The 56,829-nt window shown below is 63.8% G+C and carries 54 protein-coding genes, 1 tRNA gene and 1 riboswitch; of the genes, 43 read left to right on the forward strand and 12 right to left on the reverse strand.

The genetic code is table 11. The annotated features are described in order from the left end of the window. Positions 1-50 precede the first annotated feature (50 nt). The 5 genes from K3555_RS14280 to K3555_RS14300 all read left to right on the forward strand — a co-directional run bounded on the left by K3555_RS14280 (position 51) and on the right by K3555_RS14300 (position 4,303). Positions 51-452, forward strand: coding sequence for a rhodanese-like domain-containing protein (locus tag K3555_RS14280; RefSeq protein ID WP_129371620.1), 402 nt, complete (start codon positions 51-53; stop codon positions 450-452). A gap of 21 nt (positions 453-473) precedes the next feature. Continuing rightward, positions 474-1,265 (forward strand): alpha/beta fold hydrolase, encoded by a 792-nt coding sequence (locus K3555_RS14285; protein ID WP_260005834.1) that lies wholly within the window; start codon positions 474-476, stop codon positions 1,263-1,265. Positions 1,266-1,358: 93 nt separating this feature from the next. Next, positions 1,359-2,153, forward strand: a complete 795-nt coding sequence (locus tag K3555_RS14290) for a hypothetical protein (RefSeq protein ID WP_311199984.1) — start codon at positions 1,359-1,361, stop codon at positions 2,151-2,153. Between the two features lie 211 nt (positions 2,154-2,364). Then, positions 2,365-2,970, forward strand: coding sequence for a YceI family protein (locus K3555_RS14295; protein ID WP_260005839.1), 606 nt, complete (start codon positions 2,365-2,367; stop codon positions 2,968-2,970). 109 nt (positions 2,971-3,079) lie between these two features. After that, on the forward strand, positions 3,080-4,303 hold the full coding sequence (locus K3555_RS14300; RefSeq protein ID WP_259986313.1) for an MFS transporter: 1,224 nt from the start codon (positions 3,080-3,082) through the stop codon (positions 4,301-4,303). A gap of 140 nt (positions 4,304-4,443) precedes the next feature. On the opposite strand, the gene K3555_RS14305 is transcribed toward K3555_RS14300, so the two are convergent. Continuing rightward, a complete protein-coding gene (locus K3555_RS14305) occupies positions 4,444-6,156 on the reverse strand; it encodes a flotillin family protein (protein WP_259994284.1) in 1,713 nt (570 codons plus the stop codon). A gap of 59 nt (positions 6,157-6,215) precedes the next feature. Beyond that, the gene (locus K3555_RS14310; RefSeq protein ID WP_260005841.1) at positions 6,216-6,950 is read right to left on the reverse strand and encodes a YqiJ family protein; all 735 of its coding nucleotides are present in this window, start codon (positions 6,948-6,950) and stop codon (positions 6,216-6,218) included. 233 nt (positions 6,951-7,183) lie between these two features. On the opposite strand from K3555_RS14310, the gene metG reads away from it, so the two are divergent. The 12 genes from metG to glpD all read left to right on the forward strand — a co-directional run bounded on the left by metG (position 7,184) and on the right by glpD (position 19,383). Beyond that, positions 7,184-8,902 (forward strand): methionine--tRNA ligase, encoded by a 1,719-nt coding sequence (gene metG / locus K3555_RS14315; protein WP_260005848.1) that lies wholly within the window; start codon positions 7,184-7,186, stop codon positions 8,900-8,902. A gap of 367 nt (positions 8,903-9,269) precedes the next feature. Further along, positions 9,270-9,449 (forward strand): hemin uptake protein HemP, encoded by a 180-nt coding sequence (hemP, locus tag K3555_RS14320; RefSeq protein ID WP_259986339.1) that lies wholly within the window; start codon positions 9,270-9,272, stop codon positions 9,447-9,449. Between the two features lie 10 nt (positions 9,450-9,459). Further along, complete coding sequence (locus K3555_RS14325) at positions 9,460-9,939, forward strand: hypothetical protein (RefSeq protein WP_260005849.1); 480 nt, start codon at positions 9,460-9,462, stop codon at positions 9,937-9,939. Positions 9,940-9,967: 28 nt separating this feature from the next. Then, complete coding sequence (locus K3555_RS14330; protein WP_260005851.1) at positions 9,968-11,236, forward strand: imelysin family protein; 1,269 nt, start codon at positions 9,968-9,970, stop codon at positions 11,234-11,236. A gap of 90 nt (positions 11,237-11,326) precedes the next feature. Further along, the gene (locus tag K3555_RS14335) at positions 11,327-12,340 is read left to right on the forward strand and encodes a porin (RefSeq protein ID WP_260005853.1); all 1,014 of its coding nucleotides are present in this window, start codon (positions 11,327-11,329) and stop codon (positions 12,338-12,340) included. 211 nt (positions 12,341-12,551) lie between these two features. Next, positions 12,552-12,845, forward strand: a complete 294-nt coding sequence (locus tag K3555_RS14340; RefSeq protein ID WP_260005856.1) for a bacterioferritin-associated ferredoxin — start codon at positions 12,552-12,554, stop codon at positions 12,843-12,845. Beyond that, entirely contained in the window at positions 12,793-13,281 is a 489-nt protein-coding gene (gene bfr, locus K3555_RS14345; RefSeq protein WP_027259753.1) for a bacterioferritin, read from the forward strand. Before K3555_RS14340 ends, bfr begins: the two co-directional genes overlap by 53 nt. Beyond that, complete coding sequence (locus tag K3555_RS14350) at positions 13,238-14,800, forward strand: di-heme oxidoredictase family protein (RefSeq protein WP_260005857.1); 1,563 nt, start codon at positions 13,238-13,240, stop codon at positions 14,798-14,800. Before bfr ends, K3555_RS14350 begins: the two co-directional genes overlap by 44 nt. Beyond that, positions 14,800-15,807: an imelysin family protein gene (locus tag K3555_RS14355; RefSeq protein ID WP_260005858.1), complete on the forward strand. Its 1,008-nt coding sequence runs from the start codon at positions 14,800-14,802 to the stop codon at positions 15,805-15,807. The genes K3555_RS14350 and K3555_RS14355 overlap by 1 nt, the downstream gene beginning before the upstream one ends. Before the next feature lies 1 nt (position 15,808). Next, a complete protein-coding gene (locus K3555_RS14360; RefSeq protein ID WP_260005860.1) occupies positions 15,809-16,888 on the forward strand; it encodes a DUF1513 domain-containing protein in 1,080 nt (359 codons plus the stop codon). 139 nt (positions 16,889-17,027) lie between these two features. Continuing rightward, positions 17,028-17,813, forward strand: coding sequence for a DeoR/GlpR family DNA-binding transcription regulator (locus tag K3555_RS14365; protein ID WP_259986359.1), 786 nt, complete (start codon positions 17,028-17,030; stop codon positions 17,811-17,813). Further along, the gene (gene glpD / locus K3555_RS14370; protein ID WP_260005862.1) at positions 17,806-19,383 is read left to right on the forward strand and encodes a glycerol-3-phosphate dehydrogenase; all 1,578 of its coding nucleotides are present in this window, start codon (positions 17,806-17,808) and stop codon (positions 19,381-19,383) included. Before K3555_RS14365 ends, glpD begins: the two co-directional genes overlap by 8 nt. Before the next feature lie 191 nt (positions 19,384-19,574). Here glpD and cobO read toward each other — a convergent pair whose 3' ends face one another. Beyond that, a complete protein-coding gene (gene cobO, locus K3555_RS14375; RefSeq protein ID WP_259986376.1) occupies positions 19,575-20,210 on the reverse strand; it encodes a cob(I)yrinic acid a,c-diamide adenosyltransferase in 636 nt (211 codons plus the stop codon). A gap of 51 nt (positions 20,211-20,261) precedes the next feature. Then, positions 20,262-20,466: riboswitch (cobalamin riboswitch) on the forward strand. A gap of 95 nt (positions 20,467-20,561) precedes the next feature. On the opposite strand from cobO, the gene K3555_RS14380 reads away from it, so the two are divergent. The 7 genes from K3555_RS14380 (at position 20,562) to cobJ (ending at position 28,645) form a co-directional block, all read left to right on the forward strand. After that, a complete protein-coding gene (locus K3555_RS14380) occupies positions 20,562-20,972 on the forward strand; it encodes a DUF1636 domain-containing protein (protein ID WP_129371636.1) in 411 nt (136 codons plus the stop codon). 2 nt (positions 20,973-20,974) lie between these two features. After that, the gene (cobW, locus tag K3555_RS14385; protein WP_259994305.1) at positions 20,975-22,009 is read left to right on the forward strand and encodes a cobalamin biosynthesis protein CobW; all 1,035 of its coding nucleotides are present in this window, start codon (positions 20,975-20,977) and stop codon (positions 22,007-22,009) included. Positions 22,010-22,115: 106 nt separating this feature from the next. Beyond that, complete coding sequence (gene cobN, locus K3555_RS14390; protein ID WP_260005865.1) at positions 22,116-25,361, forward strand: cobaltochelatase subunit CobN; 3,246 nt, start codon at positions 22,116-22,118, stop codon at positions 25,359-25,361. After that, positions 25,358-26,521: a precorrin-3B synthase gene (gene cobG, locus K3555_RS14395; RefSeq protein ID WP_260005867.1), complete on the forward strand. Its 1,164-nt coding sequence runs from the start codon at positions 25,358-25,360 to the stop codon at positions 26,519-26,521. Before cobN ends, cobG begins: the two co-directional genes overlap by 4 nt. Before the next feature lies 1 nt (position 26,522). Beyond that, a complete protein-coding gene (locus K3555_RS14400) occupies positions 26,523-27,152 on the forward strand; it encodes a precorrin-8X methylmutase (RefSeq protein ID WP_260005869.1) in 630 nt (209 codons plus the stop codon). Positions 27,153-27,155: 3 nt separating this feature from the next. Further along, entirely contained in the window at positions 27,156-27,884 is a 729-nt protein-coding gene (locus K3555_RS14405; protein WP_260005871.1) for a precorrin-2 C(20)-methyltransferase, read from the forward strand. Further along, positions 27,881-28,645 (forward strand): precorrin-3B C(17)-methyltransferase, encoded by a 765-nt coding sequence (gene cobJ / locus K3555_RS14410; protein WP_260005873.1) that lies wholly within the window; start codon positions 27,881-27,883, stop codon positions 28,643-28,645. Before K3555_RS14405 ends, cobJ begins: the two co-directional genes overlap by 4 nt. Here cobJ and K3555_RS14415 read toward each other — a convergent pair. Then, positions 28,642-29,382 (reverse strand): cobalt-precorrin-6A reductase, encoded by a 741-nt coding sequence (locus K3555_RS14415; protein ID WP_260005875.1) that lies wholly within the window; start codon positions 29,380-29,382, stop codon positions 28,642-28,644. The genes cobJ and K3555_RS14415 overlap by 4 nt on opposite strands. On the opposite strand from K3555_RS14415, the gene cbiE reads away from it, so the two are divergent. The 6 genes from cbiE to cobF are packed head-to-tail and all read left to right on the forward strand — an operon-like array spanning position 29,381 to position 34,564. Beyond that, the gene (gene cbiE / locus K3555_RS14420) at positions 29,381-30,565 is read left to right on the forward strand and encodes a precorrin-6y C5,15-methyltransferase (decarboxylating) subunit CbiE (protein ID WP_260005877.1); all 1,185 of its coding nucleotides are present in this window, start codon (positions 29,381-29,383) and stop codon (positions 30,563-30,565) included. The two genes, K3555_RS14415 and cbiE, sit on opposite strands and share 2 nt — an antisense overlap. Further along, positions 30,562-30,939: a cobalamin biosynthesis protein gene (locus K3555_RS14425; protein ID WP_259994319.1), complete on the forward strand. Its 378-nt coding sequence runs from the start codon at positions 30,562-30,564 to the stop codon at positions 30,937-30,939. The genes cbiE and K3555_RS14425 overlap by 4 nt, the downstream gene beginning before the upstream one ends. Beyond that, entirely contained in the window at positions 30,936-31,730 is a 795-nt protein-coding gene (cobM, locus tag K3555_RS14430; protein ID WP_260005879.1) for a precorrin-4 C(11)-methyltransferase, read from the forward strand. The genes K3555_RS14425 and cobM overlap by 4 nt, the downstream gene beginning before the upstream one ends. Before the next feature lie 16 nt (positions 31,731-31,746). After that, on the forward strand, positions 31,747-33,066 hold the full coding sequence (locus K3555_RS14435) for a cobyrinate a,c-diamide synthase (protein WP_260008543.1): 1,320 nt from the start codon (positions 31,747-31,749) through the stop codon (positions 33,064-33,066). Then, entirely contained in the window at positions 33,063-33,785 is a 723-nt protein-coding gene (gene cobA, locus K3555_RS14440) for a uroporphyrinogen-III C-methyltransferase (RefSeq protein WP_260005884.1), read from the forward strand. Before K3555_RS14435 ends, cobA begins: the two co-directional genes overlap by 4 nt. A 26-nt stretch (positions 33,786-33,811) precedes the next feature. Further along, on the forward strand, positions 33,812-34,564 hold the full coding sequence (gene cobF / locus K3555_RS14445) for a precorrin-6A synthase (deacetylating) (RefSeq protein WP_260008544.1): 753 nt from the start codon (positions 33,812-33,814) through the stop codon (positions 34,562-34,564). A 45-nt stretch (positions 34,565-34,609) separates the two neighbouring features. Here the strand turns inward: cobF and K3555_RS14450 are convergent. Next, positions 34,610-34,699: transfer RNA gene (locus K3555_RS14450), tRNA-Ser, on the reverse strand. 240 nt (positions 34,700-34,939) lie between these two features. On the opposite strand from K3555_RS14450, the gene K3555_RS14455 reads away from it, so the two are divergent. From K3555_RS14455 to K3555_RS14485, 7 genes are all read left to right on the forward strand, one after another. Beyond that, positions 34,940-35,851, forward strand: coding sequence for an SPOR domain-containing protein (locus K3555_RS14455; protein WP_260005885.1), 912 nt, complete (start codon positions 34,940-34,942; stop codon positions 35,849-35,851). Then, complete coding sequence (locus K3555_RS14460) at positions 35,835-37,049, forward strand: D-alanyl-D-alanine carboxypeptidase family protein (RefSeq protein ID WP_259986413.1); 1,215 nt, start codon at positions 35,835-35,837, stop codon at positions 37,047-37,049. Before K3555_RS14455 ends, K3555_RS14460 begins: the two co-directional genes overlap by 17 nt. Then, on the forward strand, positions 37,046-37,693 hold the full coding sequence (gene tmk / locus K3555_RS14465) for a dTMP kinase (RefSeq protein ID WP_260005886.1): 648 nt from the start codon (positions 37,046-37,048) through the stop codon (positions 37,691-37,693). The genes K3555_RS14460 and tmk overlap by 4 nt, the downstream gene beginning before the upstream one ends. Continuing rightward, the gene (locus K3555_RS14470; protein ID WP_260005887.1) at positions 37,690-38,808 is read left to right on the forward strand and encodes a DNA polymerase III subunit delta'; all 1,119 of its coding nucleotides are present in this window, start codon (positions 37,690-37,692) and stop codon (positions 38,806-38,808) included. Before tmk ends, K3555_RS14470 begins: the two co-directional genes overlap by 4 nt. A gap of 41 nt (positions 38,809-38,849) precedes the next feature. Continuing rightward, positions 38,850-39,659 carry a TatD family hydrolase gene (locus K3555_RS14475; RefSeq protein ID WP_260005888.1) on the forward strand — a complete coding sequence of 270 codons (810 nt, stop codon included), beginning with the start codon at positions 38,850-38,852 and terminating at the stop codon, positions 39,657-39,659. Continuing rightward, complete coding sequence (locus K3555_RS14480; protein WP_260005890.1) at positions 39,659-40,456, forward strand: MBL fold metallo-hydrolase; 798 nt, start codon at positions 39,659-39,661, stop codon at positions 40,454-40,456. Before K3555_RS14475 ends, K3555_RS14480 begins: the two co-directional genes overlap by 1 nt. A 153-nt stretch (positions 40,457-40,609) precedes the next feature. After that, on the forward strand, positions 40,610-41,542 hold the full coding sequence (locus tag K3555_RS14485; RefSeq protein ID WP_260005892.1) for an AEC family transporter: 933 nt from the start codon (positions 40,610-40,612) through the stop codon (positions 41,540-41,542). An 87-nt stretch (positions 41,543-41,629) separates the two neighbouring features. Here K3555_RS14485 and K3555_RS14490 read toward each other — a convergent pair whose 3' ends face one another. The 3 genes from K3555_RS14490 to K3555_RS14500 all read right to left on the reverse strand — a co-directional run bounded on the left by K3555_RS14490 (position 41,630) and on the right by K3555_RS14500 (position 44,064). Further along, positions 41,630-42,364, reverse strand: a complete 735-nt coding sequence (locus K3555_RS14490) for an aspartate/glutamate racemase family protein (protein WP_260005894.1) — start codon at positions 42,362-42,364, stop codon at positions 41,630-41,632. Between the two features lie 9 nt (positions 42,365-42,373). After that, complete coding sequence (locus K3555_RS14495) at positions 42,374-43,066, reverse strand: GntR family transcriptional regulator (protein ID WP_260005896.1); 693 nt, start codon at positions 43,064-43,066, stop codon at positions 42,374-42,376. 95 nt (positions 43,067-43,161) lie between these two features. Further along, positions 43,162-44,064: a LysR family transcriptional regulator gene (locus K3555_RS14500; protein ID WP_260005897.1), complete on the reverse strand. Its 903-nt coding sequence runs from the start codon at positions 44,062-44,064 to the stop codon at positions 43,162-43,164. Positions 44,065-44,166: 102 nt separating this feature from the next. On the opposite strand from K3555_RS14500, the gene K3555_RS14505 reads away from it, so the two are divergent. From K3555_RS14505 to K3555_RS14530, 6 genes are all read left to right on the forward strand, one after another. Continuing rightward, entirely contained in the window at positions 44,167-45,294 is a 1,128-nt protein-coding gene (locus K3555_RS14505; protein ID WP_260005899.1) for an enolase C-terminal domain-like protein, read from the forward strand. Then, positions 45,291-46,544, forward strand: coding sequence for an FAD-binding oxidoreductase (locus tag K3555_RS14510; RefSeq protein ID WP_260005900.1), 1,254 nt, complete (start codon positions 45,291-45,293; stop codon positions 46,542-46,544). Before K3555_RS14505 ends, K3555_RS14510 begins: the two co-directional genes overlap by 4 nt. Positions 46,545-46,593: 49 nt before the next feature. Next, positions 46,594-47,568: a TRAP transporter substrate-binding protein gene (locus tag K3555_RS14515; RefSeq protein ID WP_260005902.1), complete on the forward strand. Its 975-nt coding sequence runs from the start codon at positions 46,594-46,596 to the stop codon at positions 47,566-47,568. A gap of 72 nt (positions 47,569-47,640) precedes the next feature. Further along, positions 47,641-48,174, forward strand: coding sequence for a TRAP transporter small permease (locus K3555_RS14520; protein ID WP_260005904.1), 534 nt, complete (start codon positions 47,641-47,643; stop codon positions 48,172-48,174). Positions 48,175-48,179: 5 nt separating this feature from the next. After that, positions 48,180-49,490 carry a TRAP transporter large permease gene (locus tag K3555_RS14525; protein ID WP_260005905.1) on the forward strand — a complete coding sequence of 437 codons (1,311 nt, stop codon included), beginning with the start codon at positions 48,180-48,182 and terminating at the stop codon, positions 49,488-49,490. 4 nt (positions 49,491-49,494) lie between these two features. After that, a complete protein-coding gene (locus K3555_RS14530) occupies positions 49,495-50,433 on the forward strand; it encodes a hypothetical protein (protein ID WP_260005907.1) in 939 nt (312 codons plus the stop codon). Here K3555_RS14530 and K3555_RS14535 read toward each other — a convergent pair. The 4 genes from K3555_RS14535 to K3555_RS14550 form a co-directional block, all read right to left on the reverse strand. Beyond that, on the reverse strand, positions 50,417-51,298 hold the full coding sequence (locus tag K3555_RS14535) for a hypothetical protein (RefSeq protein WP_259986450.1): 882 nt from the start codon (positions 51,296-51,298) through the stop codon (positions 50,417-50,419). The genes K3555_RS14530 and K3555_RS14535 overlap by 17 nt on opposite strands. 93 nt (positions 51,299-51,391) lie before the next feature. Continuing rightward, entirely contained in the window at positions 51,392-52,762 is a 1,371-nt protein-coding gene (locus K3555_RS14540; RefSeq protein ID WP_260005909.1) for a hypothetical protein, read from the reverse strand. Between the two features lie 143 nt (positions 52,763-52,905). Continuing rightward, on the reverse strand, positions 52,906-54,474 hold the full coding sequence (locus tag K3555_RS14545) for a cyclopropane-fatty-acyl-phospholipid synthase family protein (RefSeq protein ID WP_260005911.1): 1,569 nt from the start codon (positions 54,472-54,474) through the stop codon (positions 52,906-52,908). Positions 54,475-54,582: 108 nt separating this feature from the next. Then, entirely contained in the window at positions 54,583-56,826 is a 2,244-nt protein-coding gene (locus tag K3555_RS14550; protein ID WP_260005913.1) for a glycosyltransferase family 2 protein, read from the reverse strand. Between the last annotated feature and the right edge of the window lie 3 nt (positions 56,827-56,829).

Below are 56,829 nucleotides of genomic sequence, written 5' to 3' on the forward strand. Positions count from 1 at the left end.
ATAGGCGGCAAACCGGCCAGCCTCTGTGCAACTTAAGGAAAGGATACCCGATGCCACAGACCATAACCAAGGGCGTCAAGGCGCTGCTGGCCGAGGCAAACAGCCTGGTGGAAACCATGGCTGTCGAGGAGGCCAAGCAGAAGGTTCTGGACGAGGATTACGTCTTCATCGACCTGCGCGACATCCGCGAGCTGCAGCGCAGCGGCATGATCCCCGGCGCGTTTTCCTGCCCGCGCGGCATGCTGGAATTCTGGATCGACCCGGACAGCCCTTATCACAAACCGGTGTTCAACCAGGACAAAACCTATGTGTTCTACTGCGCCAGCGCCTGGCGCTCAGCCCTCAGCGCCAAAGCCGCGATTGAGATGGGTCTGAAACCGGTGGTGCATCTGGAGGGCGGCTTTACCGAATGGGCCAAACAGGGCGGCCCGGTTGTCCCCCGCGAGGGTTAAGACCTGCCGGGGCCGTATGCAGTGAAGCCTGCCATCGAGACCATCCGGCGGCATGGCCGCCCGCCTTTTCCGGTTGCCGTGCTGCATGGCGGCCCCGGCGCGGCCGGAGAAATGGCGCCGGTTGCCCAAGAGCTGGCAACCCGCGGCTATGGCGTGCTGGAACTGTTGCAAACGGAAGCATCCATTGCCGGACAGATTTCCGAATTGCGGCAGCAGCTGGAGACCGCCTGTGGCGGCCCGGCGGTTCTGATCGGATTTTCCTGGGGCGCCTGGCTGGCCTGCCTGCTGGCAGCCCGGCATCCGGCGCGGGTCTCGAAACTGGTGCTGATTGGCAGCGGGCCGTTTTCGGATGAATTTTCCGCAGGCATACAAGCAGCCCGGCAGTCCCGGCTGCCGCCAGCGGAATGGCAGGAGCTGAGCGCATTGTTCCGCGGATCCGGTCTCGATACCCCCGAGGGCCTGGAGCGCGCGCTGGAGCTGCTTGAAAAAGCCGAGGCCTATGCGCCTGCCGGGCTTCGCCCTGCACCCATCGCCTTTGACCGCAGCATTTTCGAAGGCGTCTGGCCGGAAGCGGCCCGGATGCGGCGCTCTGGCGGACTCCTGCGCGCGGTTGCAAAAATCCGCTGCCCGGTCGCAGCCCTTCACGGTGATCATGACCCCCACCCGGCAACAGGCGTGGAACTGCCGCTGCGGGGCCTCCTCCCGGATTTCACCTTTCGCCTGCTACAGCGCTGCGGCCACAAACCATGGATCGAGAAACATGCCAGAGCCGGCTTCTTCCAAGCGCTGGAGGACACGCTTGCCCTGGCCTGACGGCATGTACCGGCCCGCCATAAGCCCGGCCTGCCATAAGCCCAGCCTGGTTCAGCACTTGAGAACAAAGCGGGAACATGTCATGTTGTTCTCATGCCGACTCACCTGCTCACCCGCCGCCGCCACAGATCCCGCCCGGCCCTGTCCGTGATGGAGGAGGTTGCGCTGGAGCATGGCCGCGTGCACGAGGCCTGCGGCCCTGCCCGCGGCAGTTTTGCGCTGTGGCTGGCCGCCGCCGCGCAGGACATCGCGCCGGGGCCGGTCCTGTGGCTGCCGCCGCCGCAGGGCGGCAAGCAGCTGAACCCGGACGGGATAGCGGAATTTGCCAGCCCCGCCCGCTTCCTGTTCGTACAGGCCGCCCGGGCCGAGGATCAGCTTTGGGCCATGGAGGAAGCCTTGCGCAGCGGTGCTGCGGCGCTGGTGGTGGCAGAACTGGCTGAGCCGCCCGCCATCACCCCGGTGCGGCGGCTGCATCTGGCGGCAGAGGCAGGCGGGCGCTTCGGCCCGGCGCCGTTGGGCCTGCTGCTGACCCCCGGCACAGGCGGCGCCCAGGGCATCGAAAGCCGCTGGCACCTGGCGCCTGCCCATCCCCCTTTGCCCCATGATCTCTTGCCCCCTGACGTGCCTGCACACAGCCCCCCGCCCGGCCCGGCCGGGGATGGCGCAGCAAAGACCCGGAAGTGCTGGACCTTGCAGCGCCTGCGCGCCCGCACCCTGCCGCCCCGCGGCTGGCAGATCACCCAGGCCGCTGGCAGCTGCCTGCTCCGCTCTGCTTCGTGCCGCCCTGCCACCCGCACCGCAGCCCCGTACGCCCAAGACGAGCCCCAGTGCCTTGACGATGCCCTCCCGCGCCCGCAGGCGGGCCTGGCTGCGCCAGTACCGCCTTAGCGGCCTTGGGCCCGGCACCGGGCTATGCCCGGTGCCGGGCCCAACAGGCAGAGGCTTTTGCCAAAAAGCTGATGCCTGGCGGGAGCCCGCCGCCGCGTCACAGGCTCCCCCCGCGAAAGTGAGCAGCCTGCGGCGGAAAATCCGGATAAGCTCAAGGTGCGGCATCGGAAACGCCATGTAAAAGCGCTATGCAACCGGAGAAGAAGCCCCCATGAGCAATCACAGGATGCACCGGCGGAGCCTGATCGCCTGCCTTGCGGCCAGCCTGCTAGCCCCGCAAAGGCTGCCCGCAGCGATCCTGCCTTACCGCCTCATTCCCGATGCCACCGACGTGCGCTTTACCTTCCGGCTCAGCGGCCAGCCGCAGCAGGGGCGGATCCCGGTCCGCGCCGCCCGCATCCGGATCGATCCGCAGAACCTGGCCCGCAGCCAGGCCGATATCACGCTTGACGCCAGCCGCGCCCGGACCGGGCTGATCTTTGCCACCGAGGCGCTGAAAAGCCCCGGCGTGCTCAACACCGCGCGCTTTCCGGAAATCCGTTTCCGCTCCACCGGCGTCCGCCTCGGGCCTGACGGACGGCTTTCAGGCGGCGCGCAGATCGGCGGCGAACTGACCCTGCGCGGAACCACCCGGCCGCTGACCTTGCAGGCGGCGCTCTACCGCCGGCCCGGCACCGCCGCCAGCGATCTGCGCGAACTCGACGTGCATCTCAGCGGCAGTCTCAGCCGCGCGGCCTTTGGCGCCACCGGTTATCCGGATCTGGTCGCCGACCGGGTCACCCTCGCCATCAAGGCCCGGATCCGCCAGGCGGGCTGACCCCCGGGGCCGCGCCCGGTGCCGAAAAACACCGCCGCGCAAGAATACGACACCGCAATGACGGAAACCGGCTGGCAATGCCGCCGCAGCCTGTCATGGTCGGGCCGTTATGCGCCTGATCATCTCCTTTGCCGCCCTGTTTCTTTCTGTCATCCTGCTGCAGCTGTCGACCGGAGGCGTCGGCCCGCTCGATGCTATCTCGGGCCTGACGCTGAATTTCACCAAGGAGCAGATCGGCCTGCTCGGCTCGGCCCATTTCTTTGGCTTCTTCATCGGCTGCTGGTGGGCGCCGCGGCTGATGGGCAATGTCGGCCATTCCCGCGCCTTTGCGGTCTGCACAGCACTGGGGGCGATGGGGCTCTTGGGTCATACGCTGACGGAAAATCCCTATGCCTGGGCAGCGATGCGGATTGCCTCCGGCCTTTGCGTGGCCGGCGCCTATACGGTGATCGAGGCCTGGCTCAACGCCAAGGTCACCAACGAGAACCGCGGCCGCGCCATGGGCACCTACCGGATTGCCGATATGAGCGCCTCGCTGGCGGCGCAGCTGATCATCGCGGTGCTGCCGCCAGCGGTCTATATCTCCTACAACCTGCTGGCCGTGATTTGCTGTGCGGCGCTGCTGCCCCTGACCCTGACCAAGGCCAGCCAGCCGGAAACCCCCGATGCGCCGCGGCTGCGCCCCAAGCTGGCCTGGCGCTGTTCGCCGCTGGCGGTGGCGGGGGTGATCGTGGCGGCACTCAGCTCGGCTTCGTTCCGGATGGTCGGCCCGGTCTATGGCCAGGAGGTCGGCCTGGAAATCGGCCAGATCGCCTTTTTCCTCGCCGCCTTTGTGCTGGGCGGCGCGCTGGCGCAATACCCGATGGGCTGGCTGGCCGACAAATACGACCGCCGCTGGGTGCTGATCTGGCTTTCCGTGGCTGCCATCGTCAGCTGCGCTGTCACCATGGCTGCCAGCGGCACCGGCACCCTGGGGGTGATGCTGGCGGCGGGGTTCTTCGGCTTCACCACCTTCCCGATCTTTTCGGTTTCCGCCGCGCACGCCAACGACTTTGCAACATCGGAAGAGCGGGTGGAACTGGCAGCAGCGCTGATGTTCTTCTTTGCCCTGGGCGCCATTGCCAGCCCCTATGTCTCCTCAACGCTGATCAGCTTTTACGGGCCGCCTGCCCTGTTTGCCTATGTGGCCTGCGGCCATGTGCTGCTGATCGCCTTTGGCCTTAGCCGGATGAAAGTGCGCCCGACCCCCGAAGAACGCACCAATTATGTCTATGCGCCGCGTACGTCCTTTACTATCGGCCGCCTGCTGAAACGCTCGCGCGGGAGGCAGTGAAACAGGTCAGCATCTCTGCCTGATTGTTTCGCGCGCGAAACATTCCGGCAGCAGCATTGACCCTTTAAGGATCTGTTTACGCTTAAGAAAAAGGGGCCGGAAAACTCCGGCCCCTTTTGATGTTCCAGGAAGCTGAATAATCAGCTCTCAGCCGCGGCGTCATTTGGCGCCGGACCTGCCGCAGCGCCATTCAGCCGCGGCACATCAGAACCTTCAACCGCCTCCGGCTCAACACCCAGCGCCTGGCTGGCCACACCGCTGACACCGTTTTCCATCGACAGGCCCAGCTCCTCGCCCAGCTTCTTCAGCGCGGGCATCTGCACCGCCATGCCCATGATCGAGTCGAGCGCCTGATTGACCACCGGTTTCTCGGCGCCGGTGCCGGCCCCAGCCGCCGCATAAGGCGCACTGCCGCCGATACCGCTGACCTGGTGGATCTTGATCGAGTCGATCTTCTCGGCCGGCTTCACCATCTCGGAGATTATCGCAGGCATCGCCTCGATCCGCGCCATGTCGATCTTCATCCGGATCAGCTCAGCCGACAGCGCGTTCTCGGATTCAACAATTGCGCGTTTGCCTTCTGCCTCGGCCAGCATGTCGTTCTTCTTGGCCTCGGCCCGGATGTTGAGCGCATCAGCCTCGGCCTGGGCTTCTTCACGGCGCGCTTCGGCACGGTCCGCAGCCGCGTCTTTTTCGGCTTGGGCCGCCAGACGGATACCAGTTGCCTGACGCTCGGCTTCGCGGGTGGCTTCGATCAGCGTGATCTGCTTCTGGCGCTCGGCCTCGGCCACTTCACGGGCGGTTGCCACCGCCTCGGTTGCCTTGGTGGCCTCGGCCCGCGCCAGATCCGCCGACGCACGGGCGCGGCTCTCTTCCTCGGATTTCTGCTGAATGATGATCTGGCGTTCCTGTTCTGCAACCTCCAGCTCGCGCTCCTTGGTGATTTCGGCGTCGCGGATCTTGCGCTCCCGTTCGATCTCGGCAGAGCGGATGGCCTCTTCACGTGCGATCCGCGCACGCTCGCTCTCGCGCATCGAATCCTCGCGCCGCTGCGCCACTTCGGACTCCTGCGCGGCCTTCATGGTTTCGATCTGCTGCAGCTGCGAGATCTTGGCCTGCTCTTCATCCTGTTCAATGGTCAGACGCTGACGCTCGGCCTCCATCGCGGCGCGGCGCACCGAGACCTGGGTATCCGCGTCGATTTGCGCACGCTCCTTTTTGGACTGGGCGATCACCTCGGCCAGTTTGCGCATGCCAACGGCGTTAAAGGCGTTGTTTTCGTCCAGCGCCTCAAACGGGGTCTGGTCCAATGCGGTAAGCGACACGGATTCCAGCGACAAACCGTTTTTCAACAGGTCCTCAGAGACTGCATTCTGCACCTCCTGCACAAAATCGGCGCGTTTTTCATGCAGCCCGTCCATGGTCATCTGCGCAGCCACAGCACGCAGGCCGTCGATCAGCTTGCCCTCGATCATCTCGCGCAGCTGTTCGACGTCAAAGGTGCGGTCGCCCAGGGTTTGCGCGGCGCGGGCAATGCCCTCAGCCGTTGCCATCACCGAGACGTAGAATTCCACCCCCACATCCACCCGCATCCGGTCCTGGGTGATCAGCGCGGCGTCACCGTCCCGCTTCACTTCCAGGCGCAGGGTTTTCATGTTGACGGGGCTGACCTCATGCAGCAGCGGCACAACAATGGTGCCCCCGTCCATGATGACCTTTTTGCCGCCAGCACCGGTTTTCACCAGGCTGATTTCACGGGTGGCCCGGCGGTAGAGACGGCCCAGAACCAGGCCGAAGATGAGAAGAAAGATAAGAATGCTCGCCACGACGATGAGCAGGAATTGAAATTCCATGCGGAATACTCCCTTGGATAATTGGATTTGTGAGTTTTGGTTTCGGTTGTTCGGACAAGTCAGTCCGAGAGAGGGATCAGCACAAACCGGTCCTTGCGGCGGTCGCGCATCACCAGCACTTCGGTGCCCTGGTACAGCTCCTCGCCCGCAGCAAAAGGTTCGGCGCGCAGGTAATGGGCATTGCCATAGCCATCAGTGACCCGCACCTCGGCAGGGCGGCCCTGCGCGGCGGTGCCTTGGGTGATCACCCCGCGGCGGCGGCCCAGGCTGCGCACCGACAAGGCCTCGGTCTCGGTCTGCGGCAGCAGCCGGGCAAACATCCCGCCAAAGCCGCGTGCGAACCACAGGCCAAAGGCGCCGGCAGGCAGCCCCGCCATCCAGGCCGGTGCGGCAAAGCCCAGATAAGACGTCAGCACCATCTGCAGGCCAATACCGCTGAGGCCAAAGCCCATCAGCAAGGCCGCGAGCCAGATCAGCGCCGGCATCCGCCCCAGACCCAGCCAGGACGCCAGACCGCCCGAGGCATCAGCTGCACCGGCGCTGTCCGGCGCGTCCACACCGTCCAGATCCGCAAGGTCAACGCCTCCCAGATCTCCAAGATCACCCAGGTCGCCGGCATCCGGAAACGCCCCGATTTCCGCGCCATCCGCCGCGTCCAGCCCTGCGTCGCCATCGCTGCCGATCAGACTGCCGCCCAGCAAAAGCGCCAGCAGCTCCAGAACTGCCAGTCCGCCCAACAGGGCCAGGGCAAGGGTGAACGGCGCAAATGCGCCATCGAGAAGAAAGTCAAACACCTATGGGCGGCTCCTAATTGTATGCATTGGTATACAATGCAGATGGTAACGCCCTCGTGAACTTTCAAGGGTTTGAAACAGATTTTCGCAACCAATGAGTGCGCCAGCCCCCTGTTCAGTTCAAGCGGGAACTGCCGCTGGTTCTCCAATTTTCAGGGAAAACCGCAGCCGGGGTTTCCGCCGCCTGCGCCATGCGGTAGACGGGCGTTTGACGCATTACCTGGATGGATAGCATGGCACGCATTCTGATCACCTCCGCGATCCCTTACATCAACGGGATCAAGCATCTGGGCAACCTGGTGGGCTCGCAGCTGCCGGCCGACCTTTATGCCCGGTTCCAGCGCGGACGCGGCAATGAGGTGATGTTCCTCTGCGCCACCGACGAGCACGGCACCCCGGCTGAGCTGGCCGCCGCCAAGGCGGACAAGCCGGTCGCGGAATTCTGCGCCGAAATGCACGCCGTCCAGTCGGAGATCGCCAAGGGCTTTGCGCTGTCGTTCGACCACTTCGGCCGCTCCTCCAGCCCGCAGAACCACGCGCTGACCCAGCATTTTGCCGGCAAGCTGGCCGAGGCCGGGCTGATCCGCGAAGTGACCGAAAAACAGGTCTATTCCAATGCTGACGGCCGCTTCCTGCCCGACCGCTATATCGAGGGCACCTGCCCCAACTGCGGCTATGAGCGCGCCCGCGGCGACCAGTGCGAGGAATGCACCAAGCAGCTGGACCCCACCGACCTGATCAACCCGCGTTCCGCCGTGTCCGGCTCCACCGATCTGGAAGTGCGCGAGACCAAACACCTGTATCTGTGCCAGTCGCAGCTGAAGGACCAGCTGGACGCCTGGATCGACAGCAAACACGACTGGCCGGTGCTGACCACCTCGATCGCTAAGAAGTGGCTGCATGACGGCGACGGATTGCAGGACCGCGGCATCACCCGCGATCTGGACTGGGGCGTGCCGGTCAAAAAGGGCGGCGCGGACTGGCCCGGCATGGAAGGCAAGGTCTTCTATGTCTGGTTTGATGCGCCGATCGAATATATCGCCGCTGCTGGCGAATGGGCCGAGGCCAATGGCAAGACCGACGCCGACTGGCAGCGCTGGTGGCGCACCGACAAGGGCGCCGAGGACGTCAAATACGTCCAGTTCATGGGCAAGGACAACGTCCCCTTCCACACCCTGTCGTTCCCGGCCACCATTCTGGGATCCGGCGAGCCGTGGAAGATGGTCGACCACCTGAAGTCCTTCAACTACCTGAATTACGATGGCGGCCAGTTCTCGACCAGCCAGGGCCGCGGCGTGTTCATGGATCAGGCGCTGGAGATCCTGCCCGCAGACTACTGGCGCTGGTGGCTGCTGTCCCACGCGCCGGAAAGCAGCGATTCCGAGTTCACCTGGGAGAACTTCCAGCAGTCGGTGAACAAGGACCTCGCGGACGTGTTGGGCAATTTCGTCAGCCGCATCACCAAGTTCTGCCGTTCCAAGTTCGGCGAGGAAGTTCCCGCAGCCGGCGAATACGGCGAACAGGAGCAGGCGCTGATTGCTGAACTCACCACCCGCATCCGCGCCTATGAAGGCCACATGGAAGCAATGGAGGTCCGCAAATCGGCGCAGGAGCTGCGGGCGATCTGGGTTGCCGGCAACGAATACCTGCAATCCGCAGCACCCTGGTCGGTGTTCAAAACCGACCCCGACCGCGCCGCCGCACAGGTGCGTCTGGGCCTGAACCTGATCCGGCTTTACGCGGTGTTGTCGGCCCCCTTCATCCCCCAGGCCTCAGACACGCTGATGGCAGCAATGAACTCGGACGACCGCAACTGGCCCGAAGATGCGGCGGCTGCCCTGTCCGCCCTGCCCGCAGGCCACAGCTTCACCGTGCCAGAGGTGCTGTTTGCCAAGATCACCGACGAGCAGCGCGAAGACTGGCAGGCGCGTTTTTCCGGCACCCGCGCCTAATCCGTTGCACATAGAATTCTGAAAGGCCGCCCATTGGGCGGCCTTTTCTGTTCCTCTATCTTCTTCTGTCATCGCAAAAATTATTCCCTACTAAAAAACTCGGATTGACATAGCTGAGTAAATAAATCAGGTATACGGCATTCCAGCCAGCCTGACTCGGTTCAGGCGAGCCCGAGTGACATTTAATCAACCGAGATCGCCCCATGCCGACCAGAGACAACCGCCACCGCGGCCCGCAGACCCAAGAGCTGGAGCCCGAGGACATGCGCCAATTGTGGCCGCAGGTTTTTGCGCCCTCCGGCGCTCTGTCCGGTTTTTGTCTGGAATGGCTTCTGGACAGGGCGGAATTCAGCAATGGGCGGAAGATATGAACCAGATTGCCTCCAAGCCGGTGCCGGCCAACGCCACCACCGCAACCACCGAAGTGTTCCCCACCTACCACGCCGAGGACCTGACCCGCGGCGGCGTGCAGGCCCGTATTCTGCTGAACGGGCAGATCTATTCGCTGCGCATCACCCGCGCAGGCAAGCTGATCCTGACCAAGTGAGCGGACGGCCATGAGCACTGCGCCCCCTTCCCCCCGCGGCGGCGTGACCGTCGGCACCCTGTCCGAGCTGCCGCCGCTGGAGGCCGGCGCGGTGATCTATCTGCGCCACTGGTTTTCCGGCGCCGAGACCCGCGACCAGATGCGCCGGGACTTCGAGGTGAACTTCGGCCCCGAAATGGCCGAAGCCGCGTTTGAGGCTTTTGGCTATCTCTGCAACTTCTGCGCCACCCATGGCCGCCGCCCGCTGGTGCGCCACGGCATGACCTGCAAATGCCTGGGCGCGGATGAAAACTGCTTTGCCAATCTTCTGGCCTGTGCTGCCGAAGGCCAGCAGGACGATGCGCAAATTCTTGCCTCGCTGATCGTCACCCCGCGCAAGGCGTCCGAGCTGACCCGGCTGGCATCTGACTGCGGCTTGCTGCTGCAACAGATCATGACGCCGCGCCCGCCGCTGCAACCGGCCCGGCCCGCAACCGCCACCCTTCACTGAATTCACTATAGAACTAAGGACTTAGCTGATGAAATCCCTGTTTCTCACGGGCACTGCCCTTGCCGGTCTCGCCTTTGGCGCCACCACAGCCTTTGCCGCCGACAAGGCCGCAGTGCTGACCAACTATGCCAATATCGCCGAGGCCAAATACCAGGACAGCCTGGCCACTGCGCAGGTGCTGAAAGCCGCCGTCGACGCGCTGGTCGCACATCCGTCGGCTGAGAACCTGGAAGCTGCCCGCGCCGCCTGGATCGCCGCCCGCGTGCCCTATCAGCAGTCCGAAGTCTTCCGGTTCGGCAACGCCATTGTCGATGACTGGGAAGGCAAGGTGAACGCCTGGCCGCTGGACGAAGGCCTGATCGACTATGTGGACGCCTCTTATGGCGGGCCGACCGACGAGAACACCCTGGCATCGCTGAACATCATCGCCAATCCCAGCTTCGAGCTGTCCGGCAAAGCCATCGACGCCGCCAAGATCACACCTGAGCTGCTGGAAGGCGCCCTGCATGAGGCCGACGGGGTCGAAGCCAATGTGGCCACCGGCTATCACGCCATTGAATTCCTGCTGTGGGGCCAGGACCTGAAGGGCACCGAACACGGCGCCGGCGACCGCCCCTGGACCGACTACGCTGCGGGCGATGCCTGCACCGGCGGCAATTGCGACCGCCGCGGTGAATACCTGCAGGCAGCAACCGAGCTGCTGATCAATGACCTGGAATGGATCGCCGCACAGTGGGGCGCCGAAGGCGAAGCCCGCACCACGCTGCTGGGCGATGAAAACGCCGGCATCACCGCGATGCTGACCGGCATGGGCTCGCTGTCTTATGGCGAACAGGCCGGTGAGCGAATGCGCCTGGGCCTGATGCTGAACGACCCGGAGGAAGAACATGACTGCTTCTCCGACAACACCCACAACAGCCACTACTACGACGGCTTGGGCGTGCAGAACGTCTATCTGGGCGAATATGTGCGCGTGAACGGCGAGCTGGTCTCGGGCGCGTCGCTGGCCGATCTGGTGGCCGCCAAGGACGCGGATCTGGACATCGAGATGCGCAGCAAGCTGGCGGGCACCATGCAGGCCCTTGGCCGGATCAAAACCGCAGCCGAAGCAGGCCTGTCCTACGACCAGATGCTGGCCCAGGGCAACAAATCGGGCGAAGCGCTGGTGATGGGCGGCGTCAACGGGCTGATCGACCAGACCCGCTCGATCGAAAGGGTGGTGACCACGCTTGATCTGGGCGGCGTTGCTATCGAAGGCTCTGACAGCCTTGACAATCCCTCGGCAGTCTTCGAATAACGCCTGGCAACGTAATAACATAACAGAATCAAAATGAAGGGACCTGGCCGCCATCAGCGGCCAGGTCCCTCAACAGAAAGAAGAACCCCCATGAAAATCAAACCCTCCGCGGCGCTGGCTCTCAGCGCGCCCGTCTTCCTGTGCGCAAACGCCGCCCTGGCCCAGGGTTTCAGCTGGGAAGGCGAGATCGAGATCGCCAATGAAAGCGTGCTGTCTTCCGATGACGCCACTGCCGAGATCCGCGACACCTTTGCCGTAATCACCGCTTCCGGCGCCTATACATTTGGCAATGGTGTTGAACTTTTTGCCACCGTCACCGCCGAGTCGCTGACGGACGCCGCCGATGACCGCACTTTTGATGACATGGGCGTCTATATCGAAGAACTCGGCGTCTCCTTTGGTATCGGCAGCGCCACCACCGTCTCAGTTGGTAAACTGCACCCGGTGTTCGGTACCGCCTGGGATGACGCCGCAGGCAATTTCGGCAGTTCCATCGCCGAAGATTATGAGCTGGTCGAACAGATCGGTATCCTGGCGGACGTAGAGCTGAACGGCGCGGGCACCCTGTCCTTCGGTGTGTTCTACGCTGATGATTCCGGCCTCAGCCGTTCTGTCGGCTATGACCGCGGCCGCACCGCCACGGCTGACGGCGGCGCCGGCAACACTGGTGAGCTGGACAACTTTGCCATTCAGTGGACGCAGGAAACCGGCAACACCCGCTACCACATCGGCGCCCGCCACCTGAGCGCAGGCGCCGGCGACGTAGATGACGAACAGGGTTTTGTCGCAGGCCTCGCCCATGCCTTTGACGGCGGTTTCGGCCTCTACGGCGAGGTGGCCTCCTTCTCGAACGCTGGCGGCTCGGCGGATGATGCGCTGTATGCCACCCTGACCGGCGCCTACACCATCGGCAACGTGACCCTGTCCGGCGGGCTGGTGCATCGCGATCTGGACAGCGCAGGCGAGACCGACCTGATCACCATCGGCGCAGATTACGAATTTGAAAACGGCTTCACATTGGGCGGTGGCCTGGCCCGCGTCGATGAGGCCGGCACCAAAAGCACCGTCCTGGGTGTGAACCTGATCATCCCGCTTGGTGCGTGAGATTTCCCTCGGTGACGTTTGGCATCCCCTGAACAGAACCACACCTCGGGGCCGCGTACTGCGGCCCCTTTTTTGTCAGTCCGGGTCCCGCCCGCGACATATACCCAAGCATTTTACTCTGGATACCCCTTGAAACCCCAGTAATTCTGTCGGATATATTTCCCAACGGAATCACTTGGCCTTTGCGCCACCGGGCAAGGACGCGAGCAGCATGATCGTTTGCCACTGCACACAGATCTCGGACCACGACATCCGCGCAGCCATCGACTGGATGCGAAATGCCGATCCCGAAACGATAGTCACCCCTGGCAAGATCTATCACGCCTTGGGGAAAACCGCTGATTGCGGCGGCTGCATGCCGCTTTTCCTCGACACCATGCGCGCGAATGCTAATCTGGAAGTCCCTGCGCAGCTTCAGAATTTAGGCGCAGGCCGAATTCAGGAGAGTGAATATGCAGGGCGACGCCAAGGTCATCGACTATCTCAACAAAGCATTGCGACATGAGCTGACAGCGGTCAGCCAGTACTGGCTGCATTACCGGCTGCAGGACGATTGGGGCCTGGGCAGCATGGCCAAGAAAAGCCGCGAAGAATCCATCGAGGAGATGGAGCACGCGGACAAATTGATTGAAAGGATTCTGTTCCTCGGCGGCCACCCGAACCTGCAAAAGCTTGACCCGCTGCGGATCGGCCAGACCCCGAAAGAAACCCTCGAATGCGACCTTGCCGCCGAAGTGGACGCCCGCGCGCTTTACAAGGAAGCCCGCGATGCCTGCAACAAAGCGGGTGACTACGTCACGCAAAAGCTGTTTGAAGACTTGATGGCGGATGAAGAAGGCCACATTGATTTCCTCGAAACGCAGCTTGAACTGCACGACCGGATCGGCGCCGAAAACTATGCCCAGCTCAACGCCACCAAGATGGCAGAGATCGAAGACTAAACTGTTTCTGGCTGCCGCATTTGCGGCGGCCACCCCCGTTGCGGCGCTGGATCTGGCCAGCCAGTATCAGGCAGAACCGCATCTCTCCTCCCTCCCCCGCACCGATGCCGAACGCGCCCGGATTGAGGCCGTCACCGCTCCGGCCACGGATTTCTCCGCGCCGGAACGCTTCGAAGACCTGCCCGCTGGTGCCACCACTGTGCGTGCGCGGACGGATGACGAGGCGTTCTCCCAGCACTCTGCCAACCTCAGCTTCGAACAGGAGCTGGAGTTCAAACTGGGCAACGGGCTGTTCAAGAAAATCTGGGTATTCTCGCCCGCGTCCACCAAGGCGTCCGACGGGCTTGGGCCGCTGTATAACGCCCGTTCCTGCCAGCGCTGCCACCTGAAGGACGGCCGCGGCCATGTGCCGGAACAGCCGGATTACACCTCCACCACCATGTTCCTGCGGGTTTCCATACCCGGCCCGGTTCCCGCGGAATTGCAGGAAGTCCATGACTACATCGGCACCGCGCCCGATCCGCACTATGGCAGCCAGCTGCAGGATTTCTCCGCCCCCGGCATCGCGCCGGAGTACAAGCTGCAGGTCGAGTATGAAGACTTCGAAGTTGCCCTGAGCGGCGGTGAAACGGCCACCCTGCACCGTCCCGGCTACACCGCAGCAAACCTCGGCTACGGCCCGCTGGCCGAGGGTGCCATGCTGTCACCCCGCGTTGCACCGCCGATGATCGGCCTGGGCCTCTTGGAGGCGATCCCCGCCGCCGATATCCTTGCCCATGCGGATGAGGAAGACACAGACGGCGATGGCATCTCTGGCCGCGCCAATCTGGTCTGGTCGCGTGAATTCAACCGGGTCATGCTGGGCCGCTTTGGCCTGAAGGCCGGGATGGCGACCGTCCACGAACAATCCGCCGGTGCGTTTTCAGGCGATATCGGCATTTCTACCCCGCTGTTCCCGACGCACGCAGGCGAATGCACCGATCTGCAAACCGCCTGCCGGACTGCCCCGCATGGCGGTGCTGATTCCCGTGAAACCGAGATCGACCAGCCGAACATGGATCTGGTCACCTTCTACAGCCGCAACCTCGGCGTTCCCGCACGGCGCAACACCGGCGACGCCCAGGTGCTGCGCGGAAAACAGGTATTCTACGACACCGGCTGTGCGTCCTGCCACGTGCCGAAATACGTGACCCACCGGCTGCAGGACCGCCCCGAGCAGAGTTTCCAACTGATCTGGCCCTACAGCGACCTGTTGTTGCACGACATGGGCGAAGGCCTGGCCGACAACCGCCCCGAGGCCCGCGCAACAGGGCGCGAATGGCGCACCGCGCCGTTGTGGGGGATCGGGCTGACCCAGCAGGTCTCGCCGCGGGCCACCTTCCTGCATGACGGCCGCGCCCGCACCCTGCTGGAGGCCATCCTGTGGCACGGCGGCGAGGCAGAGGAGGCCAAAACCGGCGTGGTAGAGCTGCCGCCGGAAGACCGCGCCGCCCTGATCGCCTTTCTGGAGAGCCTCTGATGCGCGTCCCTGCCCCGTCCCTCGTCCTGGCCTTTGCACTCGCCGCAGCCCCTGCTGCCGCGTCTGAGCTGTCCAGCAGCATCACCGATCAGCTGATCCTCCCCGCCTTTCAGGAGCTTGCAGCGGACGCCGAAGCTCTGGCAGAAACGGCAAAGACGGACTGCGATCCGCAGTCCGACTCTCTGCGCGCGGCCTATGCCGATGCTTTCGACGCCTGGATCGCCGCCAGCCACTACCGCTTTGGCCCAACCGAAACAGACAGCCGCGCCTTTGCGCTGGCTTTCTGGCCCGACAGCCGCAGCAAAACGCCCAAGGCGCTAGGCAATCTGATCCGCAGCGAAGACCCGGACATCTCTGACCCGGCGCAATTCGCCAGCCACTCCATCGCGGCCCGCGGCTTTTATGCGCTGGAATACCTGCTGTATGATCCGCAGCTCTCCGCCGCGGGCAGCGATGATTACCGATGTGCATTGACCCGTGCCATCAGCATCGACATCGCGGCCACGGCTCAATCCATCAACACGGACTGGGAACAGAACTACGCAGCCGAAATGCACAGCCCCGCCGATCGCTACCAAAGCGACGAGGAAATCACTCAGGAACTGCTCAAGGCGCTCAGCACAGGGCTGCAAGTACTGGACGACATGCGCCTTGGCCGCCCGCTCGGCACCTTTGACCGCCCGCGCCCCAACCGCGCCGAGGCCCGCCGTTCGGGGCGCAGCCTGCGCCATGTGCTGGTTTCGCTGAACGCGCTGGAGCCATTGGCCCTGGCGCTGACAGACAGCCGCGCGGATCTGCAATCCAAGATCACTGCCGGTTTTGCCAAAGCCCGCAAGAAAGCCGGGACCCTGAACGATCCGGTCTTTGCCGGCGTGGCGGATCCCGCCAGCCGCTTCCGCATCGAATCCCTGCAGCAGGAGATCATAAACCTGCGCGCGCTGGTGTCCGGGGAACTGGGTCCGGCCCTGGGGATCAGCGCAGGCTTCAATTCTCTGGACGGCGATTGACATGGCCACCCGCCGCGGCTTTTTGGCCGGTCTTCTGGCCACAGGCCTGGCCCCGCAGGCCAGTTGGGCCAACGCAGGCAGCCCCGTTTTCCTGTCTGCGGGCAAGGACGCCAGCGGCACCTTCCTGCTAGCGGGTCTTACAGAAAACGGCGAAATCCTGTTCCGCCACCCTTTGCCGGCCCGCGGCCATGCCGCCGCGGCGCATCCGGTCCGGCCCGAAGCCGTGGCATTCGCCCGCCGCCCCGGCCGCTTTGCCGATGTGATTGACTGCCGCACGGGCACCGCCCTCGCCCGGCTGGAGCCGCCTGCGGGGCATCATTTCTATGGCCACGGCACATTCTCCCCCAATGGCAGCCGCCTGTTCACCACCGAAAACGATTTCGGGAATGCGCGCGGTGTGATCGGCGTTTGGGATGCAACGGACGGCTACAAGCGCATTGCCGCCTTCGCCTCCGGCGGCATTGGCCCGCACGATATGCTGCTGCGCCGGGACGCGCCGGGACTGGTCATCGCCAATGGCGGCATTGAGACCCACCCCGATAGCGGCCGCGCCAAGCTGAACCTTCCGGACATGCGCCCGAACCTTAGTTACTTGGGCTTTGACGGCGCCCTGCAAGCGCAAATGGAACTGCCGCAAGAGCTGCATCTGAACTCGATCCGCCACCTTGCCATACGTGCCGACGGCACCGTTGGTTTTGCCATGCAATGGCAGGGGGATCCGGGCGAAGCCCTGCCTATCGTGGGCCTGCACCAGCCCGGCAGCACGCCCCGCCTGATGGCCGATGGCGACCCGCGGGTGCTGAACCTCAATGGCTATGGCGGCTCCCTCGCCTTCTCAGCGGACGGAGCGCAGATCGGTGTCACCTCGCCGCGCGGCGGGGTGCTGCAGGTGATGGATACCGGAACCGGGGATCTGCTGCAGGAGCACCGCATGACGGATGTCTGCGGCCTTGCAATGTCCGATGCAGGCTATACCGCAAGCACCGGCAGCGGGCAGTTTTTCGGGGTTTCAGCATCCGGCAATCACCCGCTGCACCGGTCGGATCTGGCCTGGGACAATCACCTGATCCCGCTCACCTGAGAAGACACAGGCTGGCAGCAGTCCCGGCGTGTCCGCAACCGCGCGCCGTTTCGTTTTGCGTATCGTCGAATTCAAAACGAAAACACAAGGTGACATTTCATCCGTACTCCGCTATGGAAACGCGGTGAAAGGAAAGCAAATGGATGCCACGGCCCGTCAGAACGAAATCATCACCTTGCTGAACCGGCAGGACCGGGTCGAGGTTGACGACCTGTCCCAGCGCTTTGGCGTATCTTTACAGACGGTCCGCGCAGACCTGCGCGACCTGTCTGCGCGCGGCGCCTTGTCCCGCGTGCATGGCGGCGCCGTCCGGATAAGCTCTGCCGCCAGCCAGGGATACGAGGACCGGCGCAAGCTGAACGCAGGCAACAAGCTGGCGATGGCGGCACTGGCGGCTGAACTGATCCCAGACAATTGCTCCCTCACTCTTAACATCGGCACCTCAACCGAACAGGTGGCGCGGGCGCTTTCCGGCCACAGCGGCCTTACTGTGATTTCCAACAATATCAACATTATCAACCTGATGATGGGCGGCCAGGCCAAGGAGTTGATCCTGGCCGGCGGCACAGTGCGGCAAAGCGACGGTGCTATTGTGGGCGAGGACGCGGTTGAATTCCTGTCCCGCTACAAGGTCGATTTCGCCGTCATCGGCGCCTCGGCTCTGGATCCCGACGGCGCCGTGATGGACCACGACGCCCGCGAGGTTTCGGTTGCCCGCGCGATCCTGAAAAACGCCCGCCAGCGTGTGCTGGTTTGCGACGGCAGCAAGTTCGCCCGCTCTGCTCCGGTGCGGATCTGCGATGTGGCAGAGCTGGACGTGGTGATCACCGACCGCCCCGTTCCCAATGAGTTTGCCGAGGCGGCGCAGGCCGCAGGCACCCGGATCCTGACCGCAGGACAAAACGAAAGCAGCGAAAATGACTGACACGCCTGTTACGGACCTTTTCATCATCGGCGGCGGCATCAACGGCTGCGGCATCGCCCGCGACGCGGCGGGCCGCGGCCTGTCGGTGACACTGGCAGAGATGAACGATCTGGCCTCCGCCACCTCCTCGGCCTCGACCAAACTGTTCCACGGCGGCTTGCGCTATCTGGAATACTTTGAATTCCGCCTGGTGCGTGAGGCGCTGATCGAACGCGAGGTGCTGCTGAAGGCGATGCCGCACATCTCCTGGCCGATGCGTTTTGTGCTGCCGTTTCACAAGGACATGCGCTTTGATAGCGAAACGCCGACGTCGAAACTGCTTACCACCTTCATGCCCTGGACCCGCGGCCGCCGCCCCGCCTGGCTGATCCGGCTGGGGCTGTTTCTGTATGACAGCCTGGGCAAACGCGGCATCCTGCCCGGCACCGCCAAGCTTGACCTGGCAGCCGACCCGGCAGGCCGGCCGCTGAAAAGCAAGTTCAAGACCGCCTTTGAATACTCAGACTGCTGGATCGAGGACACCCGCCTGGTGGTACTGAACGCCCGCGATGCACAGGCCCGCGGCGCCGAAATCCTGACCCGGACCGAGGTTCTGTCAGCCCAGCGCCACTCTGATCACTGGGTTGTCACCGTGAAGGATCACGCCACTGGCGAGGAGAAGGAACACCGGGCCAAGATGCTGGTCAATGCAGGCGGACCCTGGGTTGCCGACGTGCTGAAGCAAAAACTGGGCCAGAACAGCCGCGAAAACGTCCGCCTGGTGCGCGGCAGCCATATCGTGGTGCCAAAACTGTTCGACCATGACCGCTGCTACTTCTTCCAGGGCACCGACGGGCGGATCATCTTTGCCATTCCATACGAGACGGATTTCACCCTGATCGGCACCACCGACGCCGACCATCCGGATCCGGAGACCAAACCGCATTGCACGGAGGCCGAGCAGGATTATCTAATTGATTTTGCGTCGCAATACTTCGAACAGCCACTGACGCGCGCGGATATTGTCTGGACCTATTCCGGCGTGCGGCCGCTTTATGACGACGGTGCCAGCTCGGCCACTGCGGCCACCCGCGAATATGTGCTGACGCTGGATCAAGCACAGGCGCCGCTGCTGAATGTCTTTGGCGGCAAGATCACCACCTACCGCAAGCTGGCCGAGGCCGCGCTGGCGAAAATCGGCAAGGTTTTCCCGCAATTGCCGTCGGACTGGACCGCAGGCGTGGCCCTGCCCGGCGGTGATTTTGCGGTGGCGGATGTGGAGACGCTAAAAGCCAAGCTGGCAGCGGACTATCCGTTCCTGAGCGCCTATTGGGCCGCCCGGCTGATCCGCGCCTACGGGCTGGAGTCCTGGGAGGTGCTGGGCGATGCCAAATCCGCCGCTGATCTGGGCCAGGATTTCGGCGCAACAATCACCGCACGGGAACTCGACTGGTCAATTGCCCGCGAGTGGGTGCGTTCAGGCGACGACTACCTGTGGCGCCGCACTAAATTGGGTTTGCGCCTGGATGAAGGACAGCGCGCAGCGGTCGATGCCTATATCAGCGAGAAAGCCGCCCGGCTGGCAGCTTAATTCCGCATGCGCGCTAACAGTCCGGACTTCAAAGGCCGGGGCACTCCCGCCCCTTTTCAATGAACCAGAGGTTCCCTGAAAAGCGTTGGGCCGGGCGGGGGCGCTGCCGAAGGCAGCGCCCCCGCCCCCCGGCGATTTGCGAAGCAAAGCGCAAAACCTCAAGCCCGCTCAATACTGCAGCCTGAAAGGGATTAAAACTCCACCCCCTTCTGCGCTTTCACACCGGCGCGGAACGGGTGCTTGATCTGCCCCATCTCGGTCACCAGATCGGCAATCTCGATCAGCTCTTCCTTGGCGTTGCGGCCTGTCAGAACCACATGGGTCATCGGCGGCTTCTGCTCCACCAGGAACTCCAAAACCTCCTCAAGATCCAGATAGTCATAGCGCAGCGCGATGTTGATCTCGTCCAGCAGCACCATGGTGTTGCGCTCATCCAGGATCATCTCCTTGGCCTTCTCCCAGCCCTTCTGCGCGGCGGCAATGTCGCGGGCCTTGTCCTGTGTCTCCCAGGTAAAGCCTTCGCCCATCGCGTAGAACTGGCAGAGATCGCTGAAGTTCTCCTCGATCAGCGTGCGTTCGCCGGTCTGCCAGGCGCCCTTTATGAACTGAACCACGGCGGACGGCATCCCATGCGCGATGCAGCGCATGATCATCCCGAACCCCGACGAGGATTTGCCCTTGCCCGGTCCGGTGTGGACGATAATCAGTCCCTTCTCGCCCTCCTTGGTCTTCATCATCCGGTCGCGCGCGGCCTTTTTCTTTGCCATCTTGGACGTATGACGGGCGGCTTCTTCTTCTGAGATGCCGGTTTCAGACTTTTCGCTCATTGGGGGCTCTCCAGCTGTTTGACCCATGTCTTGACAAAGAAGGGCACGATAGCGCAAGGGGGTTCAGCTGGTTCCTGTGAAAACAGGCGAAGAGGGAATGTGAAGGCTTTCGGGCCGAAGCACAGCCGCCCCCGCGACCGTGACCGGATGAGGCCGCCATGCCACTGGGTGATCCCCGGGAAGGCAGGATGGCCGGCAAGGCCCTGCGCCTTGGCATCCGCAAGCCGGGAGACCTGCCAGCGAAGGAGAGATCAACGGGCAGACGGGGTGTTCTGCGACCGGGTAAGGGGTTCGCACGACTGGCCCCTTTTCGGCCATCCCGCACGCCCTGCCGCGACAGGAGACGCGCCAATGGCTGACGACATGGCAGGCCAATCTGCCAGCACCCCGGGACCGGTCACGCTGACCGTTTGCCTCACCTGCCGCCGCGAGGGCGCCGACCCCGAGGCCGCCCGCCCCGGTGCCATCCTGCACGCAGCGCTGGAAGAGGCCGGAATGCCCGAAGGCGTCCGTCTGCGTGGCGTCGAATGCCTGTCGTCGTGCAAGCGAGGCTGCGCTGTTGCACTGATCGGCGGCGAGGAGCGCTGGACCTATGTCTACGGCGACCTCGACCCGGACCAGCATGTCCCCGAAATTCTGGAAGGCGCGGCGGCTTATGCCGGCACCGCTGATGGCGTCGTGCCCTGGCGCCAGCGCCCGCAGACCTTCCGCAAGCAATCTGTTGCCCGCATCCCGCCGGCCAAGTTCTTCTCCGAGGAGTAATCATGAGCGATCTCAACAAGATCCCCGTCACTGTCATCACCGGCTTTCTGGGCGCAGGCAAAACCACGCTGATCCGCCACCTGATGCAAAACCCGCAGGGCAAGCGTCTGGCTGTGGTCGTGAACGAATTCGGCACCGCCGGTGTGGACGGCGACATCCTGAAATCCTGCGCCGATGACAACTGCCCGGCGGAAAACATCATGGAGCTGGCCAACGGCTGCATCTGCTGCACCGTGGCCGATGACTTCATCCCCACCATCGAACAGCTGATGGCCCTGCCCGAAAAACCCGACCATATCGTGATTGAGACCTCCGGCCTGGCCCTGCCCAAGCCGCTACTGAAGGCGTTTGACTGGCCCGCGATCCGCTCCCGCATCACCGTCGACGGGGTGATTGCCCTGGCGGACGCCGAGGCCGTGGCCAAGGGCCAGTTCGCCCCCGACCTGGACGCCGTGCAGGCCCAGCGCGAAGCGGACGACAGCATCGACCACGAAACCCCGCTGTCCGAGGTATTCGAGGACCAGATCTCCTGCGCTGACATCGTTCTGTTGTCCAAGGCCGACCTGGCCGGCGACGAAGGCGTCGAGAAGGCCCGCGCGGTGATCGAGGCCGAAGCGCCGCGCAAGCTGCCGATCCTGCCGATGAGCGAAGGCGTGATCGACCCGCGCATCATCCTGGGCCTGGGCGCCGCTGCCGAGGATGATCTGGACGCCCGCCCCAGCCATCACGACGGCCACCACGACCACGAGCATGACGATTTTGAAAGCATCGTTGTCGAAATGGGCGAAGTATCCGACCCGGAAGCGCTGCAAAATGCCATCGTGAAACTCGCCCGCGAGCGCAACATCCTGCGCGTCAAAGGTTATGTGGCGGTGGAAGGAAAGCCGATGCGGATGCTGGTTCAAGCCGTGGGCGAGCGCCTGCGCGCCCAATACGATCAGCCCTGGGGCGCGCAGCCGCGCAAAACCGCCCTGGTGGTTATCGCCGAGCATGACGACATCGACGCCCCGGCCATCCGCGCCGCACTGGGCGCCTGAAGCTATGCGGGTTTGGCGCATCATTTCAGATGACACCGCCCGGCCGCAGGCCGGGCTGCGCCCGACCCTCTCCACCAACGCCTATCGAAAAGCAAAGGCCTGATCCATGCACGTCGTCTTCCGCGAAAGCCACGGCCTTGACGAGACCGATACCCCGCAGGATCTCGGGCAGACGCCCGGCGATCTTGTGGTGCTGTCGTTTTCCGACAGCGACCTCGGCGCTTTTGCGGCGGGATGGCATCGCGCGGACGGCAGGCTGCCCTCCTTGCGCGTCGCCAATCTGGTCGCGCTAAAGCACCCGCTCTCGGTCGACGTCTACACGGAACAGACGCTGGAGGGCGCCAAAGGCATCCTGGTCCGCCTGATCGGCGGCGAAAGCTATTGGCCTTATGGCCTCGCCACCCTGCAGGACCTCGCCCGCCGCAAGGGCATTGCGCTGGCGATCCTGCCTGCCGACGGGCGCGAGGATGCAAGGCTGGATGAGCTGTCCACCCTGCCCGTCTCCACCCTGCGCCGCCTGCAGGCCTTGTGCGACGCCGGCGGCGCCGTTGCCGCACAGGCCGCCCTCGCCCAGCTGTCGCTCGCGGCAGGGCTTTATGCCGGCCCTGTGCTGGGCCTCAAATCCATGCCGCAGCATGGGCTTTATGACCCGGCCAAAGGCGTACTGGCGGATCTCCCCGCACAAGACAAACCGCTGGTGCTGGTCAGCTTCTACCGCTCTTACCTCACTGCTGCAGACACCGGTCCGGTGGATGCGCTGATCGCTGAGCTGCGCGCCCGCGGATACGCCGCCTATGGCCTCTTTGCCGCCAGCCTCAAGGCCCCCGCCGCCGCTGACTGGCTGCGCGAAACTCTCCCCGCGCTGTCCCCCGCCGCCATCATCAACGCCACCGCGTTTTCGGCCCAAGGCACCGACGGCAGCGCCTCGCCGCTCAGCACCACCGGCTGCCCGGTGTTCCAGGTCGCCCTCTCCACCGCCCGCCGCAAAGACTGGGCCGAGGCCGACCGGGGTTTGTCGCCCGCCGACCTCGCCATGCATGTGGTGCTGCCCGAAGTCGACGGCCGCATCTTCGCAGGCGTTGTCAGCTTCAAATCCCCGGGCCGGAAAGACCCGGACCTGCAGTATTCCCGCTTTGCCCACCGCGCCGATGCGGATCGCGTCAAAGCCGCTGTTGACCGCGTCGACGGCTGGCTGCGCCTTGGCGAACTGCCGAATGCAGAAAAACGCCTTGCCCTGATCCTCTCCACCTATCCCGGCCGCGACCACAACCTCGCCCATGCCGTCGGCCTCGACGCGCTGGCCTCCTGCGACGAAATCCTGCGCGAATTGTGGGATCAGGGCTATACCGTGGAGCCGCAGGAAAACACCGGCCTGCGGCTGATGGATGAGACCCTCAGCGTCCCGCTGGAAGACTACCGCGCAGCCCTCGCCAGCCTGCCGCAAGACCTGCAAAACACCCTGGCAGAGGCCTGGGGCGCCCCGGACCAAGACGCAGACTGCCGTGATGGTGCCTTTCATTTCAAGGCCCTGCGCGCAGGCAAGGCCCTGATCGCGCTGCAACCCGAACGCGGCGAAGTGAAAACCCGCGTCGATGATTACCACGATCTCGACCGCACCCCGCGCCACGCCTATGTCGCCTTTTATCTCTGGCTGCGCTCCCAGTCCGATGCCCTTGTCCACATCGGCGCCCACGGCACGCTGGAATGGCTGCCGGGCAAGGCGGTGGCGCTGTCGGGCGCCTGCTGGCCCGAGGTTCTGACCGGCCCGCTGCCTGTCGCCTACCCCTTCATCGTCAATGATCCGGGCGAAGCCGCCCAGGCCAAACGCCGCATCGGCGCCATCACCCTCGGCCACCTGCCGCCACCCTTGGCGCAGACCAGCCTGCCTGACGGGATGGCCCGGCTGGAAAGCCTGCTGGACGAATACTCCACCGCCGACGGGCTGGATCCGGCCCGCCGCGACCGGCTGATCGGCGATATCCGCGCCGAGGCGCAAGGCACCGGCGTCGAGGCTGACCTTGGCCTCACCCCCGGCACCTCCCCCGCCGAGGCGATCACCCGCATCGACGCCTTTGTCTGCGACATCAAGGAAAGCCAGTACGGAGAGGGGCTGCATATCTTCGGCACCGGCCAATGCGGGGCTGAGGAACGCGCAGGGCTGATCACCGCCCTAGATGGCCGGATCGTGACGTCCGGCCCCTCCGGCTCGCCGTTTCGGGGCCGCTCGGACGTGATCCCAACGGGGCGCAACCTCTTTACCACCGACCCGCGGGCGGTGCCGTCGCGGGCGGCGCATGCGCAAGGGGTCAAACTGGCGGAAGAGCTGCTGCGCCGCCACCTTCAGGACCACGGCGACTGGCCCAAGGGCCTGGTGATCGATCTCTGGGGCTCCGCCACCATGCGCACCGCCGGCGAGGAATTTGCCATGGCGCTGCACCTCGCAGGGCTCGCCCCGAAATGGGATGAAAACTCCGAGCGCGTCTCCGGCTTCGAGGTGCTGCCGCTCTCAATGCTGCACCGCCCGCGCATCGACGTGACCTTGCGGGTTTCCGGCCTGTTCCGCGACGTGTTTCCGGGGCTGGCGCAAATGTTCGAAACTGCTGCCGCCGCCCTCGCCCAGCGCGAGGAAGCGCAAACGGACAACCCCTATCTCACCGAGATCCCCCGCGTTTTTGGTCCAAAACCGGGCCAGTACGGCCTCTCGATGAACCCGCATCTGGATGACTACACCGACGAGGCCCGCGCTGCCGCAGGCGAGGCCTGGCTCAACGCCTCCTCCCACGCCATCGACGCCAAGGGCGCCATAAGCGACGCCCGCGAGGCGCTGGAAACAAGACTGCATAGCGCCGACAGCTTTGTTCACCTGCAGGATCTGCCGGAAACCGACCTGCTGGTCGCCTCGGACTATGCCGCGCATGAGGCTGGATTTGCCGCCGCCATGGCCCGCATCGGCCAGACAGCGCCCGCCCTCTACCACATGGACGCGACCCGCCCGGACAAGCCGCAGGCGCGCAGCTTGGGCGAAGAAATCGCCCGCGTCACCCGCGCCCGCGCCGCCAACCCGGACTGGGCGACCTCAATGATGAACCACGGCTTCCGTGGCGGCGCCGAGATCGCCGCCACGCTGGACCACATGGCCGCCTTTGCGCATCTGGCACAGGTGGTGCAGCCGCATCTGTTTGACCTCTATTTCGAGGCCACGCTGGGCCGCGACGATCTGGTGGCGTTCATGGAGCGCGAAAACCCCGCCGCTCTTCAGGCGATGCGCGACCGCTTCCGCGCCCTGTTCGACGCGGGCCTCTGGAGCACCCGGCGCAACTCCATCATGGCCGGTCTGGAGGGCGCCGCATGAGTGCTGCACCCGAACCCAAAGTCTACGGCTGGTGCCCCGGCGCGCTGCGGCCGATGATGTCCGGCGACGGGCTGGTGGTGCGGGTGCGCGCGCCAATGGGTAAACTTTCCGTAACCCAGACGCGCGGTGTGGCAAGACTTTCGCAAGATTTCGGCAACGGCCTGCTGGATATTTCCGCCCGCGCCAACCTGCAGATGCGCGGCATCCGCGAAGACGGTCACGCAGAGCTGATCGAAGCCTTGCGCGATCTTGGCCTGATCGACCCGGACGCTCGCGCCGAAGCCCGCCGCAATGTCCTCCTCGCCCCGTTCTGGGCAACGGGTGACGACACCCACGCCATCGCCACTGATCTCAGCGCCGCACTGACCGCCGCCGCAGACCTCACCCTGCCCGGGAAATTCGGCTTTGCCGTCGACTGCGGCGCGGCGCCGGTCCTGCAGGACACCGCCGCCGACATCCGCGTTGAGCGAACAGGCGAGGCCCTGATCCTGCGCGCCGACGGTTCTGAGACCGGCCTGCCCGTCACACGTGAATCCGCCGTTGCCGAAGCCCTCGCCCTTGCCCGCTGGTTCCTGAAACAAGGCGGCGCGCCCGAGGGCCGTGGCAGGATGCGCCGTCTCATCGCGCGCCGCGGGCCGCCGGCGGCGCATGCCGCACCGGTGGCAGGGGCCGAATTCACCGCAAAACCGGGCGCTGTCCCCGCGGGGACACTCGCCGCTTTGGAATTCGGCCAGATGCCCGCCGCCACATTGGCGGACCTTGCAGATCACGGCGAAATCCGCCTCACCCCCTGGCGCGCGCTGCTGGTGACAGGGGCCGCCAGCCTGCCGCCCCTGCCCGGCCTGATCCTGGATGCAACGGATCCGCGCCTGCAAGTCATCGCCTGCACCGGCGCACCCGGCTGCCTGCAGGCGCTGTCTTCCACCCGCGATCTCGCACGGGACTTAGCGCCGCATGTTCCCGCGGGGAGAAAGCTGCATATCTCCGGCTGCGCCAAGGGCTGCGCCTGCCCCGGCGCCGCCGCGCTGACCCTGACCGCAACGGCCCAAGACGACTTCTCTTTAATCCGCCATGGCACCGCCGCGGATCAGCCGCTAAAGACCCACCTGAGCGCCGATGCCTTGCGCGCCGCTCCCGAACTTCTGACAGAGGGCAGCTGACATGCGCCACACCTATGAAACCAACGGCGCCGCGATCTACGCCGAAAGCTTTGCCACCATCCGCCGCGAAGCCGATCTGGCCCGCTTCAACAAGGACGAGGAAAGCGTTGTTGTCCGCATGATCCACGCCGCTGGCATGGTGGGGCTGGAGGAGCATGTGCGGTTTTCCGACGGCATGGCCGAGACCGCCCGTGCGGCCCTTGCGAGTGGCGCGCCGATCCTGTGCGACGCCTATATGGTCAGCGAAGGCATCACCCGCCCGCGCCTGCCCGCGGACAACGAGGTGATCTGCACCCTGCGCGACCCGAAAGTGCCGGATATGGCCAAGGAAATGTCCAACACCCGCTCCGCTGCCGCGCTGGAACTGTGGCGCCCGAAACTGGAAGGCGCCGTGGTCGCCATCGGCAACGCCCCTACCGCGCTGTTCCATCTGCTGAATATGCTGCAAGACTCCGCGTGCCCCCGCCCCGCCGCGATCATCGGCTGCCCCGTGGGTTTTGTCGGTGCGATGGAATCCAAGGATGCGCTGATGCAGGACCTGCCGGTGCCGTCAATGATCGTCAAAGGCCGTCTTGGTGGCTCCGCCATCACCGTCGCCGCCGTCAACGCGCTGGCGAGCTGGAAAGAATAACCCATGACCGTTTCCAAGGGTAAAGTCATCTGCGCCGGGCTGGGCCCCGGGGATCCCGATCTGATGAGCGTGCGGTCGCACCGGGCGATCTCAAACGCCCGCCACATCGCCTATTTCCGCAAAGCAGGGCGTCAAGGCCAAGCCCGTGCCATCGTCGAGGGCATGCTGGCCGACGGCGTCACCGAACACGCGATGGAATACCCGGTCACCACCGAGATCCATTTCTCCGACCCTGAGTACAACCGGGTGCTGGCGGAGTTCTATGACCAATGGGCAGATACGCTGGCCGAGATTGCCAAAGGCGAGGACGTGGTGGTGCTCTGTGAGGGGGACCCGTTCCTCTATGGCTCCTACATGCATCTTTATACCCGCCTGCAGGGACGGGCCGCGCAGGAGATTATCCCCGGCATCACCGGCATGTCCGGCTGCTGGACCGCTTCCGGCCAGCCGATCACCTGGGGCGACGACGTGCTGACGGTGGCCATGGCCACCCTCAGCGAGGACGAGCTGGCCAAACGCGCGGCGGAAACGGATGCTTTGGTGGTGATGAAGATCGGCCGCAACCTGCCCAAACTGCGCCGGGCGCTGGAACGCGCGGGCCGTGCAGAGGACGCCTGGCTGGTTGAACGCGGCACCATGCCCGGCCAGACCGTGCAGAAGCTGTCGGAGATCGACGGCGAGGTGCCTTACTTCTCCATCGTATTGGTTCACGGACAGGGGCGCCGGCCATGAAACAATCGCAAGACGGTTGGGTAGTGATTGCGGGGCTTGGCCCCGGCAACGAGGCATTGGTGACGCAGGAAGTGCGTGACGCCATTGATGAGGCCACGGATATCGTGGGCTACATCCCTTATGTGAAGCGCATCGCGCCGCGCGAGGGGCTGACCCTGCACGCCACTGACAATCGGGTCGAAGTGGACCGCGCCACCCATGCGCTGGAAATGGCGGCTGAAGGCAAGCGCGTTGTTGTTGTCTCCTCCGGTGATCCGGGTGTGTTCGCCATGGCTTCTGCCGTGTTTGAGGCACTGGAAAACAATGCGGAAAGCCATCCGGCATGGCTGGATCTGGAGATCAAGGTGCTGCCCGGCATCACCGCGATGCTGGCCGCCGCTGCCGCCATCGGGGCACCCTTGGGTCATGATTTCGCGGCCATCAACCTCAGCGACAATCTGAAGCCCTGGAGCCTGATCGAGAAGCGCCTGCAGCTGGTCGGCGAGGCCGGTCTGGCGATGGCGTTTTACAATCCGCGCTCGAAGTCGCGGCCGCATCAGTTTGCCCGCGCATTGGAGATCCTGCGCGAGGCCTGCGGTGCGGAAACGTTGATCACATTTGCCCGCGACGTGACCAAGCCCGGGCAGGAACTGCTGACCGTGCCGCTGAAGGACGCAACGCCCGAGATGGCCGATATGCGCACCGTGGTGATTGTCGGCAACCGCGACACGCGGCGGGTGGGCAATTACGTCTATACCCCCCGCTATGCGGCTGAAGTCTAAGCCGAGGGATGAGACAGCCAGGCCATCACCTCTGCCACGCTGCCCAATATGGGGCGTTTGGGCACCTGCGGTCTGCCGATCATGATGACCGGCAGACCGAGGGTGCGCGCAGCCGTGAGCTTGGCCGCAGCCCCCGCGCCGCCTGCATTCTTGGCGACCACATGCGTGATGCCGTGGCACTGCATCAGGGCAGTGTCGTCCGCCACATCAAACGGCCCGCGGGCAATCTCAACCGTGGTGTGCGGCAGCGGCAGATTGGCCTCCGGCGCATCTACCAGCCGCAGCAGGTAGTGATGCTGGGGTTTCACTGCGAACTGGGTCAGGTTCTGCTTGCCGATGGCCAGAAACACCCGTGCCGCGGCGTCGGGCAAAGCGTTGACGGCTTCATCAATGGTCCCGGCGTGAACCCAAGTGTCGCCCTCCCCCGCTTGCCAGGCCGGGCGTTCGAAGGTGCAGAGTTTCACGCCCGCCGCTTCGCAAGCGTGGACCGCATTGGTGCTCATCTGCGCGGCAAAGGGGTGGGTTGCATCGACCACATGGGTAATGTTCTCACTCTTCAGGTAGGCTGCCAGCCCGTCAGCGCCGCCGAAGCCGCCGACACGGGTGGGCAGCGGCTGACTGACGGGCTTGGCCGTACGGCCCGCGTAGGAGAACACCGCGTCCGCGCCGGTTTCTGCAAGGGTTTTGGCCAATTGCGAGGCCTCGGTAGTACCGCCCAGAAGAAGGATGCGTGTCATGTCTAACCCGTGGCTCACAATCATTGGTCTGGGCGAAAATGGACTGGAAGGCTTGGGCGATGCAAGCCGGAAGGCGCTTGCGGAAGCCGAAGTGATCATAGGCGGCCCCCGGCATCTGGAATTGGCTGGCGCTGGCGGCAAAGGCCAGCCCTGGCCGGTGCCGTTTTCCATCGAACCAGTGCTGGCGGCGCGGGGGCGGCGCGTCGCCGTTCTGGCCTCGGGCGATCCGTTCTGGCATGGCGCAGGCGGCTCGCTGATGCGGGATCTGGAGGCGGATGAGTGGGTGTCGCACCCCGCGCCATCGTGTTTTGCACTGGCGGCCAACCTTCTGGGCTGGAAACTGGAAGAGGTGCTCTGCCTGGGGCTGCATGCGGCGCCTTACGCGCGGCTGCTACCGCTGCTGGGCCGGGGCGTGCGGGTGATCTGCACCCTGCGGGATGGGGCGGCGCCTGCGGAATTGGCGGCCTGGCTGGTTGCGAATGGCCAGCCGGATGCGCGGCTGCATGTGATGGAGCGGCTTGGCGGCCCCAAGGAAAGGCTGTTCCATGCCACTGCCGAAACTTGGGACTTGCCGCTGGGGGAGGCGCCGGTCCTTATGTCCATCGAGGCCATGCGGCCCGGGCTGCCGCAGGCTGCGGGGCTAGCGGATAGTCTTTTTGCCAGTGACGGGCAGATCACCAAGCGGCCCATCCGCGCGCTGACGCTGTCGGCACTGGCGCCGCGTGCGGGAGAGCTGTTGTGGGATATTGGCGGCGGTTCCGGGTCCATTTCTGTTGAGTGGTGTCTGGCCGCAGCGGGCGCACGGGCGATTGCATTTGAGCCGCGCGCGGGCCGGCTGGAGAATATCCGCGCCAATGCCGCTGCATTCGGTCTGGATCACCGGATGACGGCGGTGCTGGGCAAAGTCCCGGATGTGCTGCAGGGCCATCCCCTGCCCGATTGCGTGTTTATCGGCGGCGGCGGCTCACAAGAATTGCTGGATTATTTGTGGGAGATCCTGCCCGAGGGCACCCGGCTGGTGGCCAATGGTGTCACGCTTGAGACGGAAACACTGCTGATGCAGGCCCATGCTGCGCGCGGCGGTCATCTGTTGAAGGCTGAGATCGCCGAAGCCGGCCCCTTGGGGTCCATGCGCGACTGGCAGCGGGCACGCCCCGTCATTCAGTGGAGCGTCACGCGATGAAGGTGGCGGGGATCGGTTTTCGCGAGGCTGCAACGGCAGCGGATTTGCAGGCCGCGCTGGCGCTGACCGGTGAGCATGTGGATGCGTTGGCTTCGGTTGCAGAGAAAGCCGGTGCGCCTGTCATGCAAGCGTTTGCGCAAACCATCGGCCTGCCGGTGATTGCATTGCAGGAAGCAGATATTGCCGGGGAGCAGACGCTGACCTGTTCGCCCAGGATCAAGGCGCGGTTCGGCACCGGGTCGCTGGCGGAAGCCGCGGCGCTGGCCGGGGCGCGCCATGGGGTGCCGGGCGCCAAATCGCGCCTGCTCGCCCCCAGAGTTGTCACCGCGGATGGGCTTGCCACCGCGGCCATAGCAGAGAGACTTGAGCCATGACCGTTCACTTCATTGGCGCCGGACCGGGCGCTGCCGATCTTCTGACCTTACGCGGGCGCGATATCCTCGCGGCCTGCCCGGTGTGCCTTTATGCGGGTTCGCTGGTGCCGGAGGAAATCCTGAGCCACTGCCCCACGGACGCCAAAGTGGTGAACACGGCGGCGATGGATCTGGACGCCATCGTGGGTGAAATCAAGGCCGCCCATGAAGCAGGTCAGGACGTGGCGCGGCTGCATTCCGGCGATCTGTCGGTGTGGTCCGCAATGGGCGAGCAGATCCGGCGGTTGAAGGCCGAGGGCATTCCGGTCAGCGTTACCCCTGGTGTTCCGTCCTTTGCTGCGGCGGCTGCGGCGCTGGGGACCGAGCTGACACTGCCCGGCCTTGGCCAGTCAGTGGTGCTGACACGGACACCGGGGCGGGCGTCTTCGATGCCTGCGGGCGAGTCGCTGGAGAATTTCGCCCGTACCGGCACCACGCTGGCAATCCACCTGTCGATCGGCAATCTGGACCATGTGGTGGACAGCCTGACGCCGCATTACGGGGCTGACTGCCCGGTCGCTGTGGTCTACCGCGCCAGCTGGCCGGATCAGCAGATCATCCGGGCGACGCTGGAGACGCTGAAGGAGTCCTTGGACGAAAAGATTTCCCGTACTGCGCTGATCCTGGTGGGACCGGTGCTGAAGGGCGAAGGTTTTGACGAAAGCTGTCTTTACGCCACCGAATACGACCGCCGCTACCGGCCGCAAAGTGCTGAAAGCCCGTGGTCGAGCTGGACCCATGGCGACGATTGAGGGGACGATTGAGACCATGACAGATATGAACCCTCCCGGATTGATGATCTCGGCGCCCTCTTCGGGAACCGGCAAGACCACCGTGATGCTGGGCCTGCTGCGTGCCCTGGCCGAAGACGGCCTTGTGGTGCAGCCCTACAAGAGCGGGCCGGACTATATTGACCCGGCCTTCCATCTGGCAGCGGCCAAGCGCCCCAGCTTCAACCTCGACACCTGGGCGATGGACGCACACCTGCTGGATGCGGTCACCAGTCAGGCGACGGGTGCTGAAATCTGCATCGGTGAAGGCTCGATGGGGCTTTATGACGGTGTTGCCACGCGCGGGCAGTCGGGTTTCGGCTCCTCTGCCGAGACCGCCAAGCGCATGGGCTGGCCGGTGGTGCTGGTGGTGGATGTGGGCGGACAGGCGCAATCCGCTGCCGCCACGGCGCTGGGGTTCAAGAACTATGACACCGATGTACCCTTTGCCGGGGTCATTCTGAACCGGGTTGCCAGCCCGCGGCATGAGCGGCTGACTCGTCTGGGGATGGAAAAGGCCGGCATCAAGGTGCTGGGATCCCTGCCCCGGCGCGGTGATCTGGCGCTGCCGGAGCGGCATCTGGGCCTGATCCAGGCGGTGGAGCATCCCGATCTGGAAGCGGCGATTGCAGGCTATGCGGCCTTCCTGCGCGAGAATGTCGATCTGGAGGCGATCAAGGCTGCAGCCCTGGCCGGTCAGGCACCTGCACCGGCCAGCCTGCCCCAGCCGCCTGCGCAGCGGATTGCGCTGGCGCGGGATGCGGCGTTTTCCTTTACGTACCCGCATCTGCTGACCGGATGGCGGGCGGCGGGGGCAGAGATCCTGCCGTTCTCGCCGCTGGCGGATGAGGCGCCCGCTGCGGACGCCGATCTGGTCTGGCTGCCTGGCGGCTATCCGGAACTGCATGGCGGCACACTGGCGGCGGCGGAGACCTTCCGCGCAGGGCTTCGCAAACATGCTGAAACCAAACCGGTGCATGGCGAATGCGGCGGCTATATGGCCCTGGGCGAAGCGCTGATCGACAAGGCGGGCAACCGCCACCGGATGCTCGGCCTTCTGGGTCTTGTGACCTCATACGAGAAGCGCAAATTCCACCTCGGCTACCGCCGGGCGATCCTGCAGGCGGGCATGCCGGGGTTTGACGCGGGCTGCGCCTTACGCGGGCATGAGTTCCACTATTCCACCATTCTGGAAGAACCCGACGCGCCCCTGGCCAACGTCATGGATGCTGACGGCGGGCCGGTGCCCGAGACCGGCTCGATCAAAGGCAATGTCACCGGCACCTTCTTTCACCTGATCACCGGAGAGCAGGCATGAGCGGCTTTGTCAGCTTTGTCTCCTCTGGCCCCGGCGATCCGGAGCTGCTGACCGTGAAGGCGGTCAAACGGCTGGAAGCGGCGGATGCGGTGCTGTTTGACGATCTGTCCTCGGGGCCGATCCTGAGCCACGCGCGCGAAGACGCCGATCTGGTCGGCGTCGGCAAACGGGCGGGCCGCCCCTCGCCCAAACAGGACCATGTGAGCCGGCTTTTGGTGGATTATGCCTCCTCCGGCCTCAATGTGGTGCGGCTGAAGTCGGGCGACGCGGGCGTTTTCGGGCGGCTTGAGGAAGAGATGACAGCGCTGCGCGAAGCAGGCATTGCGTTTGAAATCGTGCCCGGAGTGACCGCAGCCTCGGCGGCGGCGGCGGCGGCAAACATCCCGCTCACCCGGCGCAAGACGGCACGGCGGCTGCAATTCATCACCGGCCATGACGTGACCGGCGGCTTGCCGGATGACCTGAACATGGCAGCCCTTGCAGACGGCGAAGCCACCACGGTTGTGTATATGGGCAAGCGCACCTTTGCCGACCTGTCGGAAAAGCTGATGGAAGCCGGCCTGCCGGACGCCACACCAGCGCTGGTGGCGCTTGGCGTCTCGACACCGGAACAGTCGCTGCACCGCCACACTGTGGGCGAACTGCCCAGCCTGCTGCGGGAGATGAAAACCTCTGCGCCGGTGCTGATCCTTTACGGCCCGCTGGCAGAGCCGGAATGAGTCCGGACCTTGAGAAAGACACAGCCATGATAGAGCTTAGCCTGATCGGCATCGGCACCGGCAACCCGCAGCACATGACGCTGCAGGCGATCGACGCGCTGAATGCGCAGGACCTGATCCTGATCCCCAACAAAGGTGCGGGCAAAGACGATCTGGCCGGCTTGCGGCACGCAATCTGCAACCGGGCATTCAAGGGCGGCGGCCCGAAGATCGTCGAGTTCGCCCTGCCGGTCCGCGACGAGGCCACCCAAAGCTACCGCCAGCGGGTGGATGACTGGCACGACGCCATTGCCGGGATCTGGTGGCAGACCATCACCGCCAATCTGCCTGCGGGCGGCAAGGCCGGGTTTCTGGTCTGGGGCGATCCGTCGCTGTATGACAGCACCATGCGGATTGCCGAGCGGCTGAAGACCCAGGCGGACATCAAACTGACAGTGATCCCCGGCATCACCTCGGTCCAGGCGCTGACCGCGGCGCACGCGATTCCCGTGAATGAGATCGGCGCCCCCTTCACCATCACCACTGGGCGGCAACTGCGCGAGGCCGGCTGGCCGGACAGCGCGGATACGCTGGTGGTCATGCTGGACGGGGAATGTTCGTTCCAGTCCCTTGATGCGCAGGGTGTGGAGATCTTCTGGACCGCCTACGCGGGAATGGAAAACCAGATTTCCGTTGCCGGCCCGCTGGCGGAGGTTGCCGAGCAGATCATTGCAATCCGCGCCAAAGCACGGGCCGAGCATGGCTGGATCATGGATATCTACCTGCTGCGGCAAGGCTAGTCCGCCCCCGGGCTGGCGGCTGGTTTTTCTGCTGGGGGAGGCTAGTGGCGGGGAGACAGGGATTCGAACCCTGGGAACGCTCTCACGTTCAACGGTTTTCAAGACCGCCGCATTCGACCACTCTGCCACCTCCCCGGTCCGTTCAGCGGTTTAGGACGCAATACCGGATGAGGCAAGAGGAAATCCACAGCGCAAGGGAAATCTCAGCCCTGCCCCGGCCGCGCGGATTCATGCCGTCCTTGCGGGTTTCCCTTGTGCCGCGGCCCGTCAGGGTTTTCATGGCCGTATGCGCAGGCTATCATGCCGCCAAATCAAGAAGACCGGGCATTCCGGCGGGGGCGCAAAAGCGCCGCGGGCACAGGCAAGGATGAGAGCATGAAAGACACCATGTCGACAGCAAAGACGGCCCCGCGGGTTGCCGCGGCGGTCTTGGGCCTGCTGTTGATGGCAGGCTGTGAAGACGGTCCGAAACTGGCCTTTTTGCAGCCCAAAGCCAAAGCCGGGGGGGAGATTCAGGCCTCCAGCAGCACCAAACTGGTCGAGCGCGACGTGGAAGCCCCTGATGTGTTCCAAGTGACCGAAGCGGGGCTGTGGGACGGGCGCCCGTCGATCGGCGGGGTCTGGGTTGCGCATCCGGACACCAAGGACCCGGAGCGGGTGATCATCCGCAACAATGCCAATGGCCAGTTTGTGATCGGCGCCCTGTTCCGGCGCGAACGGGAAATACCGGGTCCGCGGCTGCAAGTGTCCTCTGACGCGGCCGCCGCGCTGGGAATGCTGGCAGGCGCCCCGGCTGAACTGAACGTCACCGCCCTGCGGCGCGAAGAAGTCAGCAATGAAATACCGGCGGAGGAGCAGACAACCGAACTGCCGGCAGCCGCCGAAGAAGTTGATGCTGCCCAGGTGCTGGCCGCAGCCGCCGGACAGGAAATCTCGGAAACGCCGCTGGATCCGATTGCCGGAGCTGCCGCCGCGATTGAAGCCTCTACCCCGGCTGCGCCTGTGCCAGCGGCGCCTGCTGCCGCCCCGGTGGCCAAAACGCAGAATTCCGCGCTGGACAAACCCTACATCCAGATCGGCATCTTCAGCGTTGAAGCCAATGCCAAACGGACAGCCAACATGATGCGCAGCGCCGGCATGGTGCCAGTGGTGCGCGAGCAAGCCTCCAGCGGCAAGGCGTTCTGGCGGGTGCTGGTTGGCCCGGCGCAGAACAAGACTGAACGCAGCCAGCTGTTGAAAAGCGTAAAGGAAACCGGATTTGCGGATGCCTATGCTGTCACCAATTGATCCCGGCGCCAAGCGCCTGGGGCGCACTCTGATCTCGTCTCTGCAGCTGGCTTTGGCGGCGGGGCTGGCGGTCAGCCTGCCGGCGCTGCCGGCCGCCGCCTTTGATACCAAGGCGCGCGCCGCCTATGTGCTGGACGCAGGCACCGACACGGTGCTTCTGTCCAAGAACGCCGACGTGCCGCTTCCGCCTGCCTCGATGTCCAAGCTGATGACGCTGTATGTGGCGTTTGAGGCCCTGCGCGACGGGCGGCTGACGCTGGACGAGACGCTGCCGGTCAGCGAGCACGCGATGAGCTACAAAGGCTCCACCATGTTCCTGGACACCCAGGACCGGGTGCGGGTTGAGGACCTGTTGCGCGGCATCATCGTGCTATCCGGCAATGACGCCTGTGTCGTGATCGCCGAGGCGCTGAGCCCGGACGGAACCGAGGCCGGCTTTGCCCGCTATATGACCAAGCGCGGCCAGGATCTGGGCATGACCGCCTCGACTTTTGCCAATTCCAACGGCTGGCCTGCCGCCGGGCACCGGATGTCGGTGCATGATCTGGCGATTCTGGCCGAGCGGATGATAGAAGACTTCCCGGAATATTACCCGCTGTTTGCCGAAACCAAGTTCGAATTCGACGGTCGTGCGCCGTCCAACATCCGCAACCGCAATCCGCTGCTGAAGCTGGGCATCGGCGCCGATGGTTTGAAGACAGGCCATACCGAAGAAGCAGGCTATGGCCTGGTCGGCTCTGCCCAGCAGGGCGACCGGCGGGTGATCTTTGTGGTCTCCGGGCTGGACAGCGAGCGCGGGCGCGCAGAGGAGGCCGAGGCCCTGGTTAACTGGTCGTTTCGCCAATTTACCAAAAAAACCGTTGCCCAGGAGGGCGTCGCCATCGCCGAAGCCGAAATTTGGCGCGGGGCCGAGCAATCGGTAGGGCTGGTGCCGGCCAAGGATCTGGAGATCCTGCTGCCGTCGTTGTCAGCCAAAACCATTCAAGGCGAAGTTGTCTATAACGGCCCGATCGAGGCGCCGGTCGCCAAGGGCCAGCGCCTGGCAGAGCTGGTGCTGCAGCCCGAGGAATTGCCAGAGGTCCGGCTGCCGCTGGTGGCCGAAGCTGACGTGCCCGCCGGCGGTTTTGTGGTCCGTGTGAAGACCGCCGCGCTGGTGCTGATCAAGCAGTTTCTGACCGGTCCCGAGGGGGCGCTGTGACGGCTGGCGCAGGGCGCGGCCTGTTCATCACCTTTGAAGGCATCGACGGGTCCGGGAAATCAACACAATGCCGCCTGCTGGCGGAATCCCTGCAGGACGCAGGCCGCGACGTGGTGCTGACACGTGAGCCGGGCGGCTCTCCCGGTGCGGAAGAGATCCGCCGCCTGGTGCTGGAAGGCGATCCGGACCGCTGGTCGGCAGAGACCGAGTTGCTGTTGTTCATGGCAGCGCGGCGCGACCATCTGGAGCGCACCATTGAGCCTGCCCTCGCGGCGGGCAAGGTGGTGATCTGCGACCGTTTTGCTGACAGCACGCGGATGTATCAGGGGTTGTCCCGCGGTGATTTGCGCGCGGCAGTGGACCAGATGCACAAGCTGATGATTGGCCGCGAGCCGGACCTGACCCTGCTTATCGACATGGACCCGGCCACAGGGCTTGCCCGTGCCAAGGGGCGGCAGGGCAAGGAAGAACGCTTTGAGGATTTCGGCATCGGGCTGCAGGAGAAGATGCGCGCAGGCTTCCTGACGCTGGCGCTGGAGTTTGCGGACCGCTTCCGGGTTGTCAATGGCGCCCGCCCGGTGGAGGCCGTTGCCGCAGATGTGCGCCGGCTGGCGGACGCGGCCTTGGAAGGATCCCGTGCATGAGCACCGATGACGACCTGCCGCGCGCAGATCAGGCCGGAGGCGCCCCGCATCCGCGCGAAACCCGGCAGCTGATCGGCCAGGACGCGGCGGAACAGGATTTTCTGACCGCCTACACCTCCGGCCGGCTGCACCACGGCTGGCTGCTGACCGGCCCGCAGGGCGTCGGCAAGGCCACGCTGGCCTGGCGGATAGCCCGTTTTCTGCTGGCCACCCCCCCGGCGGAGGAAGGCCTGTTCGGCGCCCCGCCCCCGCCGCAGACATTGGACATTGATCCCGAACACCCGGTCTCGCACCGTATTCAGGCACTGGCAGAACCGGGGCTGGCGCCAATCACCCGCTCTTATGACGACAAGGGCAAGCTGCGCAGCCAGATTGTGGTGGACGATATCCGCAAGCTGAACCGTTTCTTCGGCCTGTCGGCGACGGACGGCGGGCGCCGTGTGGTCATTGTCGATGCCGCCGACGATATGAACATCAGTGCTGCCAACGCGCTGCTGAAGATGCTGGAGGAGCCGCCCGCGCGGACAACCATCCTGCTGATCTCGCACCAGCCCTCGCGCCTGCTGCCCACCATCCGTTCGCGCTGCCGCACCCTGCGGCTGGGGCCGCTGTCCGCCCCGGACATGGAGGCCGCATTGGCGCAATCCGGCGTTGAACTGCCTCAGAACATGGAAAATCTCGCCGCTTTGGCCGGCGGTTCCGTGGGCGCGGCGCTGCGGCTGATCAATCTGGGCGGGCTCAGGATCTATGCCGAGCTGGTGCAGATCCTTGCTTCCATGCCGCAGCTGGACCGCCAGCGCGCCATGGCACTGGCCGAAGCCGCCGCCCAGCGCGGGGCCTCCGCGCGTTTTGAACTGCTGCTCACGCTGACTGAGATGGCGCTGGCCCGGCTGGCGCGTACAGGCGCAACCGGAGTACCGCCAGCGCCGGAAGCAGCACCGCAGGAGGCGGCGATGCTGTCGCGGCTGTCGCCTGACGCGCGCAAGGCGCGCGCCTGGGCGGACCTCGCAGCAGAAGTGACCGCCCGCGCCCGCCACGGGCAGGCGGTGAACCTTGACCCTGCCGCGCTTGTCCTAGATACGGTTTTCAAGATGCAGGAAACCGCGTCGCGTTGAGGCCGGAAAGGCCCCGCGGCACTTACGGCGGCAGAGGATAGATGACCGAAGCGACCCCCCAGATAACGGACAGCCATTGCCACCTGGACTTCCCCGATTTCGAGGGCCGGCTGGATGAAGTGATTGCCAGCGCAGCAGAGGCTGGCGTGACCCGGATGGTGACGATTTGCACCAAGATGAAGGATGAAGCGTCCGTGCGTGCCATTGCCGAGGCACATGCGCCGGTGTTCTATGCCGCGGGCACCCACCCGATGAGCGCGGCCGATGAGCCGCTGGTCTCGGTGGATGATCTGGTGGCGCTGGCCAAACACCCCAAATTTGTCGGCATCGGTGAGACCGGGCTGGACTATCACTATACCGCCGACAGCAAGGACGTGCAGCAGGAGTCCTTGCGCATCCATATCGCTGCCGCCCGCGAAACCGGGCTGCCGCTGATCATCCACGCCCGCGCGGCAGATGACGACATGGCCCGCATTCTGGGCGAGGAGATGAAGAACGGCGCATATTCTTGCGTGATGCACTGCTTCTCTTCCTCGGCTGAGCTGGCCAAGGCAGCACTGGATCTGGGGTTCTACTTGTCGATGTCCGGCATCGCCGCCTTCCCCAAAAGCCAGGAGCTGCGCGATATCTTTGCCGCCGCCCCGGTGGAGCGCATTCTGGTCGAGACCGACGCCCCCTATCTGGCGCCGCCGCCCTACCGCGGCAAACGCAATGAACCGGCCTATTCCGCCTTTACCGCCAAAGCGGGTGCCGAGGTTTTCGGCATGGACTACGCCGATTTTGCCGCGCAGACGCAGGCGAATTTTGACCGGCTGTTCTGGAAGGCCGCAGCTTATGAGGCCGCCGCCTGATGGCTGAGATGCGGTTCACCATCCTCGGCTCGGGGTCCTCGGGCGGGGTGCCGCGGATCGGCGGCCATTGGGGCGACTGTGACCCCAAGAACCCGAAGAACCGGCGCCAGCGGTGTTCAATGCTGGTAGAGCGTGTTGATGAGGGCGGCACCACATCCGCGCTGATCGACACCACCCCCGACATGCGCAGCCAACTGCTGAATGCAGAGGTCAGCCGCCTGGACGCCGTGGTTTACACACACTCCCACGCCGACCATCTGCATGGCATCGACGATCTGCGCATGGTCTATTTCAATATGCGCCAGCGCATCCCTGTCTATGCCGATGGCGCCACTCAGAACGACCTGTTGAACCGCTTCGGCTATGCCTTTGCGCAGCCGGATGGTTCTCCCTATCCGCCGATCCTGGACCTGAAGACCATTGACGGACCTTTCAGCGTGAATGGCCCTGGCGGCGAAATCACTTTCCGCCCGTTTGAAGTCGATCATGGCTCGATCGACGCGCTGGGGTTCCGGATCGGCGGGTTGGCCTATCTGCCGGATGTGTCCAGAATTCCCGATGCCGCCTTGCCGGAGCTGGAGGCGCTGGATATCTGGATCCTGGACGGGCTGCGGCGCACCCCGCATCCTACGCACTTCAGCTATTCCGAAGCGCTGGAGTGGTTCGCGAAGATGTCCCCCAAACGCGGCATCATAACCAACATGCATATCGACATGGATTACGCCACGGTCGAAGCCGAGACTCCGGACCACATCACCCCGGCCTATGACGGCATGGTGATCCGGGTTGAACTATAGCGCAATGCCCAGGTCTGCCGCCGTGCGCCCCGGCCCGCTGGGCAGACCGCAGACTTCATCTTTGCAAAAATACTCCCGCCGGAGGCATCTGCGGCCAGAAGCCAAACACTGCCCCCTGAACGGCAGCATCCCTTGCCTTCAAGGGTCAGGCTGATGTTTCAAAGCCTTATTGACGTCATCCTGCCGGTTTTCCTGGTAGTCGGCGCGGGTTATGCCGCCACCGCACGGGGAGTGCTGACCCAGACGCATATCGAAGGCGTAATGAAATTCGCGCAGGGCTTTGCCATCCCCTGCCTGCTGTTCAAAGCGATGGCGGAGCTGGATCTGTCATCCAGCTTTGACCCGCGGCTGCTGGCGAGCTTTTATACCGGCGCTTTCACCTGTTTCCTGATTGGCGTGTTCGGTGCGCGGGTGCTGTTCAAGCGGGAGTGGGAGGACTGCATTGCCATCGGGTTCTGCTGCCTGTTCTCCAACTCGGTGCTGTTGGGCCTGCCGATCACTGAACGCGCCTTTGGCCCTGAGAACCTGACCGGAAACTACGCGATCATCGCCTTCCATTCGCCGTTCTGTTACGGCGTCGGCATCACCGTGATGGAGATCGTGCGCAATCGCGGCGCGGGTGGGATCAGGACCGTCTCGGCTGTGCTGAACGCAATGTTCCGCAATGTGTTGATCCTGGGCATCGCGCTGGGGTTTGCGGTGAACCTTTCCGGGCTCACCATTCCGCTGGTGGCGGATGAGGCGCTGTCGCTGATCATCCGCGCCGCCCTGCCCTGCGCGCTGTTTGCCCTGGGCGGCGTGCTGGTGAAATACAGGCCTGAGGGCGATCTGCGGGCAATCCTGTTTGTCTGCTTCACCTCTTTGATGATCCATCCGGCGATCGTCTGGGTGCTGGGCTCGGCCCTGGCCTTGCCGCAGGATCTGTTCCGCTCGGGCGTTTTGAACGCGGCGATGGCAACCGGGTTCAATGGTTATATCTTTGCCAATATGTACGGGCGGGCCAAACGGGTGGCCGCGTCCTCGGTGCTGATCGCCACCGGAGCGAGCATCCTGACTGTGTGGTTTTGGCTGCTGGTGCTGAGCTGACAGCTGCAGCGCAGCAGCGTTGCGCCCGGCATCAGCCGGGCAGCGCCCGCCGTCACAGTGTCGGCGGGCGCTCGCGCCGGTGACAGGTCACCAGCGCGGGTCGTCCAATTCCAGCGGGAAGCCTTTGGGCAGCAGGCCGGCCTGGAACCAGTTGATGAAGGAGTGGATAGAGAACACCGGCAGCCCGGTGGCCTTCCTCACATCGCGGGCATAGGGCACCATATTGGTGCATTCCAGCACGATGGCGCCCAGATCGGGCATGTCCGCAACCATCGCACGGGCGGCGTCGATCATGTCCAGGCGGCAGGCTGCAAAGTCGATTTCCGGCGCGTCGCCCAGGATGTCGCGGGTAAAACAACGCAGACTGTCAGTGCCTGCGATGGGCGTATCCGGCGCAACACCTGCGGCCTCAAGATGCGCCGGGGTCAGCGTGGCCTTGGAAATCGTCAGGATGCCGCAGCGCTTGCCTGCGGGCAGAAGAGTCTGCACCATCGGAACCTGCATCAGCGAGGACGTCGCCACCGGCACCCCCAGCGCCTGTTTGACCTCGTCCTGGATCAGCGCCAGAAAACCGCAGTTGGTAGTAATGCCGTCGGCGCCCATGGCAACCAGATCGCGGCCCGCATCCACAAACAGATCAATCAGTTCCCTGGGGTTGCCGCGCACCACGTTTTCGGGATTGGCGCCGCGCACCACTTTGTAATGCACCGGAAAGTCCCAGGTCATTGCATTGCCCATATCGCCATGGATGCGGGGAAAGCGCGTTTCCAGCATCAAGATGCCAACCGCGGCGCCAAAGACTGTTTTTCCGCCTTGTTCCATGAGGACCCCCTATTCGTCTGGCACGTAGAGCTGGGAAAAGGCGATGCGGACAGCTTCCGTCGCCTCCTCGCGCCGTTTTTCGATATGGCTGCGCATGGCCGCTGTGGCAGCATCAGTATTGCGGGCGGCGATGCCTTCGACGATCTGGCGATGAGCCGAGATATCGCCCGGCGCCCTGCCCCCTGCCCGGTCGCGCATGCGTTTGAGGTCAATGAGGCGGATATAGCGGATCCGGCCATTGAGATTGTTGAGGATCCGCTGCAGCTCGCTGTTGCCCGAAAGCTGCGCCAGCCGGGCGTGAAAGCTTTCATCCATCGCCAGGAGCGCCTCCGGATCCGTCGCGCTTTGATACTCCGGCTCCATCCGGTTGAGGTAGTCCGCCAGCGCCGCGATGTCGTCATCCGGGGCGCGGGTGCAGGCAAAGCGCACCGCCTCGCATTCCACCGCCACACGGGCCTCATACAGGTCCATGATATAGCTGGGGGTCAGCGGGCGGCAGAAGAAGCCGCGGTTGTTCTGGAAGGTCAGAAACCCTTCGGCCACCAGCCGGTTCAGCGCCTCGCGCAGCGGCGTGCGGCTGGCACCCAGCACTTCGGACAAGGCGCTTTCGTTGATCCGCTGGTCGGGCTTGAAGGCAAAATCCGCCGCCATCCGGCGCAACGCCTCGTAAACCCTGTCCACATTGCTTTCGCGTTTGGCCATGTTCCCGCCATTCGTTCATTTCGCGGTGCAAGGTACGGCGGCACCCGTTCCTTGGCAATATTGAATTCGAAACTGCATACAGTTTCGAAAGCGGATCAAGGACCGTTTTCCGAATAGGGCGCCAGCTCCTGTTTCAATAGCGCCAGAAACTCCTGCCCCACTGCCGACAGCGGGCGCGACTTGGAGGTGATCACCGCCATGTCCATCATGATCCGCGGCCGGAACGGGCGGGAGATAAAGCCGCCGCCGCTCTCGAAATTCAGCACAAAGGGGTCCAGGATCGAGACCCCCATGCCTTCCTGCACAAAGCTGAGGAGGTTCTTGAACAAATGCGAATGCACACGGGTTTTCAACGGGATACCGGCCTGCTGAAACACCTCGCGGGTGCGGCGATGGGTCATGTGATCGGGGCCCATGACGATGAACGGCACGCCTTCCAAAAGTTCAGGCGTCAGCACGTCATGTTCCGCCAGCGGACTGTCCGCGGGCATCGCCAGCAGGGTTTCGACGTTGATTGGATGCGCCTCCAGCCCGTCGTGGATCAGGGGCATTTCGCAAACACCGATTTCGAAAAGGCCCGCGATCACCCATTCCTGGATCTTCAGCGAATACTGCGCCTGAAAGGAGATCGACAGGTCCGGCCTTGTGCGGGCGAAGCGGGCGATCAGTGCGGGCATGAAACCGAAGGACAAGGAGTGCTGCGAAGCAACCTGCAGCTGCCCTGCCTGTTTGTTCTGCAGGTCGGTTACCGCCTGTGCCACATGATCAAAACCGCGCACCACGGTATCGACCTCCTGAAACAGGACGCCTGCTTCGGGTGTCGGGATCAGACGGCCTTTGCTGCGCTCGAACAGTTTGAGGCGGGTCTGCCGTTCGAGCTGGTAAAGCAGGTTGGAAATACCGGGCTGCGAGATGCCCAGCTGCTCGGCCGCGCCGGTGACGGTGCCGGTTTCGACGACCGCGTGGAATGCCTGCAACTGGCGGAAGCGGAGGGACATCGGCAGCACATCATTTTTTATGATAGTATATCGAGTTCTTTGTATTGGTAATGATGATCAAGTCAAGGCAAGCTTTGCCCAGCTTTTGGGAGGAAGAGCAAAGTGCTGGAACAAAAGATTGCCGGGATGGATCTGTGGCATCTCGCGCTGCCGGTGATGTCGCGCCGCGACCATGGGATCGGCTCTGTCGAGGGCTCCTGCGAGGTTGTGATCGTTCGGCTGCGCAGCGAAAGCGGCTCCGAAGGATTTGGCGAGGCATCGACCTGGTCGGTGTTCACCGGCACGCCGGAAGCGAGCCTGGCAGCACTTGACCGCTACATCCGCCCGCTGGTTGAGGGCCGCCGGGTGGCGGACCGCGCCGCGATCATGGAGGATGCAGCCAAAGCCGTCGCCCATTGCACCGAGGCCAAGGCGGCGCTGGAAAGCGCCCTGCTGGACCTGACCGGGCGGATCACCGGGGCGCCGGTCTGGGCGCTGCTGGGCGGCAAGTGCCGCGATACCATCCCGCTCAGCTGTTCGATTGCCGATCCCGATTTTGCCAAGGACATCGACCTGCTGCACCGGCTGCGTGCTGACAAGGTGGGACTGATCAAGCTGAAAACCGGGTTCAAGGATCACGCGTTCGACATCATGCGGCTGGAGCGGATTGCCAAGGATTTCCCGGAATTCCGGGTGCGGGTGGACTATAATCAAGGCCTCAGCATTGAAGATGCGCCGCGCCAGGTGCGCGATGTGGCCCTGTTCAAGCCGGATTTCATCGAGCAGCCGGTGCGGTTCCACCATTTTGGCATGATGGCCAAATTGCGCGGGATGATTGATGCGCCGCTTTTGGCAGACGAAAGCGTATTCGGCCCCGAGGACATGGTGCGCGCAGCGCGTGAGGGCATCTGCGACGGCGTCTCGGTCAAGATCATGAAATCGGGCGGTCTTACACGCGGCCAGACCGTGGCGCGGATTGCCGCGGCAAACGGGCTGTCCGCTTATGGCGGCGATATGTTCGAGGCGGGTCTGGCGCATCTGGCGGGCACCCACATGATTGCGGCCACGCCGGAGATCAGGCTGGGCTGCGAGTTCTATCAGGCGAGCTATTTCCTGAAGGAAGACATTCTGGAAACACCCTTTCAGGTCAGGGACGGCCAGGTGGTGGTGCCGGATGGGCCAGGGCTGGGCATCAAACCTGACGTGGGTAAGCTGGACCGCTATGCGGTTTCCAAGAAGGTTGCGGCATGACGGCGGAGAAGAAAACCGTTGCCATCATCGGTGCCGGCATTGTCGGCGTCTCGGCTGCGATCGAGCTGCAGCGCGACGGGCATGATGTGGTGCTGATCGACGGCAAGGGACCGGGCGAAGGCACCAGCCACGGCAACGGCGGCATTCTGGCCTCCTGCTCGATCGTGCCGGTCACCGGCCCGGGGCTGTGGAAGAAGGCGCCGAAGATGCTGCTGGACCCGAACCAGCCCTTGTTCATGCGCTGGGGCTACTTGCCCAAACTGGCACCCTGGCTGATGAAATACATGAGCCATGCCAATGCAGACGACACCACGCGCATTGCCGCTGCGCTGGCGCCCATCGTCGGGGATTCGCTGGCGGACCATCAGGCGCTGGCGGCAGGGACCGGGGCGGAACGGCACCTGAAGCCGTCCGATTACCTGTTCCTCTACAATGACCGGGCGCATTTCGGCGAGGACGCCTTTGGCTGGGGTTTACGGAGGAAACACGGCTTTAACTGGGACGAGTTGGAGGGTGCGGATGTCCGGGCCTATGATGATATCTATGCGCCGGAGCTTGGCTTTGCCGCGCGGCTGAAGGATCACGGCATCATCTCGGATCCCGGCCAGTATGTGAAGGATCTGGCGGCACATGTGGTGGCCAATGGCGGTCAGTTGATCCAGGCTTTTGTTACCGATGTGGCCCGCGAGAACGGGCAAGTGACCGGCGTGCGGGCGGGCGGTGAGACCATTGCTTGCGATGCCGTTGTTGTTGCCACCGGCGTCTGGTCCAAGCCGCTGGCAGAGAGATTGGGAATTTCCGTACCACTGGAAGCAGAACGCGGCTATCATCTTGAATTATGGGAGCCTTCGGCGATGCCAAAGGCGCCTGTCATGGTGGCAGCGGCCAAATGCGTGGTGACCCCGATGAAGGGACGGATCCGGATTGCGGGCATTGTGGAATTCGGCGGGCTGGAGGCCGGACCGTCAAAAGCCCCGCTGGAGCTGCTGAGCAGAAACGCGCGGCGCATCCTGCCCGGTGTCACCTGGAAACACGAAGAGGAATGGCTGGGCTACCGCCCGGCGCCTGCAGATTCGATCCCGGTGATCGGCGAAGTGCCGGGCCTGTCCGGCGCCTTTGTGGGCTTTGGCCATCATCATATCGGCCTTACCGGCGGGCCGAAAACTGGCCGCCTGTTGGCGCAGATGATTTCGGGCCGCACCCCGAACATGGACATAAGCGCCTATGATCCGGCGCGCTATGCGATTTGAAACCAACCAGTGCCCCATAAGGGGCCGAAACTGAAACAGGGAGAAGACCATGAAGAAACTGACCAGACTGCTGGCCGCCACCGCGTTGACGGCGGCTGCCGCCCTGCCCGCCGCGGCGGAAACCTGGGACATGCCGATGGCCTATTCGGCCTCCAACTTCCACTCGGCCACCGGCGCCGAGTTTGCTGAATGCGTGACCACCGGCACCGGCGGCGAAGTTGAGATCAAGACGCATCCGTCGGGCTCGCTGTTCAAAGGTGCTGACATCAAACGCGCGGTGCAGACCGGCCAGGCACCGATCGGCGAGCGGCTGCTGTCCGGCCACCAGAATGAGAACGCGCTGTTCGGCTTTGACTCGATCCCGTTCCTGGCGACCTCGTTTGATGACAGCGACAAGCTGTGGAAAGCCGCCAAACCGGCGATTGAGACGCTGCTGGCCGAGCAGAACCTGACACTGCTTTATGCCGTGCCGTGGCCGCCGCAGGGGCTGTATTTCAAGAACGAGGTGAATTCGGTTGCCGAGATGAAGGGCATCAAGTTCCGCTCCTACAACAATGCCACCTCGCGGCTGGCAGAGCTGACGGGCATGCTGCCGGTGACCATTGAAGCGGCTGAAATCAGCCAGGCCTTTGCCACAGGCGTGGCGGAATCCATGGTCTCGTCCGGCTCCACCGGTTACGACCGCAAAGTTTGGGAAAGCCTGAGCTATTTCTATGAAGTGGACGCCTGGCTGCCGCGCAACTACGTGTTTGTGAACACTGAAATCTGGAACGGCACATCCGCGGCCAATCAGAACGTGATCCAGGGCTGCGCCAAGCTGGCGGAATACGCAGGCAACTGGCGCGCCAAGGAATACACCGGGTTCACCCTGCAAGGTCTGCGCGATGGCGGCATGAATGTAGGTCCGGCATCCGATCAGATGGCGGGCGAGCTGAAGGAAATCGGCGTCACCATGACCAATGAATGGCTGGAAGCCGCAGGTGACGAGGGCAAGGCCATCGTCGACGCCTTCCGCACCGAATAATCAGACCGATTGAGACGGGCGGCGCGGCAGGTGCCGCCCGTATTCACATATAAAAATGCCGATGGGGATGATATGACTGTGCTCAGGGGGCTGCGCTCCGGACTGGATTTTTTGTACTTTGCGGCGGGGGTGCTGGCCGCCCTCTGCCTGATTGCCATTTTAGGCCTGATCGTTGTCCAGATGCTGGCCCGCTGGACCGGTGAAGTCTTCCCCGGCGCGCCGGATTATGCCGGTTACGCGATGGCGGCAGCGTCGTTCCTGGCCTTTGCCAATGCGCTGAACCGGGGCAGCCATATCCGGGTGTCCATTCTGCTGAATGCAGTGCCCGATGGCTTCCGCCGGGGGCTGGAGATCTGGTGCTTTGGCATCGGCACTGCGGTGATGTGGTATTTCACCTATTACGCCTATCGCTTTGTCTACTGGAGCTGGAAGTTCAACGATGTGAGCCAGGGCCAGGACCGCACACCGCTGTGGATACCGCAAAGCGTGATGCTGTTCGGCGGGGCTGTTCTGGCCGTCGCCCTTACCGACCATCTGATCCATGTGATCTTTCGCGGTGACCACCGCATCACCCGGGATCTGGACGACCAGAGCCACGCGGAGTAAGCCTCATGGAAAACATCTCAGTCATCATTCTGTTTCTCTTCGTGCTGTTCACCCTTCTGGGGTCCGGCGTCTGGGTTGGCCTGGCGCTGATGGGCGTGGCCTGGGTCGGCATGGAGCTGTTCACCACACGGCCCGTCGGCGACGTGATGCTGACCACGATCTGGTCGGCTTCGTCCAGCTGGACCCTGACGGCGCTGCCGATGTTCATCTGGATGGGCGAAATCCTGTACCGGACGCGATTGTCCGAGGACATGTTCAAAGGGCTGGCACCCTGGATGGCGCCCTTGCCCGGCGGGCTGGTGCATACCAATATCGTCGGTTGCACGGTGTTTGCCGCGGTCTCCGGCTCGTCTGCGGCAACGCTGACCACCGTGGGCAAGATGTCGATCCCGGAACTGCGCAAGCGCAACTATCCCGAACCCATGGTGATCGGCACGCTGACGGGTGCTGCAACGCTGGGCCTGATGATCCCGCCGTCGCTGACGCTGATTGTCTATGGCGTCACCATCAATGAATCGATCACCAAGCTGTTCTTTGCCGGCATTCTGCCCGGCCTGGTGCTGGCAGCGATGTTCATGGGCTATGTGGCGATTTACTCCAAAGTCAGCAAGGACTGGAACCCAACCCCCGAAGCCAAGCTGAGCTTTGCCGAGAAGGTGAAGAACTCCCGCTTTCTGGCGCCGGTGATTGCGCTGATCATCGTGGTGATCGGGTCAATGTACCTTGGCATTGCCACCGCGACCGAGGCGGCGGCATTCGGGGTTATCGGTTCGCTGCTGCTGGCATTGGGCCAAGGCTCGCTGAACTGGAAAACCTTCACCGACAGCCTGATGGGCGCCACCCGCACCAGCGCGATGATTGCGCTTATCCTGGCGGGGGCTGCATTCCTTTCCCTGTCGATGGGGTTCACCGGCCTGCCGCGCGGGCTGGCGGATCTGATCGCGGGGTGGGAGCTGTCGCGCCTGGAACTGCTGATGGTGCTGCTGGTGTTCTACATCGTGCTGGGCTGCTTCCTGGATGGCATCTCCTCGGTGGTGCTGACCATGGCGGTGGTCGAGCCGATGATCCGGCAGGCGGGCATTGACCTCATCTGGTTCGGCATCTTCATCGTGGTGGTTGTGGAAATGGCGCAGATCACCCCGCCGATCGGCTTCAACCTGTTTGTGATGCAGGGCATGACGCACCACGAGATGAGCTATATCGCCCGTGCCGCGATTCCGATGTTCCTGATCATGGTGCTGATGGTGTTTGTGCTGATCGCCTTCCCGGAGCTGGCGACCTATCTGCCGAACAACCTCAGGCCAGGGCCGGTCTAGCCCCATGCTGCGCGCGCTTGCCTTTGCCGCCCGGCATGGGCGGGCCGCGCTGGTTCTGGGGCTATTGGCCGGGCTGTTGCTGCCCAGTCTTGCCGCGACGCTTCAGCCCTGGCTGCCGGAAATGGTGGCCGGGCTTTTGTTTTTGAACGCCTACAGGATCGGCTTGCGCAAGGCTGCCGGCGGGTTAGCGGACGGCATTGGCACCGTCAAAGCCATTGCGCTGCTGCAAGTGGGGCTGCCGCTGCTGGCCTTGGGGCTGGCGTCATTGTTCGGCGTGGCGCAGACGCCCGCCGCCGTGGCGCTGATCCTGATGCTAAGCGCGCCGTCTGTGACCGGCAGCCCCAATATCACTGCGCTGATGGGGCATGCGCCGGAACCAGCCTTCCGCCTGCTGATCCTTGGCACCGCGCTGATGCCGCTGACAGTAATTCCGGTGTTTCTGCTGGCCCCCGGCCTGGGAGGCCTTGGGGATGTGCTGCGCGCGGCAGGGCGGCTCATTGGCGTGATTGGCATCACCGTGATCTGCGCCTTCCTGCTGCGCCGCCTGACCCTGCCGCAACTGCGCGAGGATCAGGCCAAGGCTATCGATGGGCTGACCGTGATCGCGCTGGCAGTGATCGTTGTTGGCCTGATGGCGGCGCTGGGGCCTGCGTTGCGCGCCACGCCTGTGCTGGTGCTGCAATGGCTGGGCTTTGCGCTGGCTGCCAACCTCGGCCTGCAGGCGCTGGCCTTCGCAGCGATGCGCCGCCGCGCGGGCAGTGGCGCCGTGCCTGTATCCGTTGTCGCCGGCAACCGGAACTTCGCTCTGTTTTTGATCGCCCTGCCCGCAGCCACAACCGATCCGCTGCTGATCTTTCTGGGTTGCTACCAGATCCCGATGTATCTGACCGCGATCCTGATGAAGCCGCTATACGGGCGCGCCGCACTCAGGACAGAAATGTAACGCCAGACATCCGGCGGATCAGCTCGGCATCAGCCTGGTAGCTTTCACTCATCTCATCCACCAGCGCCTGCGACCAGCCCGGCAGATCGATTTCCTCTTCGATTGCCTCCTCCTCGTGGAAGTAGCTGAGGAACAGCGCGCGCACCCGTTCACGCTGGTCTTCCGACAGGCCGGGGCGGTTTGCCAGATAGGTCTCCAGCCGCTCATATCCCGCCTCCGAGATAATGCCGCGGGTAATGTCCAGTTCGCCGGCAAAACGGAAACCGTCACCCAGCCCCGTCACCTGCCCCAAAATGTTGGGCCAGATCACCGGCGTTTCCTCGTTGCACCAGACCGTGATGCGGCAGCCGGGGTTGCTGTCCTGAATATCTGCAACAACGTCCGACCAGCGCAGATTCAGGAAATCCGTGCCTGCGGAAAACTTCTCCCAGGTCCGGCTGGACTGGGATTTGAACACCGGTCCGATCAGCGTAGCCGGATTGCGCAGGCCCAGGAAAAATTCGCACGGATTGCCCGGGAAGACTGTTCTCAGCGCCGCGGTATTGCTGCCCGCATTGCGATAGAGCCGCCCGCCGCTGAGCATCCAGCCCGGCACCCCGAGAAAGCCGGAGTTGGTCAGGATGATCCGCGAAACACTCTGATCCTTGACCATGCCGTCCAGCAGCGCCGCGCGTTCCTGATCGGTGACGGTGTCCTGGTTTTGCTTGCGCAGCATTTGATTGAGCGCTGCCAAATAGGTGCCCGGTCGGCGGATCATCACGCCCTGTTCCAGAAGCCGCTGCGCATCCTTACGCAGCGACCAGGTCAGCTGGCCGTTGTCTGTGTTTGGCGCCCCAACGTGGAAAGCAAGGGTTACGTCCCGCATGTCAGTTCCTGCCTGGTTCATCGTCCTGTCCGGCCTTCGCCCTTTCCCTGCTCAGCGTTTGGTCCCGGCGCGCGGCCCGGCGGATTTCACATGTCATAACCGCGCCTTCATACGGCGGAAGAACCGGTCATCCCGTTGGCGCAAAATATACTCGCAGGCTTGTTTCGCAAGGCGCGGATGGCCGCGGTCCAAAGCCAGATTGGCCAGCTCCCGCTGAAACCGGGGGAATTCGTGGCGTTTGCGCAGCAGGAGGTGGAACTGGTGCGGTGTCAGGCCGCCGGAAATGGCACCGCGGGCAATCTCCTGCAGGACCCCCATCTGCTGCAGCGAAGAACCCAGCCGGTGGCCCAGCAGCGGGCAGCGCCAGAAGGTGACATTTGCCCCGGAAAACCGCGCCGCATGGGCCGCATCCGGCGCCACGTAGGGGTCGAACATGATATGCACGTCGCCTGCCGCCTGGCTGGCCAGGGAGGCATCCCCGAAGGGGCCGGAAAAATCCCTGTCCCACACCTTCTTGTAACGCATTTCCCAAGGCACCAGGGTCTTGTCGAGGGTGGATTGCGGGCTGATCGCAAACACCGTCGATCCGGGCGCTGCCGCCGCAAAGGCCGCCGCTGCATAGCCCCCCATTGAGGCGCCATAGAACACCACCCGGGAAAATTGCGCAAAGAAACCGCTGTCGCGCAGTGCCTCGAACTTGGCGGTGACCTCCTGGTGGCGGAACCAGGTCCAGCCGTTGGCCATCACCCCCAGCATTGACCAGCCCTGCGCCTCGATGAAGCTAAAGCCCCAGGGCCGCCGGTCATCGCGTTTGGTCATGGCAATATCAAGGTTGTCGAAGGTCACCACCAGCGTTTCGCCACGTGGCATGAACAAAAAGGAATGCTCTTCCAGCTCATCAAAGAAGCCTTCCTTGCCGGCCAGCTGGCGGGCCACCTTGGACCACTCCCCCGAAGGCGGCAGCACCTCCTGCGGCTCGGCAGAGAGGATTGCCAGGCCGTTTTTGCCTGCCTCCGGCGGCACCAGCGTATTGCAGCTGCCATAGGCCTTGAGAAACGGGTAGCTGCCCGACCCTTTGCGGATTTCAATCACCAGACGGCTAAGCGGATGCAGCGCGCGGTCCAGCATGGGCGCGGCGTTCTGGATCTTGTGGCGTGCGCCAAAGCCGTTCAGCGCCAGGATCACGTCATAGCTGCCCAGATCACGCGGCCGGCTTACAACGCGGATCGCGTCCCGGTCCACACCGCCCTGTTCAAGCCGCGCCTGCCAGGTTTGCAGCTGCGCCGCATCGGGTTCTTTTGCCTGCCCCTTGCGGTCGCAGGAGATCAGATCGATTGTGCAGCCGTAGCGCTGATATAAAAGAATACACAGTTCCGGCGCCTGGCCGTTGATATCGGCAACCGTGCGAACGTCGTCGGCATCCAGTGCCGGCAGCACGCCTTTGAAATCAAAACCTTCACTCATCATGCGTCGTCAACTGCCCTTCAGGGAACCCCCGGCACCGGACCACCCCGTGCCGGCAACCATCTGCCCGTGGAAACCAGCGCAATTCCACAGCTCTCCTTTGCGCTGCTTTACCCGAAAAGGATTAAGGATCCGGTTACCGGTCACGCCTCTTGTCCGGCACAGGCCAGAACTGTGGAGTATTTGCCGTGCTTGGCCAGCACCTTGACGGTGCCGAAGCTTTTCATGGCGCCGATGCCGCCGGACCCCTTGCGGATATCCAGAACAATCCCGCCGCCGGGGCTGATCTGCTTGCTGAACAGATCCTGGTAGGTGGCTACGGGATAGTGGAACCCGCAAGACGCCAGGCTGATCACCAGATCAAAAGCACCAAGCGCTGCGGTGTCTTCGGTCTTGGGGTTGATGGTGGTGATTTTTTCAGCAGGCACGCCGTTCTTTTCCAGAAACGCGCGGGCGGTTTCCAGGCTGGTATAGCCTGCGCCCTCACCCTCAAACCCGAAATGACGGCTGTTGCCCTCTTCGATATCAATCAGCGTGATACTGCAGCCATAGCGGCGGTGCAGCAGCAGGCTGGCAAAGGCATACCCGCAGCCGATATCCGCGGCCCGTCCGGGCGCAATGGGATCGGTGGCCTTCAGGAAGAAATCGCATTCCCGCTCTGCAATCCGGATCGATTCATGCAGAATGTAGTCCCGCTGCGACCGGGCTTCTGCCAGCAGCAGCTTTTCGTCACCTGCCATCCAGTCCTTGATGGTCTGGCCGGAGCTGGCCAGTTCCGAGCGTTGCAGCAGGATATTGGCGACGTCCTGGTCGCTGAACATCGAGTAATCCAGCGCTGCCGGGTCGATTTTTTCCACGGGTATCTCTTCCGGTTCAGGGGCCGGTTGCAGCAGGTGGCGGGTTTTTTCCGCATCAATCCCATGCTGGGCCAGCAAGTCATGGACATAGCAGCCTTCGGCAGGCACGCCGCCGTATTTGGCCGCGATATTGCGAAAGCGGCGGCCCCAGAAATGGATCGACAGCGTATCGTCGCGGATATGGCCGCGTGCCTGGTTCGGGCGGTTCGGGTTCAGCACCACCCCGGCCCGTTTGAACGGCACGGGATAAATCACATGACCTGGCCGCGAATTCTTAACCTCGCCGGTTTCCTGAAGGAACCAGGTAAGCGCGTCCGGCCCCCAGACCCCCCAGGGTAAAAGCGAGACATGAACCCCCTGCCCGCTGTCCTTAAGCGCTTGCAGTTCGGCCTGTTTTTCAGCGCTGTACCAGGGCGGAACAGGGTATTCATCGCTGGTGAAGCGCAGCATCGCCGCCAGGGTCTTGGAGGTTTTGGGCAGCCGCAGAACCCCATTGTTGACCATCGGCTTGTCGTCTGAGATCCAGCCATGGAAATGTTTGCCCTTGATGTTCCAGGGCTGGCAGCAATAGGCATCGGTATCGGCCCAGATGTAATTGGTCTTGCGCAGCAAATGCAGGCGGAAGACATCGGCATGATAGGCCGGGCTGCCGGTGCGGGCGTGGCGGATGATGCGGTCGGCAGGCAGGATCTCATTGGCATCCGCCACTTGCACCCCGTCTGGCACGCCCTTGACCTCGTCATAGGTGAATAGCACCACCTCGTGGCCGTGATCCAGAAAGGACTGAAGGCAAAGCTGCTCCAGCCAGCTGAGTTCTGGACCCACCCATAGTGACGCAATGGCCGGAAGTGCCATGATGACTGCCCCTCAAAAAACTAATTAATGCAGCTGTTTATCAGCGCTTCTTTGTTAACGGAATTTAGCCCGCGGCCCGGAGTCCTGTCAATGTGCAGACCACCGGGATCAATGGTTGGTTTCGCCCCGCTCGACCGTGAACCAGAAATCGCTGCCCGGCTCCTTTTCGGCGATCTCGTCAGGGATAACTCCGGGGCCGCTCAGAAAGACATTGGCGCCGAAATGCGCGTGCATCCGCGACAGCTTGCACAGCTTACCGCCGGTCAGCTCCTGGAACAGCTCCAGCATGTCATCGCGGAGTTTCAACTCCTCGATCTTCTCGCGGTGTTTGCGGCTGGCGTATTCATGTGCCGTGGCAATATCCGGGTCTGCCAGCAGCCGCGCCATCTCCGCTTCCAGCGCCGGGATCATGCGCTGGATTGAGCGTTCCTCCTCGGCGTTGTTGTTCATCCGGAACCAATAAGACAGACCCTGATCGCGGTCCACGTGGTTCACCCGGCCGCGGTCGCGCTTGACCAGAAAGCTTTCGGCGCTGCGCACGGCGTAATGATTGAGCTGCACCAAGTCATAGCCATAAGTATCCATCGACGAACGCCAGCCGTTGCGGAACATCTCGCGCGGCATGTCCTGGCCGGAGCCGTTGACCCAGCGGATGTCCTCCCACAGCTGCGGCTTCAACCCCTTGGGGCGGTGAACCCCCAGCTTCTTGAAGATACCGGTGTTGCGGAACAGGGTCTTGAAACCCCAGGCCTGGTGCGGTTTGCGGGTCACTTCAAAGGCACAGCGGGTGAATTCCCGGGTGATCAGATCGCCGGTGAAATCGCGCACGTCATTGTTGCCGAACAGCCGCCAGGTCATTGCGATCATATTGGCATCGCCCACGGCCTCAAACAGGTCCGGCAGCCGGCCATCGCCGCATTTGATGTTGATGAACTCATCCACATCCATGCAGACCAGCCAGTCGGCCTCCCGGATCACCGGCTCTTCCTCCGCCGCCTGCAAGGCCGCGTGCTGCGGCTTCAGATCCGTATTGCGGAACGGGTTTTCGCGGTGCTGGACGATGCCCTTATCCTGCAGCAGCTGCAGCATTGTGTCGGTGCCATCGGTGCAGTCGTTGGTGTAGACGATAAAATCATCCACCCCGATTGCACGGTGGTAGGCCAGCCATTCCAGAATGAACGGCCCTTCGTTTTTCATCGTGGTGACGACAGTGGTCTTGGGCTTGCCACGGCGCCGCTTAATCGCATCCTCCGGAGGGATACGCACGGGCTTGGCGTTGAAATAGCCCGTGGCCAGCGCCAGCAGTTCCGGCGTTTCCATCAGGCTGGTCTTCGGCACGATCTTGGACACCGTGTCGGTTGGATGCCGCAGGGCCATGCAGCGGTAAAACCGCAGATCCTCCGCCGGATCAGGCTCTGCCCCGACCACCCGGATCAGCCGCCAAATGCAGTTCCCGCCGGCTGTGGCCGGTGCCACACACCAGCGCGGCCGCAGCCCGGTGGCATCAAACTGGGTGCAGATGTGATCCGCAAAAGACGCCTGGCCGCCCTTGCGCACCCGCCATGGATAGGCCTGCACCCCGCCCAGCCGCAGACAGCCCGTCGGCGCGGCGACGGCCCGGTCAAACACATTCGGCCCCTCATCCGGCGCCAGCAGGTCGAATAGGTCGATGTTGGCCACTGCCCGTGCCCGCGCCAGAAAGCGGGCACGCAGGATTTCATAGATCAGAAACTCACCCAGCGGTGCCCGCCAGGGATCGGTAGGCGGGATCTCCATCCGGTCTTTGCCCGGCGCCCCCGGCACGTTGAACGGATGCGCCTCCTCCGGCAGGCCATCCTTGCCCAGGGGCAGCTTGGAATGCACCACCACGACCCGCTCAAGCCCCTTGATGGAGCCAGCAAGCGCTTGCAGTTCCTCTATAAAACGGCGGCTGTCTTGCGGATACGCCCGGTCGAGAATGACAGCCCCTTGCAGACCATGCTGCGCCGCATGGAACCGCAGCCATTCGGCCGCAGTTCGGGCCGTTTCACCATTGCGGACAGCGGCCAGTACATTGAGCCCGGCAAACAGGTCTGTCTCCTCCGGGTGGAGCGGAACATTGTACAGCGCCCCCTCAGCAGAAACCGTGACCGCGCTGGGGCCGTCCGAAATCCCGGTCTCCAGAACCGGTGCACCGCCATAGTTGTGCAGAACTGTCTTGTCCGCCGGGGACGCAATGCCAAGCCCCTCCCGCGAGGTTCCGGATTTGAAGAACAGGCGGGCAATCCGCCCGCTGGACGCAGGCAGCTCCACGGCGTCCAGCAGGATGCTTCCCGCCAGGGACAACGCGCTGAGTTCGCGTTCAAGGATCATGCC

Origin of the sequence: Leisingera sp. M527 (genome assembly GCF_025141525.1) — a bacterium.
Lineage (GTDB): Bacteria > Pseudomonadota > Alphaproteobacteria > Rhodobacterales > Rhodobacteraceae > Leisingera.

Coding starts and splice junctions, on each gene's coding strand:
- K3555_RS14495 (WP_260005896.1), bottom strand. CDS start 43,066: ATGGCCAAACGCGAAAGCAATGTGGACAGGGTTTACGAGGCGTTGCGC.
- K3555_RS14550 (WP_260005913.1), bottom strand. CDS start 56,826: ATGATCCTTGAACGCGAACTCAGCGCGTTGTCCCTGGCGGGAAGCATC.
- K3555_RS14525 (WP_260005905.1), top strand. CDS start 48,180: ATGGAAAACATCTCAGTCATCATTCTGTTTCTCTTCGTGCTGTTCACC.
- K3555_RS14490 (WP_260005894.1), bottom strand. CDS start 42,364: ATGGAACAAGGCGGAAAAACAGTCTTTGGCGCCGCGGTTGGCATCTTG.
- K3555_RS14295 (WP_260005839.1), top strand. CDS start 2,365: ATGAGCAATCACAGGATGCACCGGCGGAGCCTGATCGCCTGCCTTGCG.
- cobA (WP_260005884.1), top strand. CDS start 33,063: ATGAGCGGCTTTGTCAGCTTTGTCTCCTCTGGCCCCGGCGATCCGGAG.
- K3555_RS14350 (WP_260005857.1), top strand. CDS start 13,238: ATGCCCAGCTCAACGCCACCAAGATGGCAGAGATCGAAGACTAAACTG.
- K3555_RS14485 (WP_260005892.1), top strand. CDS start 40,610: ATGTTTCAAAGCCTTATTGACGTCATCCTGCCGGTTTTCCTGGTAGTC.
- metG (WP_260005848.1), top strand. CDS start 7,184: ATGGCACGCATTCTGATCACCTCCGCGATCCCTTACATCAACGGGATC.
- K3555_RS14405 (WP_260005871.1), top strand. CDS start 27,156: ATGACCGTTTCCAAGGGTAAAGTCATCTGCGCCGGGCTGGGCCCCGGG.
- K3555_RS14325 (WP_260005849.1), top strand. CDS start 9,460: ATGAGCACTGCGCCCCCTTCCCCCCGCGGCGGCGTGACCGTCGGCACC.
- cobM (WP_260005879.1), top strand. CDS start 30,936: ATGACCGTTCACTTCATTGGCGCCGGACCGGGCGCTGCCGATCTTCTG.
- K3555_RS14510 (WP_260005900.1), top strand. CDS start 45,291: ATGACGGCGGAGAAGAAAACCGTTGCCATCATCGGTGCCGGCATTGTC.
- K3555_RS14455 (WP_260005885.1), top strand. CDS start 34,940: ATGAAAGACACCATGTCGACAGCAAAGACGGCCCCGCGGGTTGCCGCG.
- K3555_RS14520 (WP_260005904.1), top strand. CDS start 47,641: ATGACTGTGCTCAGGGGGCTGCGCTCCGGACTGGATTTTTTGTACTTT.
- cbiE (WP_260005877.1), top strand. CDS start 29,381: ATGTCTAACCCGTGGCTCACAATCATTGGTCTGGGCGAAAATGGACTG.
- glpD (WP_260005862.1), top strand. CDS start 17,806: ATGACTGACACGCCTGTTACGGACCTTTTCATCATCGGCGGCGGCATC.
- bfr (WP_027259753.1), top strand. CDS start 12,793: ATGCAGGGCGACGCCAAGGTCATCGACTATCTCAACAAAGCATTGCGA.
- K3555_RS14380 (WP_129371636.1), top strand. CDS start 20,562: ATGGCTGACGACATGGCAGGCCAATCTGCCAGCACCCCGGGACCGGTC.
- K3555_RS14515 (WP_260005902.1), top strand. CDS start 46,594: ATGAAGAAACTGACCAGACTGCTGGCCGCCACCGCGTTGACGGCGGCT.
- K3555_RS14475 (WP_260005888.1), top strand. CDS start 38,850: ATGACCGAAGCGACCCCCCAGATAACGGACAGCCATTGCCACCTGGAC.
- K3555_RS14335 (WP_260005853.1), top strand. CDS start 11,327: ATGAAAATCAAACCCTCCGCGGCGCTGGCTCTCAGCGCGCCCGTCTTC.
- K3555_RS14330 (WP_260005851.1), top strand. CDS start 9,968: ATGAAATCCCTGTTTCTCACGGGCACTGCCCTTGCCGGTCTCGCCTTT.
- K3555_RS14535 (WP_259986450.1), bottom strand. CDS start 51,298: ATGCGGGACGTAACCCTTGCTTTCCACGTTGGGGCGCCAAACACAGAC.
- cobW (WP_259994305.1), top strand. CDS start 20,975: ATGAGCGATCTCAACAAGATCCCCGTCACTGTCATCACCGGCTTTCTG.
- cobN (WP_260005865.1), top strand. CDS start 22,116: ATGCACGTCGTCTTCCGCGAAAGCCACGGCCTTGACGAGACCGATACC.
- K3555_RS14530 (WP_260005907.1), top strand. CDS start 49,495: ATGCTGCGCGCGCTTGCCTTTGCCGCCCGGCATGGGCGGGCCGCGCTG.
- hemP (WP_259986339.1), top strand. CDS start 9,270: ATGAACCAGATTGCCTCCAAGCCGGTGCCGGCCAACGCCACCACCGCA.
- K3555_RS14305 (WP_259994284.1), bottom strand. CDS start 6,156: ATGGAATTTCAATTCCTGCTCATCGTCGTGGCGAGCATTCTTATCTTT.
- K3555_RS14460 (WP_259986413.1), top strand. CDS start 35,835: ATGCTGTCACCAATTGATCCCGGCGCCAAGCGCCTGGGGCGCACTCTG.
- cobG (WP_260005867.1), top strand. CDS start 25,358: ATGAGTGCTGCACCCGAACCCAAAGTCTACGGCTGGTGCCCCGGCGCG.
- K3555_RS14435 (WP_260008543.1), top strand. CDS start 31,747: ATGACAGATATGAACCCTCCCGGATTGATGATCTCGGCGCCCTCTTCG.
- K3555_RS14540 (WP_260005909.1), bottom strand. CDS start 52,762: ATGAGTGAAGGTTTTGATTTCAAAGGCGTGCTGCCGGCACTGGATGCC.
- K3555_RS14415 (WP_260005875.1), bottom strand. CDS start 29,382: ATGACACGCATCCTTCTTCTGGGCGGTACTACCGAGGCCTCGCAATTG.
- K3555_RS14365 (WP_259986359.1), top strand. CDS start 17,028: ATGGATGCCACGGCCCGTCAGAACGAAATCATCACCTTGCTGAACCGG.
- K3555_RS14425 (WP_259994319.1), top strand. CDS start 30,562: ATGAAGGTGGCGGGGATCGGTTTTCGCGAGGCTGCAACGGCAGCGGAT.
- K3555_RS14545 (WP_260005911.1), bottom strand. CDS start 54,474: ATGGCACTTCCGGCCATTGCGTCACTATGGGTGGGTCCAGAACTCAGC.
- K3555_RS14280 (WP_129371620.1), top strand. CDS start 51: ATGCCACAGACCATAACCAAGGGCGTCAAGGCGCTGCTGGCCGAGGCA.
- K3555_RS14360 (WP_260005860.1), top strand. CDS start 15,809: ATGGCCACCCGCCGCGGCTTTTTGGCCGGTCTTCTGGCCACAGGCCTG.
- cobF (WP_260008544.1), top strand. CDS start 33,812: ATGATAGAGCTTAGCCTGATCGGCATCGGCACCGGCAACCCGCAGCAC.
- cobO (WP_259986376.1), bottom strand. CDS start 20,210: ATGAGCGAAAAGTCTGAAACCGGCATCTCAGAAGAAGAAGCCGCCCGT.
- K3555_RS14500 (WP_260005897.1), bottom strand. CDS start 44,064: ATGTCCCTCCGCTTCCGCCAGTTGCAGGCATTCCACGCGGTCGTCGAA.
- K3555_RS14480 (WP_260005890.1), top strand. CDS start 39,659: ATGGCTGAGATGCGGTTCACCATCCTCGGCTCGGGGTCCTCGGGCGGG.
- K3555_RS14300 (WP_259986313.1), top strand. CDS start 3,080: ATGCGCCTGATCATCTCCTTTGCCGCCCTGTTTCTTTCTGTCATCCTG.
- K3555_RS14355 (WP_260005858.1), top strand. CDS start 14,800: ATGCGCGTCCCTGCCCCGTCCCTCGTCCTGGCCTTTGCACTCGCCGCA.
- cobJ (WP_260005873.1), top strand. CDS start 27,881: ATGAAACAATCGCAAGACGGTTGGGTAGTGATTGCGGGGCTTGGCCCC.
- K3555_RS14290 (WP_311199984.1), top strand. CDS start 1,359: ATGCCGACTCACCTGCTCACCCGCCGCCGCCACAGATCCCGCCCGGCC.
- K3555_RS14470 (WP_260005887.1), top strand. CDS start 37,690: ATGAGCACCGATGACGACCTGCCGCGCGCAGATCAGGCCGGAGGCGCC.
- K3555_RS14340 (WP_260005856.1), top strand. CDS start 12,552: ATGATCGTTTGCCACTGCACACAGATCTCGGACCACGACATCCGCGCA.
- K3555_RS14400 (WP_260005869.1), top strand. CDS start 26,523: ATGCGCCACACCTATGAAACCAACGGCGCCGCGATCTACGCCGAAAGC.